This window comes from Arenimonas sp. (assembly GCF_022842045.1).
Lineage (GTDB): Bacteria > Pseudomonadota > Gammaproteobacteria > Xanthomonadales > Xanthomonadaceae > Arenimonas.
This window is the reverse complement of record NZ_JALHQI010000015.1, coordinates 1-50,237: the sequence shown is the minus strand read 5'-3', so window position 1 is coordinate 50,237 and position 50,237 is coordinate 1. Positions and strand designations below refer to the sequence as shown.

At 70.5% G+C, this 50,237-nt stretch carries 44 protein-coding genes; 27 read left to right on the top strand and 17 right to left on the bottom strand.

What is annotated here, in order from left to right; genetic code table 11:
- The 4 genes from Q0C12_RS05305 to Q0C12_RS05290 all read right to left on the bottom strand — a co-directional run.
- Positions 1 to 1,082, bottom strand: a 1,082-nt coding sequence (locus Q0C12_RS05305; protein ID WP_290887206.1) for a PDZ domain-containing protein, incomplete at its 3' end; no start/stop codon positions are given.
- Positions 1,083 to 1,147: 65 nt separating this feature from the next.
- Positions 1,148 to 1,690, bottom strand: a complete 543-nt coding sequence (locus Q0C12_RS05300; protein ID WP_290887203.1) for a hypothetical protein — start codon at positions 1,688 to 1,690, stop codon at positions 1,148 to 1,150.
- Positions 1,683 to 2,252, bottom strand: a complete 570-nt coding sequence (locus Q0C12_RS05295; protein ID WP_290887200.1) for a sigma-70 family RNA polymerase sigma factor — start codon at positions 2,250 to 2,252, stop codon at positions 1,683 to 1,685. The genes Q0C12_RS05300 and Q0C12_RS05295 overlap by 8 nt, the downstream gene beginning before the upstream one ends.
- A gap of 127 nt (positions 2,253 to 2,379) precedes the next feature.
- Entirely contained in the window at positions 2,380 to 4,575 is a 2,196-nt protein-coding gene (locus Q0C12_RS05290) for a TonB-dependent receptor (RefSeq protein WP_290887198.1), read from the bottom strand.
- Between the two features lie 177 nt (positions 4,576 to 4,752).
- Between Q0C12_RS05290 and Q0C12_RS05285 the strand changes: the two genes are divergently transcribed.
- The 6 genes from Q0C12_RS05285 (at position 4,753) to Q0C12_RS05260 (ending at position 10,246) form a co-directional block, all read left to right on the top strand.
- On the top strand, positions 4,753 to 5,745 hold the full coding sequence (locus Q0C12_RS05285; RefSeq protein ID WP_290887195.1) for an extracellular solute-binding protein: 993 nt from the start codon (positions 4,753 to 4,755) through the stop codon (positions 5,743 to 5,745).
- Positions 5,746 to 5,749: 4 nt separating this feature from the next.
- Positions 5,750 to 7,333, top strand: coding sequence for an iron ABC transporter permease (locus tag Q0C12_RS05280; RefSeq protein ID WP_290887192.1), 1,584 nt, complete (start codon positions 5,750 to 5,752; stop codon positions 7,331 to 7,333).
- A gap of 138 nt (positions 7,334 to 7,471) precedes the next feature.
- Positions 7,472 to 8,563: a glycine cleavage system aminomethyltransferase GcvT gene (gene gcvT / locus Q0C12_RS05275; RefSeq protein ID WP_290887189.1), complete on the top strand. Its 1,092-nt coding sequence runs from the start codon at positions 7,472 to 7,474 to the stop codon at positions 8,561 to 8,563.
- An 87-nt stretch (positions 8,564 to 8,650) separates the two neighbouring features.
- Positions 8,651 to 9,046, top strand: a complete 396-nt coding sequence (gene gcvH / locus Q0C12_RS05270; protein ID WP_290887187.1) for a glycine cleavage system protein GcvH — start codon at positions 8,651 to 8,653, stop codon at positions 9,044 to 9,046.
- Positions 9,047 to 9,496: 450 nt separating this feature from the next.
- Positions 9,497 to 9,757, top strand: a complete 261-nt coding sequence (locus Q0C12_RS05265) for a hypothetical protein (RefSeq protein WP_290887184.1) — start codon at positions 9,497 to 9,499, stop codon at positions 9,755 to 9,757.
- 39 nt (positions 9,758 to 9,796) lie between these two features.
- Positions 9,797 to 10,246: a hypothetical protein gene (locus Q0C12_RS05260; RefSeq protein ID WP_290887181.1), complete on the top strand. Its 450-nt coding sequence runs from the start codon at positions 9,797 to 9,799 to the stop codon at positions 10,244 to 10,246.
- 155 nt (positions 10,247 to 10,401) lie between these two features.
- Here the strand turns inward: Q0C12_RS05260 and Q0C12_RS05255 are convergent, their stop codons facing one another.
- Positions 10,402 to 11,619 (bottom strand): serine hydrolase domain-containing protein, encoded by a 1,218-nt coding sequence (locus tag Q0C12_RS05255; RefSeq protein WP_290887178.1) that lies wholly within the window; start codon positions 11,617 to 11,619, stop codon positions 10,402 to 10,404.
- Between the two features lie 77 nt (positions 11,620 to 11,696).
- Between Q0C12_RS05255 and Q0C12_RS05250 the strand changes: the two genes are divergently transcribed.
- Together Q0C12_RS05250 and Q0C12_RS05245 are read left to right on the top strand one after the other, a co-directional pair.
- Positions 11,697 to 12,284: a LemA family protein gene (locus Q0C12_RS05250; protein WP_290887175.1), complete on the top strand. Its 588-nt coding sequence runs from the start codon at positions 11,697 to 11,699 to the stop codon at positions 12,282 to 12,284.
- An 8-nt stretch (positions 12,285 to 12,292) separates the two neighbouring features.
- Positions 12,293 to 14,194, top strand: a complete 1,902-nt coding sequence (locus Q0C12_RS05245; protein ID WP_290887173.1) for a M48 family metallopeptidase — start codon at positions 12,293 to 12,295, stop codon at positions 14,192 to 14,194.
- On the opposite strand, the gene Q0C12_RS05240 is transcribed toward Q0C12_RS05245, so the two are convergent.
- The gene (locus Q0C12_RS05240; protein ID WP_290887170.1) at positions 14,195 to 15,787 is read right to left on the bottom strand and encodes a choline dehydrogenase; all 1,593 of its coding nucleotides are present in this window, start codon (positions 15,785 to 15,787) and stop codon (positions 14,195 to 14,197) included.
- A 166-nt stretch (positions 15,788 to 15,953) separates the two neighbouring features.
- Between Q0C12_RS05240 and Q0C12_RS05235 the strand changes: the two genes are divergently transcribed.
- The 4 genes from Q0C12_RS05235 to Q0C12_RS05220 all read left to right on the top strand — a co-directional run bounded on the left by Q0C12_RS05235 (position 15,954) and on the right by Q0C12_RS05220 (position 19,724).
- Positions 15,954 to 17,288 (top strand): MFS transporter, encoded by a 1,335-nt coding sequence (locus Q0C12_RS05235; protein WP_290887167.1) that lies wholly within the window; start codon positions 15,954 to 15,956, stop codon positions 17,286 to 17,288.
- A 119-nt stretch (positions 17,289 to 17,407) separates the two neighbouring features.
- Positions 17,408 to 18,517 (top strand): S-(hydroxymethyl)glutathione dehydrogenase/class III alcohol dehydrogenase, encoded by a 1,110-nt coding sequence (locus Q0C12_RS05230; protein WP_290887164.1) that lies wholly within the window; start codon positions 17,408 to 17,410, stop codon positions 18,515 to 18,517.
- Positions 18,517 to 19,359: an S-formylglutathione hydrolase gene (gene fghA / locus Q0C12_RS05225; protein ID WP_290887161.1), complete on the top strand. Its 843-nt coding sequence runs from the start codon at positions 18,517 to 18,519 to the stop codon at positions 19,357 to 19,359. The genes Q0C12_RS05230 and fghA overlap by 1 nt, the downstream gene beginning before the upstream one ends.
- Positions 19,360 to 19,373: 14 nt before the next feature.
- Positions 19,374 to 19,724 (top strand): DUF1304 domain-containing protein, encoded by a 351-nt coding sequence (locus Q0C12_RS05220; protein ID WP_290887159.1) that lies wholly within the window; start codon positions 19,374 to 19,376, stop codon positions 19,722 to 19,724.
- Positions 19,725 to 19,828: 104 nt separating this feature from the next.
- Here Q0C12_RS05220 and Q0C12_RS05215 read toward each other — a convergent pair whose 3' ends face one another.
- From Q0C12_RS05215 to Q0C12_RS05205, 3 genes are all read right to left on the bottom strand, one after another.
- Positions 19,829 to 20,299, bottom strand: coding sequence for a hotdog fold domain-containing protein (locus Q0C12_RS05215; protein ID WP_290887157.1), 471 nt, complete (start codon positions 20,297 to 20,299; stop codon positions 19,829 to 19,831).
- Between the two features lie 173 nt (positions 20,300 to 20,472).
- Positions 20,473 to 22,944, bottom strand: a complete 2,472-nt coding sequence (locus tag Q0C12_RS05210; RefSeq protein ID WP_290887154.1) for an acyl-CoA dehydrogenase — start codon at positions 22,942 to 22,944, stop codon at positions 20,473 to 20,475.
- Positions 22,941 to 23,840 (bottom strand): alpha/beta fold hydrolase, encoded by a 900-nt coding sequence (locus Q0C12_RS05205; protein ID WP_290887151.1) that lies wholly within the window; start codon positions 23,838 to 23,840, stop codon positions 22,941 to 22,943. The genes Q0C12_RS05210 and Q0C12_RS05205 overlap by 4 nt, the downstream gene beginning before the upstream one ends.
- A 123-nt stretch (positions 23,841 to 23,963) precedes the next feature.
- On the opposite strand from Q0C12_RS05205, the gene Q0C12_RS05200 reads away from it, so the two are divergent.
- The 7 genes from Q0C12_RS05200 to Q0C12_RS05170 all read left to right on the top strand — a co-directional run bounded on the left by Q0C12_RS05200 (position 23,964) and on the right by Q0C12_RS05170 (position 31,695).
- Positions 23,964 to 24,548 carry a TetR/AcrR family transcriptional regulator gene (locus Q0C12_RS05200; protein WP_290887148.1) on the top strand — a complete coding sequence of 195 codons (585 nt, stop codon included), beginning with the start codon at positions 23,964 to 23,966 and terminating at the stop codon, positions 24,546 to 24,548.
- Positions 24,549 to 24,678: 130 nt separating this feature from the next.
- Positions 24,679 to 26,427: a phosphoenolpyruvate carboxykinase (GTP) gene (locus tag Q0C12_RS05195; protein ID WP_290887145.1), complete on the top strand. Its 1,749-nt coding sequence runs from the start codon at positions 24,679 to 24,681 to the stop codon at positions 26,425 to 26,427.
- 114 nt (positions 26,428 to 26,541) lie between these two features.
- Entirely contained in the window at positions 26,542 to 28,605 is a 2,064-nt protein-coding gene (locus tag Q0C12_RS05190) for a S8 family serine peptidase (protein ID WP_290887142.1), read from the top strand.
- A gap of 88 nt (positions 28,606 to 28,693) precedes the next feature.
- Positions 28,694 to 29,653, top strand: a complete 960-nt coding sequence (locus Q0C12_RS05185) for a histone deacetylase (protein ID WP_290887140.1) — start codon at positions 28,694 to 28,696, stop codon at positions 29,651 to 29,653.
- 32 nt (positions 29,654 to 29,685) lie between these two features.
- Complete coding sequence (locus Q0C12_RS05180; RefSeq protein ID WP_290887137.1) at positions 29,686 to 30,285, top strand: sigma-70 family RNA polymerase sigma factor; 600 nt, start codon at positions 29,686 to 29,688, stop codon at positions 30,283 to 30,285.
- On the top strand, positions 30,272 to 30,742 hold the full coding sequence (locus tag Q0C12_RS05175; RefSeq protein WP_290887136.1) for a hypothetical protein: 471 nt from the start codon (positions 30,272 to 30,274) through the stop codon (positions 30,740 to 30,742). The genes Q0C12_RS05180 and Q0C12_RS05175 overlap by 14 nt, the downstream gene beginning before the upstream one ends.
- On the top strand, positions 30,739 to 31,695 hold the full coding sequence (locus Q0C12_RS05170) for a DUF4097 family beta strand repeat-containing protein (protein WP_290887133.1): 957 nt from the start codon (positions 30,739 to 30,741) through the stop codon (positions 31,693 to 31,695). Before Q0C12_RS05175 ends, Q0C12_RS05170 begins: the two co-directional genes overlap by 4 nt.
- A gap of 15 nt (positions 31,696 to 31,710) precedes the next feature.
- On the opposite strand, the gene Q0C12_RS05165 is transcribed toward Q0C12_RS05170, so the two are convergent.
- Positions 31,711 to 33,219 (bottom strand): sulfotransferase, encoded by a 1,509-nt coding sequence (locus Q0C12_RS05165; protein WP_290887131.1) that lies wholly within the window; start codon positions 33,217 to 33,219, stop codon positions 31,711 to 31,713.
- Between the two features lie 19 nt (positions 33,220 to 33,238).
- A complete protein-coding gene (locus Q0C12_RS05160) occupies positions 33,239 to 34,189 on the bottom strand; it encodes a class I SAM-dependent methyltransferase (protein WP_290887128.1) in 951 nt (316 codons plus the stop codon).
- A 113-nt stretch (positions 34,190 to 34,302) separates the two neighbouring features.
- On the opposite strand from Q0C12_RS05160, the gene Q0C12_RS05155 reads away from it, so the two are divergent.
- From Q0C12_RS05155 to Q0C12_RS05140, 4 genes are all read left to right on the top strand, one after another.
- On the top strand, positions 34,303 to 34,785 hold the full coding sequence (locus tag Q0C12_RS05155) for a hypothetical protein (protein ID WP_290887125.1): 483 nt from the start codon (positions 34,303 to 34,305) through the stop codon (positions 34,783 to 34,785).
- Positions 34,786 to 34,790: 5 nt separating this feature from the next.
- Positions 34,791 to 36,662: a tetratricopeptide repeat protein gene (locus tag Q0C12_RS05150; protein ID WP_290887122.1), complete on the top strand. Its 1,872-nt coding sequence runs from the start codon at positions 34,791 to 34,793 to the stop codon at positions 36,660 to 36,662.
- Positions 36,663 to 36,744: 82 nt separating this feature from the next.
- A complete protein-coding gene (locus Q0C12_RS05145; RefSeq protein ID WP_290887119.1) occupies positions 36,745 to 38,010 on the top strand; it encodes an aspartyl/asparaginyl beta-hydroxylase domain-containing protein in 1,266 nt (421 codons plus the stop codon).
- A gap of 52 nt (positions 38,011 to 38,062) precedes the next feature.
- Positions 38,063 to 39,652, top strand: a complete 1,590-nt coding sequence (locus Q0C12_RS05140) for a tetratricopeptide repeat-containing sulfotransferase family protein (protein WP_290887117.1) — start codon at positions 38,063 to 38,065, stop codon at positions 39,650 to 39,652.
- A 226-nt stretch (positions 39,653 to 39,878) separates the two neighbouring features.
- Here the strand turns inward: Q0C12_RS05140 and Q0C12_RS05135 are convergent, their stop codons facing one another.
- On the bottom strand, positions 39,879 to 42,800 hold the full coding sequence (locus Q0C12_RS05135) for a TonB-dependent receptor (RefSeq protein ID WP_290887114.1): 2,922 nt from the start codon (positions 42,798 to 42,800) through the stop codon (positions 39,879 to 39,881).
- Between the two features lie 291 nt (positions 42,801 to 43,091).
- The gene (locus Q0C12_RS05130) at positions 43,092 to 44,570 is read right to left on the bottom strand and encodes a M20 family metallopeptidase (RefSeq protein WP_290887111.1); all 1,479 of its coding nucleotides are present in this window, start codon (positions 44,568 to 44,570) and stop codon (positions 43,092 to 43,094) included.
- A 216-nt stretch (positions 44,571 to 44,786) separates the two neighbouring features.
- On the opposite strand from Q0C12_RS05130, the gene Q0C12_RS05125 reads away from it, so the two are divergent.
- From Q0C12_RS05125 to Q0C12_RS05110, 4 genes are all read left to right on the top strand, one after another.
- Positions 44,787 to 45,128: a helix-hairpin-helix domain-containing protein gene (locus Q0C12_RS05125; protein WP_290887108.1), complete on the top strand. Its 342-nt coding sequence runs from the start codon at positions 44,787 to 44,789 to the stop codon at positions 45,126 to 45,128.
- A 133-nt stretch (positions 45,129 to 45,261) separates the two neighbouring features.
- Positions 45,262 to 45,825, top strand: a complete 564-nt coding sequence (locus Q0C12_RS05120) for a transposase (RefSeq protein WP_290887105.1) — start codon at positions 45,262 to 45,264, stop codon at positions 45,823 to 45,825.
- 34 nt (positions 45,826 to 45,859) lie between these two features.
- Positions 45,860 to 46,324, top strand: a complete 465-nt coding sequence (locus Q0C12_RS05115; protein ID WP_290887102.1) for an SET domain-containing protein — start codon at positions 45,860 to 45,862, stop codon at positions 46,322 to 46,324.
- A complete protein-coding gene (locus Q0C12_RS05110; RefSeq protein WP_290887098.1) occupies positions 46,324 to 46,914 on the top strand; it encodes a HutD family protein in 591 nt (196 codons plus the stop codon). Before Q0C12_RS05115 ends, Q0C12_RS05110 begins: the two co-directional genes overlap by 1 nt.
- A 7-nt stretch (positions 46,915 to 46,921) precedes the next feature.
- Here Q0C12_RS05110 and Q0C12_RS05105 read toward each other — a convergent pair whose 3' ends face one another.
- From Q0C12_RS05105 to sufD, 4 genes are read right to left on the bottom strand one after another with little or no spacing between them, the layout of a single operon-like run.
- The gene (locus tag Q0C12_RS05105; protein WP_290887095.1) at positions 46,922 to 47,236 is read right to left on the bottom strand and encodes a non-heme iron oxygenase ferredoxin subunit; all 315 of its coding nucleotides are present in this window, start codon (positions 47,234 to 47,236) and stop codon (positions 46,922 to 46,924) included.
- The gene (locus Q0C12_RS05100; RefSeq protein ID WP_290887209.1) at positions 47,233 to 47,757 is read right to left on the bottom strand and encodes a GNAT family N-acetyltransferase; all 525 of its coding nucleotides are present in this window, start codon (positions 47,755 to 47,757) and stop codon (positions 47,233 to 47,235) included. Before Q0C12_RS05100 ends, Q0C12_RS05105 begins: the two co-directional genes overlap by 4 nt.
- A gap of 59 nt (positions 47,758 to 47,816) precedes the next feature.
- A complete protein-coding gene (locus tag Q0C12_RS05095; RefSeq protein ID WP_290887092.1) occupies positions 47,817 to 49,049 on the bottom strand; it encodes a cysteine desulfurase in 1,233 nt (410 codons plus the stop codon).
- Positions 49,049 to 50,236: a Fe-S cluster assembly protein SufD gene (gene sufD / locus Q0C12_RS05090; protein WP_290887089.1), complete on the bottom strand. Its 1,188-nt coding sequence runs from the start codon at positions 50,234 to 50,236 to the stop codon at positions 49,049 to 49,051. Before sufD ends, Q0C12_RS05095 begins: the two co-directional genes overlap by 1 nt.
- Position 50,237: the final 1 nt, after the last annotated feature.

The following is a 50,237-nucleotide window of genomic DNA, read 5'->3' as shown; positions in this document are numbered from 1 at the left end:
GGCGGCGTCGCTGCGACCGGCGGGGCGGGCGGTGCCGGCGGGGCGGGGGGCGGCGGGGCGAACCAGCGCAGGGGCGGGGCGTCGGGCACGGTCACTTCGACGGTGCGCGGCTTGCGGTCGCGCAGGACCTCGACCTTCACCTTCTCACCGGCGTCCTGCTCGCGCAGGGCGCGCATCGCGTCGCGCGGCGTGGCAACGGCGTCGCCCTCGATGCGCTGGATCACGTCGCCCGGCTCCAGCGCGTCGAGACCGGCGCCGCCGCTGAGCACCAGCACGCCGCGGTCGGTGCCGAAGTAGCGGCCCAGCTTCGCATCCACCGAGGCCAGGTTCAGGCCGCTCCAGCGGAAGGCCTGGCTGAGCACGGGCAGCTGGCAGTCCTCGCTGCCAGGCGCGCAGGGCGCACTGCGCAGGCGCTCGATCTCGATCGCTACGCCCGGGTCGATCAGCGGCGTGCCCTGGGCGCGCTCGAACGCGAGCGCGCGGGCGACGGCGCCGTCCTCGCGGTTGAACACCATTACCCGGCCGATCTCGTCCACCACCACGTTCGCGGTGCCCGGCTTGCCGTCGCGGGTGTAGCCCAGCGCCAGCTTCTGGCCCTTCTCGAGGCCGCCCAGCCATTCGCGCGCCTGGTCGATGGCGGTTTCACCGCGCTGGTCGATGGTCTTGCCGTCCACCTTCACCAGCACGTCGCCGGTGCGCAGGCCGGCCTTGGCCGCCGGGCTGTCGGGCGTCACCGCGGCAATGCGGACGCCGGGGCCCTTCTCGTTCTCGGCCATGACGATGCCGACGCCGGGGCGGCGCATGGCACCCGGCGTTTCGGACAGGTTGAACCGCAGCTCGTCCACGTCCAGCGCCGCACCCTCGGGACCCATCACGATCACGTTGCGGTGGACGCGCGCGCCGTCGGCTTCGCCCAGCTTGCGGCTGAGTTCGGCGACGCGGCGGGCGTTGCGTTCGAGTTCGGCGCGCGCCTGCTCCAGCTCGGCGCGGGCGGCCGCCTCGTCCTTCGGCGCGTCCGCGCCGAACGCGGCGGCCGGCAGCAGGGCCGCGGCGATCATCAGTGACACCAGTCGAAGCTTCATGCGGGCATTCCTCGGTCGAGTAGCGGGGTCAGGTTCGGTACCCGGTTCGGTACCTGGTTCGTTTTTCAGAAGGTGGCGACCAGGGCGCCATCCACGGTGTCGCCGTCGGCGGCCAGGTACTGGCGGGTGCCCTGGAAGCCGGCGTATTCGCGCAGCAGCGAGACGCGCAGCTGCCAGAGGGCGGCGCGGCCGTCGGGGCCGAGCGCGGGGTCGGACAGCGCGGTGTCGATCTGCTGCAGGCGGTCTTCGAACTCCAGGCCGAGCAGGGTGCCGCTGGCCGAGGCCATGCCTTCGGGGGAGACGGCGTTGGCCAGATGCTCGAGGCGCGCGGATTCCGCCATCAGCGCATCGACGTCGGGCGCGGCCACGCGGGCGACGGGATCCGGCGCCGCGGGCGGCGTGGCGAGGCGGCCGGGCAGCAGCGCCGCCAGGGCCAGCACCGCAGCGGCGGCGAGCGCGAACGGCCAGCGCAAGCGCGGCTTGCGCTGGCGGGCGGCGAGGCGTCGCTGCAGCAGGGGCCAGGCGCTGCGGTCGGGCGCCTCCAGCGGCAGCCGCTGCAGTGCCTCGGCGATCGGCAGGCCGGGGTCGTGGGCGCGGGCGTCAGGCATGGGACAACTCCTGTTCGATCTTCAGCAGTTCGCGCAACTTGCGGGTGCCGCGCGCGAGCTGCGACTTGGAGAAACTGGGCGTGCGGCCCATCAGTCCGGCGATTTCGTCGTGGGTGTAGCCCTCGGCGTGGTAGAGCCAGAGCACGCTGCGGGTGGCGTCGGCCATGCGGCCGAGCGCGCGGGTGAGCAGGGCGGCGTCGGCGGCGGCGGCCGGCAGCATCACGTCATGGCTCTCGAGTTCGGCGTCCACCGCCTCCTCGGTCTGCGGCAGCCGGCCGCGGCGGCGCAGGCGCATCAGCGCTTCGTTCACCGCGATCTGGCGCAGCCAGCCCCAGAACGGGGATTCACCGCGGAACTCGCCCACGCGGTCGAACAGCTTGAGCATGGTGTCCTGCAGAACGTCCTGCGCCTCCTCGCGCTCGCCGGTGAGGCGCAGCGCCAGGGTGAACACCGGCCGCTCGAACAGGCGGTAGATCTGCTCGAACGCGCCCGCCTCGCCGCGCCGGGCGCGGTCGACCAGGGCGGCCGGGACATCGATGGCGAAGGAGGAGGGGTGGCTCACATCGGTCAAGGATGCGGCGGGAGCCCAAAGCGTCGCACAAAAATGTGGGAGGGACTTCAGTCCCGATGCTTTCCGGCGGAAGGCATCGGGACTGAAGTCCCTCCCACAGGGAGGTGGCGCTATCGGATCAGAAGCCGATGCGCATGCCCACGAAGGCGCTGCGGGGCTGGCCCGGGCGGGCGCCGGCCGGGCGGCGGGCGACGATGTAGGTTTCGTCCGACAAGTTCTCGATCCGGGCGTACAGCTCGACCCGGTCGTTGAGCTGGTAGCCGCCGGTCAGGTCCCAGACCACGGCCGAATCGGTGCGCTCACCGTTGCCGCCTCCGGCGACGGTCAGCATGTCGTCGAGGTAGTTGGCGGCCAGGCCCAGGCGCCAGCGCGCGCCGGCCAGGCCGAGTTCGGCGTGCACCAGGTGCTCGGGCAGGTAGGGCAGGCGGTCGCCGCTGGCCACGTCGCCCCACTCATCGAACTCGGATTCGAACGTATTGCGGAACTCCGCCCGGGTGTAGGTATAGGCCAGCGAGAACGGAACGGAGATCGCGCCCCCGGCGTTGAAGTCGTAGGCCAGGCTGGCCTCCAGGCCGCTCACGCGCGCCTCGCCGCCGTCGAACTGGTCGCCCAGGTTGCAGGTGCCGCCGCTGGACGCGGTGCACGTGCCGACCAGGTTGGAGTAATCGTTGACGAAGCCGACCAGCTCGGTGCCCAGCGCGCCCGCGTTCCAGCGCAGGCCGAACTCGCCGTTCACGCTCTTCTCCGACAGCGAGCCCGAGGCCGGGCCCGGCGGGTTGAAGCCGCGGTGCACGCTGCCGAACAGGGTCAGCGAATCGCTGAGCAGGTAGGTGGCGCCGAAGCCCGGGATGACTTCGTCCACCTCGGTCTCGACCTTCGACAGCACCACGTCGCGCAGGCCGGTGGCGGTGGAGTAGCGGGTGCTGGCCAGGTCGATGCGCTCGTAGCGCACGCCCGGGGTCAGGATCCACTTGCCGAGGCTGATGGTGTCGTGCACGAACAGCGACAGCGCCTCGGCGTCGCCGACGCGGTTGTCCTGGGTGCCGGGCGCGCCGTCGCGGGTCAGCACGAACTGGCCCGCCTGCAGGCGGTAGCGGTCGTCGTCCTGGTAGCGGTCTTCCTGGTCGCGGTGCACGCGCAGGCCCACTTCCAGCTCGTGGCTGGCGGCGCCGGTGGCGAAGCTCGTTCCGAGCACGGTCTGCAGGCCCTGGGCGTAGTAACGACGGTTGTTGTTGCGCAGGCGCAGGGCATTGTCCGGGCTGTCCTCGCCGGTAAGCCAGGCGTACTGGTCCGACCAGGTGGTCGGGTCGGCCAGGATGGTGCCGATGCCGACGTAGCCGCCGGTCAGCGGGTTCAGCACGTCGTTGAGTTTGTACCAGTTGCGCGAGAACTCGGTGCGGTAGGCGACGGTGCTGAGCGTGGTGGCGTCGCCGAGCTCGATCAGGTGCCGCAGTTCGTAGAGGTTCTGCTCGGTCCGGATGTTGTCCAGGCGCGAACCGGCGTAGCGGCGGTTCGGGTCGGCGCGGAAGTCGGCGTCGGTGAGGCCGAGGTAGGTCTCGTTGCTGTCCTGGGTATTGCGGCCGACCTTGAGGTCGAGCTGCTGGTACACGGCGGCGTCCGGCGCGCTGACCCAGCGCAGCTTGGCCACCACGTCGTCGAGCTCGTAACCGGCGTCGCCGCCGCCGTCGATCTGCTTGAAGCCGTCGGTCGACTGGCGCACCGCCTCGACCATGCCGCCGAAGCGCTCGCCCATGCCGCCGGCCCAGCCGTGCGCCAGCAGGGTGGCGTCGGAGCCGTAGGACAGGTCGAACTCGCCGCCGGCCTCGCCCGGGATCGGGGTGGAGATCAGGTTGATGGCGCCGCCGGTCGTGCGCGGGCCGGCCTGGATCGCCGAGGAACCCTTGCGGATCTCCACCGCGTCGATGCGGGCCATGGTCGGGAAGTAGTAAGCGGCCGGGGCGGCGTAGGGCGCCGGCGCGATCAGCACGCCGTCCTCCATCACCGTGATGCGGCTGTTGCGGTCGGTGCCCGAGCCGCGGATGCCGATGTTCGGGCGCAGGCCGTAGCCTTCCTCCTCGACCAGGTACACGCCGGGCACCTGGCGCAGGACGCGGTTGATGTCGCGGTAGTTGAAGCGCTCGAGCGTTTCCTGGTCGACGTAGTGGGCCGAGCCGGCCGCCTTCTGGGTGTCCTCGGCGGTGCCGAAGACGTTGACGCTGTCGAGCCTCTGCAGCTCGGGCGAAGGCGCGCCGCCGGCGAAGGCGGCGGTGGGCAGCAGGGCGAGGGAAATGGCGAGGCGCAGTGTCGGCGACATCGGGGCAGGTCTCGGATCGAAAGGGGAGTCGGGGCCCGGGCGGGGCGTGCCAGGAATCGTACTGGTAGCGAGAATGATTCGCAATACCAATATCGGGAATGAGCCCCTCGCCATGCCCCGGCATTGCAGTTAGGATGAGAATCATTATCATTCCCTGACCCTTCCCCGGAGCCCGCCATGTCGCGCCTCACGCTTTCCCTCCTGCTGGCCAGCCTGCTGGCACCCGCCGTCCAGGCGGCGGAACTCGTCGTGTACACCGAGCGCAAGGAACCGCTGGTCAAGCCGCTGTTCGAGCGCTACGAGCGCGAGACCGGCACGAAGATCCAGCTGCTGTCCGACGGCGCGCCGGTGCTGATCGAGCGCCTGGCCGCCGAGGGCGCGAACACGCGCGCCGACCTGTTCATGGCCGTGGACGCAGGCAGCCTCTGGCAGGCGGCCGAGCGCGGCCTGCTGGCGCCGGTGCAGTCGCCGGCGCTGGAAGCCGCGATCCCGGCCAACCTGCGTGACCCGCAGGGCCGGTGGTTCGCGCTGTCGCAGCGTGCGCGCACCATCGTTTACTCGACCGATCGCGTGGACCCGTCCGAGCTGTCGGGCATCGGCGACCTGGCGCGCGCGAAGTGGCGCGGCCGGCTGTGCCTGCGCTCGTCGAAGAAGGTCTACAACCAGTCGCTGGTGGCCACGCTGATCGAGCGCATCGGCGTCGAGTACACCGAGACCGTGGTGCGCGGCTGGGTCGCCAACCTCGCCACCGAGCCCTTCGCCGACGACACCTTGCTGGCCAAGGCGATTGCTTCGGGCCAGTGCGATGTCGGCCTCATCAACACCTATTACCTCGGTCGCCTCCAGCACGACGACCCGGCCTTCCCGGTGCAGGTGTTCTGGGCCAACCAGGCCGGCGTCGGCGCGCACGTGAACGTGTCGGGCGCGGGCATCGTCGCCGCCTCGAAGCAGAAGGACGAGGCGCGCAAGTTCCTGGAGTGGCTGGCGTCGGAATCGGTGCAGGCCGACTTCGCCAGCGTCAATTTCGAGATCCCGGCGCGCCCGGGCGTGGCGCTGGATCCGGTGGTCGCCGCGTGGGGGCCGTTCAAGGCCGACCCGGTGAACGTGTCGGTGGCGGGCGCGCGCCAGGCCGAAGCCGTGAAGCTGATGGATCGCGCCGGCTGGCGCTGACCTGATGAGCGCCGCCGTCGCGCGCACCGCCTGGCCGCGGCTGCTGGCCTGGGCGCTGGCCTTGCCGCTGCTGCTGCCGGCGCTGTGGCTGGCGAGTGCCTTCGCGACGCCGGCGCCCGGGGTGTGGCCGCACCTGTTCGCGCAGGTGCTGCCCGCCGCGGTGCGCAACACCCTGGCGCTGCTTGGGCTGATCGCGGCGCTCTCGATGCTGGTGGGCGTCGGCCTGGCCTGGGCCAGCGCGCGCTACGACTATCCGGGGCGCCGCCTGTTCGACTGGGCGCTGGTGCTGCCGATGGCGCTGCCGGGCTACGTGGTCGCCTTCGTTTATGTCGGGTTGACCGACTACGCGGGCCCGCTGCAGTCGGCCTGGCGCGCGCTGGGCGGCGCGCCATCGGCCTTCCCGGAGCTGCGCAGCGTGCCGGGTGCGGCGCTGGTGCTGTCGCTGGTCCTTTATCCCTATGTCTTCCTGATCGTGCGTGCCGCCTTCCTTCGGCAGGGCAGCGCCGCGATGGATGCGGCGCGCTCGCTGGGGCATGGGCCGCTGTCGGCCTTCTTCCGCGCGGCGCTGCCGATGGCGCGTCCGGCGTGGGTGGCCGGGCTGAGCCTGGTGCTGCTGGAGACGCTGGCCGATTTCGGCGCCGTCAGCATCCTGGGCGTGGATACGCTGGCGACTGCGATCTACAAGACCTGGTTCGGCCTGTATTCGCTGCCGGCCGCGGCGCAGCTGGCCTGCGCGATGGTCGCGCTGGTCGCGCTGGTGCTGGTGCTCGAGCGCATAGGCCGCGGTCGCGGGCGTCATGCCGGTCCGCAGCTGATGCCGCCGCCGCGCCGCCCGTTGTCCGGCTGGCGCGGTTGGGCCGTGTCCGCGCTGGCGCTGGCGGTGGTGTCGCTGGGCTTCCTGGTGCCGGTGGCGCAACTGCTGGCCTGGTCCTGGCAGTCGCGCGCGACGTTGCCCGAGGTCGGCGTGCCGGCGCTGAACACGGCCCTGCTTGCCGCGATGGCGGCGGCACTGGTGCTGGCGATCGCATTGGCCTTCACGCTGCTGGGGCGTCGCGGTGGCGGTGACCGGATCGTGCAGGCGGCCGGATTCACCGCCGGACTCGGCTACGCGGTGCCGGGCACGGTGCTGGCGGTCGGCGCGATGTGGCTGCTGGTCGCGGCCGAGCGCGCGATGCCGTGGCTGGGCGGGCTGGCGCTGAGCTCGAGCCTGGTGGCGGTGCTGCTGGCGCTGTCGGTGCGCTTCCTGCGCGTGGGCCACGAGGCGACCGAGTCCGCCTTCCAGTCGCTGCGTCCGTCCCTGCTGGAATCGGCGCGCGTGCTCGGCGTGCCGGCCGGCGCGCGCCTGCGCCGCATCGTGCTGCCGCTGCTGCGTCCCGGCCTGGTCGCGGCGCTGCTGCTGGTGATCGTTGAGACCGTGAAGGAACTGCCCGCCACCCTGATGCTGCGTCCCTTCGGCTGGGACACGCTGGCCGTGCGCATCTACGGCTACACCACCGAAGGCCTGTGGGCGCAGGCCGCGTGGCCGTCCCTGTGGCTGTGCCTGGTCGGCCTCGTCCCCGTCTGGTGGCTGGTCCGCCAGCAGCGATGACCAGGAACGGGGTCAGGTTCACTTCCTTGCGAAGCAGTGGCCAACGGGCGACCCGTCGCGAGGAAGTGAACCTGACCCCGTTCCTGGACCCCGTTTCGGGGAGATAATGGCGGTCTTCCCCGAACCGACTGGCAGGCCATGAGCAAGAAGACCGTCCTCAACGATACCCACCGGGCGCTGGGCGCCAAGATGGTCGACTTCGGTGGCTGGGACATGCCGATCAACTATGGTTCGCAGATCGAGGAGCACCACCAGGTGCGCCGCGACGCCGGCATGTTCGACGTCTCGCACATGACCATCCTGGACCTGCGCGGCGAGCGGGTGCGGCCGTTCCTGCGCCAGCTGGTGGCCAACTCGGTGGACAAGCTGCAGAAGCCGGGCAAGGCGCTGTACGCCTGCATGCTCGATGCCAACGGCGGCGTCATCGACGACCTGATCGTCTATTTCATGGCCGAGGACTTCTTCCGCCTGGTGGTCAATGCCGCCACCCGCGACAAGGACCTGGCCTGGATCACGGCGCAGGCCGCGCCCTTCGGCATCACGATCCAGGAGCGCCGCGACCTGGCCATCGTTGCGGTGCAGGGACCGAACGCCCGCGACAAGGTGCTGGGCCTGCTGTCGCCGGACGCCGCGCAGCGCGCCGGCAAGCTGGGCAAGTTCGTCGCCTGCGAGGCCGACGGCCTGTTCATCGCCCGCACCGGCTACACCGGCGAGGACGGTTTCGAAGTGATGGCGCCCGAGTCGCAGGCGGTCGATTTCTGGAATCGCCTGCTGGCCGCGGGCGTCAAGCCGGCGGGCCTGGGCGCGCGCGACACGCTGCGCCTCGAGGCCGGCATGGCGCTCTACGGCCAGGACATGGACGAGTCGGCCACGCCCTACGAAGCCGGCCTGGCCTGGACCGTCGCGCTGGACGAAGGCCGCGACTTCACCGGCCGCGGCAAGCTCGAGGCGCAGAAGGCCGCCGGCGCCGCACGCCAGATGATCGGCCTGGTGCTGGACGAGAAGGGCGTGCTGCGCCACGGCCAGGCGGTGTTCACCGCTGCGGGCGAGGGCGAGATCCTTTCCGGCACCTTCTCGCCGACCCTGGGCAAGGCGATCGCACTGGCGCGGGTTCCGGCCGGCGAGGTCGGTGCGGTCGAGGTCGACATCCGCGGCAAGCGCCTGCCGGTGCGCGTGGTGAAGTATCCCTTCGTCCGCGACGGTGTCGCCCAGCCCGGCGTGCTGGCCTGAGCCGCCGCTCGCGGCGGATGCCTTCGCCCGCGCTCCCCGCTAGACTAGCGACCACCCCCCGCCACGCACCGACCATCGAGGCCTGTCATGAGTGAGATCCCCGGCGACCTGAAGTTCCTCAAGTCCCACGAATGGGCCCGCGTCGAAGACAGCGGCCGCATCACCGTCGGCATTTCCGACCACGCCCAGGGCCTGCTCGGTGACCTGGTCTACGTCGAGCTGCCCAACGTCGGCGACACCCTGGAGCAGGGCGCCGCCGCCGCGGTGGTCGAGTCGGTCAAGGCCGCCAGCGACGTCTACGCCCCGGTCGCCGGCAAGGTGGTCGAGGTCAACTCGGCGCTTTCGGACAAGCCCGAGACCATCAACGAGGACGCCTACGGCGAAGGCTGGCTGTTCGTGCTCGAGGCCAGCGAGCCGGAGCAGCTCAACGAGCTGCTGTCGCCCGACGACTACGCCCAGCTGCTCGAGGACGAAGGCCACTGACGGCCGGTCCTCCCGAAGCATCCGACACCGGCCGCCACGTGCGGCCGGTGTCGTTTCCGGGGACGGGAAAGTCGCCGGCGCCGTCGGCGATGGCGGCCGAAGTTCGCGCAGTTCGGCCATCCGGGGCATCGAAACGCGTCGTCCGGGCGCCCGGTCGCAAAGTTTTTTTTGGGCTTGCCGCAGCCGGCTCCATGCGGGCTGGAACGCCCGCCGCGCGTTGCCGCGGCAAGTGCTCGCCGTCGCATGCGGCAACGCGCGTGGCTTTTTTAAAGCACTTTTTTTGCATGTAGTTTTCTCGCACGTGCAAAGCGTTGTTCCTCCGAGCCCAGGCAGCGCCGACTTCCGTGCCGGGACATGGCGAGGGGGCCTTGAAATTTTTTCTGCAAAGTTGTTGACATCAAGATTTCCCGTGATTAGCTTTCGCCCAGCAGATGTCAACTGCGGAAACGAGTGATCAGGATCGAAACGACAACGCGGGCCACAACACCGAACTCCACCCGGACTCCGTCGTCGGTGGATCAGGGCAACCATCCCTCCGCGAAATCGAAATCGAGCTTCCGCAAGAACCGCCTTTCCAACGCCCGGGCCGGTCATGGCCTGGGCGTTTTCATTTCCGGCGCCGCCCCGCGCCGGACCCGATCCGTCCACGGCGCCCTTGGCGCGGTGGCGGTGCTGCGTCGCGGGAATCCTCCCGCGGCCATGCTTTTGTGACTGGGCAGTCCAAACGCCAACTGACGAGGAGTTGACACCATGGCTACGAAGAAAGCTGCGAAGAAACCGGCCAAGAAGGCCGCGAAGAAGTCCGTGAAGAAGTCGGTCAAGAAGGCGGTCAAGGCCGTCAAGAAGACCGTGAAGAAGGCGGCCAAGAAGGTTGCCAAGAAGCCGGCCAAGAAGGCCGCGAAGAAGGTCGCCAAGAAGCCGGCCAAGAAGAAGGTTGCCAAGAAGGCTGCCAAGAAGGTCGCCAAGAAGCCGGCCAAGAAGGCCGCGAAGAAGAAGGTTGCCAAGAAGGCTGCCCGCAAGCCGGCTGCCAAGAAGGCCGCCAAGAAGTCGGTCAAGAAGACCGCCAAGAAGGCTGCCAAGAAGCCGGCCGCCAAGAAGGCTGCGAAGAAGCCTGCTGCGAAGAAGAAGGCGGCGCGCAAGCCCGCTGCCAAGAAGCCGGCGATGGCGATGCCTGCCGCCCCGGTGGCTCCGTCGCTCTAAGACGGATCGCAAGCGCGTTATCTGGGCTCTCTCCCCGTATTGCCCAGGCGGGGAGGGAGACTTTCCAGAAGCACCAAAGAGAACGCCGGCCCAGTGCCGGCGTTTTGTTTTGGTCAGGCGCCGGGGGTGTCCCCGGCGCCAGCCATCCGCCAGACTCAGCGCCGGCGGCGCGGCTTCACGGGTTCGGGCGCGAGCCAGTCGCGCGCGGGCAGGCCCAGGGCCCGGTCGAGCGCCGTCGGCAGCAGCGCGGCCGGCATCGACGATTCCGAATTCCACAGGACGACCACGCCGATGTCCTGGTCGGGCAGGAACGCGGCCATGGCCCGGTAACCCTGCACCGCACCGGCGTGGTAGACCAGCGTGTGGCCCGCGTAGTCGTAGATGCGCCAGCCCAGCCCGTAGTAGGCGCTGCGCAGGCGCTCCCGGCGCCAGCTGTTGCCGCGGATCTCGCCCGGCGTCTCGACCTGCGGGGTCTGGATCTCGTTGAGCAGCGCCGGCGGCAGCACGTCCGGGCGGTGGCCCATCTGCGCGATCAACCACTGCGACATGTCGCGGATGCTGGCGTTGACCCCCGCCGCCGGCGGGATGCGGTAGTAGGTTTCCTTCGGGCGCACCGGCAGCCACTTGCCCCCGCTGCGCACGTGCGGGCGCGCCCAGCTCGGGCTGGCTTCCAGGCCGTCGCGGCCGAAGGTGGCGCCGTACATGCCCAGCGGGTGGAACAGTCGCTTCTCGACCTGGTGGTGGTAGAAGTCGCCGGTGACTGCGAACACCAGGTCGCCGACCAGGCTGAAGGCGATGTTCTGGTAGGCGTAGCAATCGCCGGGCGCGCAGGTAAGCGGCGCGTCGGAAAGTTTCTCGGCCAGCAGCGGGTAGGGCTGGTCGGCCTCGAGGTCGCGGTCGAAGGCGTTGTAGCCCAGGCCGACGCGGTGGCTGAGCACTTCGCGCACCGTCAGCCGCTGCGCACCCTGCAGGTCGCGCAGGGTGAAGGCGGGCAACTGGTTGGCGATCGGGGCGTCCCAGTTCATCGCGCCCTCGCTGACCAGCATCGCGCTCAGCGTGCCGGCGAAGGCCTTGGACAAGGAAGCGACGCGGAACACGGTGTCGGTGCCGACCGGCTGCGGGTCGCGGCTGTCGACCACCCCGTAGCCGCGCAGCGACACCACCTTGCCGTCCTGGACGATGGCCATCGCCATGCCCGGGATGCGCGACTGGGTGACGACCCCTTCGGCCAGGACTTCGAGCTCGCGGGCGTGCGCGGTGAAGTCGGGTGCCTTGGCCGCATCGGCGGCGGCCGCCGTGCCCGCGACCGCGAGCCAGAGGGCCGCGACGGCGGCGGGCAGGCGGGACGGCGCGTTGGCTTTCTTGCGTGGCATGTCCGACGTATGCTTGGGGAACGGCCCCATTCTAGCGCGCGTTCCGCGCCGGGGTACTGAACAGGGGAGAGTCCATGATGATCACTTTGCTCGTGCTGGTGCTGGTCGTCGGCGTCGCCGCCGCCTGGGGCGTCGGCATCTACAACGGGCTTGTCACCGCCCGCAACGCGTTCAAGAACGCCTTCGCACAGATCGACGTGCAGCTGACCCGGCGCTACGACCTGATCCCCAACCTGGTGGAAGTCGCCAAGGGCTACCTCAAGCACGAGCGCGAGACCCTCGAGGCCGTCATCCAGGCGCGCGCCGCCGCCGTCAGCGGCCTGGCCGCCGCCAAGGCCAACCCGGGCGACCGCAACGCCATGGCCTCGCTCGGTGGCGCCGAGACCGGCCTGGCCGGCGCGCTTTCGCGGCTGATGGTCGTGGCCGAGGCCTACCCGGACCTCAAGGCCAACCAGAACATGATGCAGCTCACCGAAGAGCTCACCTCCACCGAGAACCGGGTCGCCTTCGCGCGCCAGGCCTACAACGACTCGGTGATGGCCTACAACAACAAGCGCGAGGTGTTCCCCTCGAACATCATCGCCGGCATGTTCAACTTCGTCGCCGCCACCCTGCTCGAGATCACCGAGCCGGCCAAGCGCGAGGCGCCGAAAGTCTCGTTCTGAGCTGACGCATGAACTTCTTCGAGCGCCAGGAGCAGGCCCGGCGCCAGTCGGGCCGCCTGGTCGTCCTGTTCGGGCTGGCGGTGCTGGCCATCGTGGTCGCGGTGAACCTGGTTTATTTCATCGCCGTGGGCGGCTTCCCCGACGAAGGCTCGCCGCGCCACGTGCTGGGCGGGATGCTGGTCGTCAGCATCGTCACCGTGGGCATCATCGCGGTCGCGTCGATGCACCGCATCTCCAGCCTGGCCGGCGGTGGCGCCGCGGTGGCGCTGCAGATGGGCGGCACGCCGGTGCCCGAGGACACCACCGACCTGCACTACCGGCGTCTGCGCAACGTGGTCGAAGAGATCGCCATTGCCTCCGGCGTGCCGGTGCCGCAGCTGTTCGTGCTCGAGCAGGAGGCCGGCATCAATGCCTTCGCCGCCGGCTACGCGCCCGGCGACGCCGCCGTGGCGGTCACCCGCGGCGCGCTCGACAAGCTCAACCGGGATGAACTCCAGGGCGTCATCGCGCACGAGTTCAGCCACGTGCTCAACGGCGACATGCGCCTGAACATCCGGCTGATGGGTCTTCTGTTTGGCATCCTGGCGCTCACCGTCATTGGCCGGAAGGTCCTGGTGCACGCACGCGGCGGTTCACGAGACGGCGTGCCGATCATCCTGCTGGCGCTGGTGGTGATGCTGGTCGGCTACGCCGGCCTGCTGTTCGGCCGGCTGATCAAGGCCGGCGTCAGCCGGCAGCGCGAATTCCTGGCCGACGCCTCGGCGGTGCAGTTCACGCGCCAGACGAAGGGCCTGGCGGGCGCGCTCAAGAAGATCGGCGGGCTGGACGGCGGCTCGAAGCTGGCCAGCGGCGACACCGAGGAGGTGGCGCACATGCTGTTCGGCGATGGCGTCGGCTATTCCTCGCTGTTCGCCACCCATCCACCGCTGGTCGCCCGCATCCAGGCGCTGGAGCCGTCGTTCCGGCCCGAGGCGCTGGTCGAACAGTCCGCCCGCTGGCAGATGCATCCGCCCTCGGGCCTGGACGAGGACCTCGCGCTCGGCCTGGACGCGAAGTCACCCCCGCCGCTGCCGGGCGACCGCGCCGAGCTCAGGGTGACGCCGCCGGCGGTGGTGGCCCAGGTCGGCGCACCGCAGTCCAACGACTACGAGCGGGCCGGCGCGCTGGTCACCGCCATTCCCGAGACCCTGCGCCGCGCCGCGCACGAGCGCGACGAGGTGCCGGCGCTGCTGTTCGGCCTGCTGATGGCGCCCGCGGGCAAGGTGCGCGAGCGCCAGCAATTCGAGCTCAGCAGCCGCCTGGACGAGCGCGTGGTGCGCCAGGCGCTGGACTACGCCGATCGCCTGGCCGACCTGCCGCGCATCCTGTGCCTGCCGCTGGCGGCGATGGCGATGCCCGCGCTGCGCCGGCGTCCGCGCGCCGAACTCGAGCAGTTCACGGACGCCTGCTACGTGCTGACCCACGCCGACGGCCAGGTCAGCCTGTTCGAATACAGCCTGGGCCGGCTGCTGGGCAGCCACGTAAAGCACGTACTCGATCCGGCCGGCGGTTCGAAGCCGTCGACGCGGCGCCTGGCCGACGCCAGCGCCGCCGCGATCGACGTGATGGCCGTGTTGGCGCAGGCCGGGCACGACGACCCGGCGGCGGCGATGCGCGCTTACCTGGCGGGCCTGGCCCGCGTGTTCCCGCGCCTGAACTCGCCCTACCGTCCGCCGGCCGACCCGTTGTCCGCGCTCGACGAGGCGCTGCCCAAGCTCGACGAGGTCGAGCCCTTGGGCAAGGAGCTGCTGCTGGAAGGCCTGGTCGCGGCGGTCAGCCACGACGGCCGCATCTGCGTGGCCGAAGCCGAACTGCTGCGGGCGATCTGCGCGACGCTGCGCTGCCCGCTGCCGCCGATGCTCGAGGTCTGATCAGGCCGCCAGGCCGCGGATCAGGTCGGCGGCGCGCTCGGCGATCATCATGGTCGGGGCATTGGTGTTGCCGCCGACCAGCTTGGGCATCACCGAGGCATCCACCACGCGCAGGCCGCGGACGCCGCGCACGCGCAGCTGCGGGTCGACCACGGCGTGGGCATCCCCATCCGCGCCCATCCGGCACGTGCCGACCGGGTGGTAGATCGATTCGGCCTTGCGCCGGATGAAGGCGACCAGGTCGGCTTCGTCCTGCAGCTGGTCGCCCGGGAAGAGTTCCTCGCCGCGGTAGGGAGCGAACGCCGGCTGCGCCAGGATCTCGCGCGACAGCCGCAGCGCCTCCAGCATCACCTTCAGGTCGTAGCCTTCCGGGTCGCTGAGGTAGCCCGCCTCGATCTTCACCTTGTCGGCGGCGTTGGCGCTGGCCAGGCGCAGCCGGCCGCGGCTGCGCGGGTGCAGGCCGCAGGCATGCAGGGTGTAGCCGTTGCCGGGCAGGCGGTTGCGGCCGTGGTCGTCGAGCTGGGCCGGCACGAAGTGGAACTGGATGTCGGGCCGCTCGTCTTCCGCCAGCTTGCTGCGCAGGAAGCCGCCGGCTTCGGCGATGTTGCTGGTGCCCGGGCCGGACTTGAACAGGTAGTACTGCAGCGCCACCGAAACGTCGCTGAGCTTGTCGTAGCTCAGGCCCTGCGTGCAGCGGTTCATGGTGCAGACGTCGAGGTGGTCCTGCAGGTTGGCGCCGACACCGGGCAGGTCGCGGCGCACCGCGATGCCGTGCTCGCGCAGGTGTTCCGCCGGGCCGATGCCCGAGAGCATCAGCAGCTGCGGCGAATTCAGCGCGCCGCCGCAGAGGATGACCTCGCGGCGGGCGGTTTCGCTGAAGCCGGCCTTGCCACCCACCGCGTACTCGACGCCGCTGGCGCGGTCGCCGTCGAAGGTGATGCGGCTGGCGGTGGCGCGGGTGACCACGGTGAGGTTGGGCCGCTGGCGCACCGGCGCCAGGTAGGCGCGGGCGCTGGAGCTGCGGGCGCCGTCGCGGGTGGTGGTCTGGTACCAGCCAAAGCCGTCCTGGCGGGCGCCGTTGAAGTCGTCGCTGCCGGCGTGGCCGGCCTGGCGCGCGGCCTCGATGAAGACTTCCGAGAGCGGGTTCTTGTGGCGCGGGTCGGACACGCCCAGCGGGCCGTTGCCGCCGTGGTACTCGCTGTCGCCGCGCTGGTTGCCTTCGCTGCGCTTGAAATAGGGCAGCACGTTGGACCAGTGCCAGCCCTCGGCGCCCATCGCCGCCCATTCGTCGTAGTCGCCGGCGTGGCCGCGGATGTAGCACATGGCGTTGATCGAGCTGGAGCCACCGAGCACCTTGCCGCGCGGCCACCACAGCGAGCGGCCGTCAAGCGCGGGCTCGGGGGCGGTGTTGTAGTCCCAGTTCACGCCCTTCTTGCCGACCAGCTTGGCCAGTCCGGCGGGCATGTGGATGAAGGGGTGCCAGTCGGACGGGCCGGCCTCGAGCAGCAGCACGCGGCAGGCCGGGTCTTCGCTGAGGCGGTTGGCCAGCACGCAGCCGGCGGAGCCGGCGCCTACGATGATGTAGTCGTACACAAGGTCTTCTTCATTCGGTAACGGACCGAGGCTAGGCCCCCGTTCTAGAGCAAACACTCGGGCCGTGGCAATGCCGATGCCCGGGTGTGACGGCGCTCACATGCAGTTAACGGACTGGCGGCCACCGGGCGGGTTGGCTATCGTTCGCCGAGCCACCAGGAAGCGCATGGAACCAGACAAGCACACCGCCGGACGCTTCGACCACCTGCGCGGCGCGCTGCGGGAGTTCCCGCCCTTGGTCTGGTCGTTCCTCTATTTTTTCTTCCTGCTGACCGGCTACTACGTGCTGCGGCCGGTGCGGGACGCCATGGGCGCCTCGGACGACGTGCAGGCGGTGTTCCCGCCGGGCCTGGTCGAATGGGCGGCGGCACGGGGCTGGGTACTGGGAGACCTCACGCTGCAGCTGCTGTTCACCGGCACCTTCATCATGATGGTGCTGCTGCAGCCGGCCTATGGCGCGCTGGTGAGCCGTTATCCGCGGCGGGTGTTCCTGCCGGTGCTGTACCTGCTGTTCATCGCCTGCCTGATCGGGTTCTACCTGCTGTTCGGGCGCGAGGTGCCGGGGCGCGGCGCCGTGTTCTTCATATGGGTGGCGGTGTTCAATCTGTTCGCGGTGTCGGTGTTCTGGAGCTTCATGGCCGACATCTACTCCGACCTCGAAGCGCGGCGCCTGTACGGCTTCATCGCGGCCGGCGGCACCATCGGCGGCTTCACCGGTCCGGTGATCACCCGGGTGCTGGTGAACGAGATCGGCGTGCCCAACCTGCTGCTGGTCTCGGCCGGGCTGATGGCGATGGCGGTGGTGTGCATCCTGCGGCTGGGGCGTTGGGCCAGGCTGCGGGAGGCCGAGCGCGGCCGGTCCGGCGCCGAACAGGCGATGGGTGGCAGCGTGCTTGCCGGCCTGCGGCTGCTGCGCGAGCAGCCGCTGCTCCAGGCGATGGCGGTGGTGATGTTCTTCGGCGTTGGCGTGGGCACGCTGCTCTACAACGAGCAGGCGGCGATCGCGCGGGCGTTCTACCCTGACGTCGAGTCGCGCACGGCCTACTACGCCAACATCGACCTCGCCATCAACCTGGTCACGATCCTGGTGCAGGTGTTCCTGACCCGCACGCTGCTGGTGCGGTTCGGCGTCGCGCCGGTGCTGCTGATCCCTGCGGTGGCCATCCTGCTCGGATTCGCCGCGCTCACCGCCTCGCCGCTGCCGCTGCTGGTGGCCGTGGTGCAGGTGGCGACCCGGGCCGGCGAGTTCTCGCTCGCCAAGCCGGCGCGCGAAACCATCTACACCCGCGTCGACCGCGAAGTGCGCTACAAGGCCAAGGCCGTGATCGACACGGCGGTCTATCGCGGTGGCGACCTGTTCTTCGTCTGGGCGCACAAGTTCCTGGCCGCGTTCGGTTCGGTGGCGGTCTTCGGTACTGGCCTGCTGGTGGCCGGATGCATGACTTTGGGTGCCTGGCGCCTGATCCGGGAGCAGGCGAAGCTGCCGGCCGACCGGCACTGAATCGGCGGACGCAGGCCGCCGTTCGAGGCCGCCGCGCCCCGGCGGCCTTCGCGCCCCGGCGACACCCGCCGCGGCCCGCTGCGGTACGCTGGGCGGCATCGTTCCCGGGGAGATTCCGCATGAAGGTCAAGGCTGCCGTCGCGCACAAGGCGGGCGCACCGCTCACCATCGAAACCGTCGACCTCGAGGGCCCGCGCTTCGGCGAGGTGCTGGTCGAGCTCAAGGCCACCGGCGTCTGCCACACCGATGAGTTCACGCTCTCGGGCGCGGATCCGGAAGGCCTGTTCCCGGCCATCCTGGGCCATGAGGGCGCGGGCATCGTGGTGGACGTGGGCCCGGGCGTGACCACGCTGAAGAAGGGCGACCACGTCATCCCGCTGTACACGCCCGAGTGCCGCACCTGCGAGTACTGCCTCAACCCCAAGACCAACCTCTGCCAGGCCATCCGCAGCACCCAGGGCCAGGGCCTGATGCCCGACGGCAGCAGCCGCTTCAGCCTCGACGGCAAGCCGGTGCTGCACTACATGGGCACGTCCACCTTCGCGCAGTTCACGGTGGTGCCCGAGATCGCGCTGGCCAAGATCCGCGAGGACGCGCCCTTCGACAAGGTCTGCTACATCGGCTGCGGCGTCACCACCGGCATCGGCGCGGTCATCTTCACCGCCAAGGTCGAGGTGGGCTCGAAGGTCGTCGTGTTCGGGCTCGGCGGCATCGGCCTGAACGTGATCCAGGGCGCGCGCCTGGCCGGCGCCGACATGATCGTGGGCGTCGACCTAAACCCGAACCGCGAGGCGATGGCGCGCAAGTTCGGCATGACCCACTTCGTCAATCCGAAGGAGGTCGAGGGCGACCTGGTGCCGTACCTCGTCTCGCTGACCAAGGGCGGCGCCGACTACACCTTCGAATGCATCGGCAACACCCAGGTGATGCGCCAGGCGCTGGAGTGCGCTCACAAGGGCTGGGGCACCAGCGTGATCATCGGCGTCGCACCGGCCGGGGCGGAAATCAGCACCCGGCCGTTCCAGCTGGTCACCGGCCGCAACTGGCGCGGCAGCGCCTTCGGCGGCGCCCGCGGCCGCACCGACGTGCCCAAGATCGTCGACTGGTACATGGACGGCAAGATCGACATCGACTCGCTGATCACCCACACGATGCCGCTGGAGAAGATCAACGACGCCTTCGACCTGATGCACCGCGGCGAGTCGATCCGCAGCGTGGTCGTTTACTGATGTCGGTCGAGGTCGCCAGCGAACACGGCTGCTTCGGCGGCGTGCAGGGCTTCTACCGGATGGCCTCGCCGGCCTGCGGCGGGACGATGCGCTTCGCGGTGTTCCAGCCGCCGCAGGCGCGCGAGGGCCGGGTGCCGGTGCTGTACTACCTCGCCGGCCTGACCTGCAGCGAGGAAACTGCAACCATGAAGGCCGGCGCCCAGCGCGTGGCGGCCGAGCTGGGCCTGATGCTGGTGATGCCCGACACCAGCCCGCGCGACACCGGCATCGACGGCGCCACCGGCGACTGGGAGTTCGGCGAGGCGGCGGGGTTCTACCTCGACGCCACGCAGGCACCGTGGTCATCGCGCTTCCGCATGGAGACGCACGTGGTGCACGAGCTGTCGGCCGCGGTGGCCGAGCACTTTCCGGCCGACCCGGGTCGCGCCGGCATCTTCGGGCACTCGATGGGCGGCCACGGTGCGCTGGTGCTGGCGCTGCGGCATCCCGACAGATACCGCAGCCTGTCGGCGTTCGCGCCGATCGTGGCACCCAGCCAGGTGCCGTGGGGGCAGAAGGCGTTCTCGCGCTACCTGGGCGACCACTACCGCGCCTGGGCCGAACACGACGCCTGTGCACTGGTGAAGCGGCGGCCGTTCGGCGGCCCGATCCTCATCGACCAGGGCCTGGACGACAAATTCCTGGTGCCGCAGCTGCAGCCCGAGCGCTTCGAGGCCGCCTGCGCCGAGGCCGGCCAGGCGCTCACGCTGCGCCGCCATGCCGGCTACGACCACGGCTACTACTTCATCGCCAGCTTCATCGAAGACCACCTGCGGCACCACGCCGCCCAGCTTTCCGACTGATCCCGGAGCCCACCATGTCCCTGACCGCGCAGCTGCTCACCGCCTTCGTCGCCCTGCTGCACCTCGGCTTCCTGGTGCTGGAGATGTTCTTCTGGACCAAGCCGTTGGGTCGCAAGGTGTTCCGGCTCGACCCGCAGGTGGCGCGGGATTCCGCGAAGCTGGCGATGAACCAGGGCCTCTACAACGGCTTCCTGGCCGCCGGCCTGGCCTGGGGCCTGTGGCTGGGCGACAAGGGCATCTGCCTGTTCTTCCTGGGCTGCGTGGTGGTAGCCGGCCTGTTCGGCGCCGCGACCGTGAAGCGCTCGATCCTTTACGTGCAGGCCGTGCCCGCGATCCTGGCGGCCGTCGCCGTCCACTACTTCTGAGTGTCTGGAACAAGGAAATAGTGAAGAGGAGATAGGAGATAGTGAACAGCGGGGTCTCGCAGGCTCCCGCTTCCCACTATCTCCTATCTCCTCTTCACTATTTCCTATTTCCTGGCGCTCAGCCACATGCGGATCTCCGCATGAAAGACCTTCTCGCCGGCCGCATCCAGCACATCCACGTTCACCGGCAGGTCGTAACCCTCGGCGGCGCTCACGATCGGGATCATCGGCGTCGCGACCGCGCGCATCGTGCCGTTCGCCTTCTTCAGGTACGCCACCGTCATGCCCTTCGGAATCCAGCGCATGTCCTTGGGCAGCGACGCGTCGGTCATCACGCCGGCGCAGAGCTCGGCCAGGTTGCACAGCGCGATCGCGTGCACGGTGCCGATGTGGTTCTGCACGGCGCGCCGGTGCGGGATGGTGGCTTCGCAGCGGCCCGGCTCCAGCACCCGGATGGTCGGCTTGATGCTGCCGAAGTAGGGCGCCTTGAAGCAGACCGCGCGGCTGAAGAGCCAGTGGCCGCCCGGGTAGCGGGTGAACTTGCGGTAGAGCCGGAGGAGCGGGGTGTCGGGCATGGGGTTAGGGGCTAGGAGGTAGGGGGTAGGAGGTAGGAGGTAGTGGTTAGGAACTAGGAACTAGGAACTAGGAACTAGGAACTAGTGAAAAGCGCGCCCGCGAGCCTGGGACTGCTCTTACTAGTTCCTATTTCCTTTTTACTATTTCCTGGCTCTCACGCTTTTCCGGGTTCTCACGCCGCGCGATGCTGCTGCGCCCGCTCGCCCCGATGCAGCGACGCCGACACCAGGTCCGCCGGGTCGAAGTCGTCCACCGTGATGGTTTCCCAGGTCAGCGCGCGCAGCTCCTCGAGCTGGGTCTTCTCCTCGGCGGTGATCCAGCCTTCGGCGACGCCCTCGGCCAGCTGCGACGGGAAGTCGAGCGCCTCGATGTCGCTGTTCTTGAGCGCCTTGAGGAACTTGCGCTCGACCGGCTCGGCCAGGATCACCTTCGGCAGGAAGCTGTTGATGCGGCCGGCCGGGTTGTTCTCGCAGGGCGTCAGGAACACGCCCTGGGCCAGGCGGTCGCGCGCATCCGACGGCGACATCAGCAGCGCGGCGGCGCGGCGGCCCAGGCGGTCCGACGGCAGCTGGGCGCGGCGGCCCCACGGGAACACCAGCATCCACATCAGCCAGCCCACCGGGCGGATCGGGAAGTTGCGCAGCGCGCCGGACAGCGCGAGCTCGATCTTGTGCGCCGAATCATGGAAGGCATAGGCCAGCAGCGGCTGCTCGGCCGCCGGGCGGCCCTCGTCCTCGTAGCGCTTGAGCATCGCACTGGCGATGTAGAGCTGGCTGAGCACGTCGGCGAAGCGGCCGGAGATCTTCTCCTTGAACTTGAGCTTGCCGCCGAGCGTCAGCATCGACACGTCGGCCACCAGCGCCAGGTTCGCGGAGTAGCGGTTGAGCTTGCGGTAGTAGCGGCGGGTGTAGGCGTCGCCCGGCACCTTGCCGATGCGCGCGCCGACCAGGCCCAGCACCCAGCTGCGCACCGCGTTGGAAATGGCGAAGCCGATGTGGCCGAACAGGTTGCGGTCGAACTCGCGCAGGCCGGCGGCGGCGTCCGGATTCTGCGCCGCCTGCATTTCCTTCAGCACCCAGGGATGGCAGCGGATCGCGCCCTGGCCGAAGATCATCAGGGTGCGCGTCATGATGTTGGCGCCCTCGACCGTGATCGAGATCGGCGCCGCCTGCCAGCCGCGGCCCATGTAGTTCATCGGCCCGAGGATGACGCCCTTGCCGCCGTGGATGTCCATGGCGTCGGCCGCGACCATGCGCGCCATCTCGGTGGCGTGGTACTTGGCGATGGCCGAGGGCACGGCCGGCTTCTCGCCGCGATCGACCGCGGCGGCGGTGGCCTGCGACAGCGCCGCGCAGGCGTAGGCGTTGCCGGCGATGCGGGCCAGCGCTTCCTCGACGCCTTCGAAGCGGCCGATGGACAGGCCGAACTGCTTGCGGATGCGCGCATAAGCACCGGTGACCACGGCCGCGAGCTTCGAGGCGCCGCTGGAGGTGGACGGCAGGGTGATGGCGCGGCCGACCGACAGGCACTCGACCAGCATGCGCCAGCCCTGGCCGATGTAGTCTTCGCCGCCGATCAGCTGGCTCAGCGGCAGGAACACTTCCTTGCCGTTGAGCGGACCGTTCTGGAAGGCGCAGTTGAGCGGGAAGTGGCGGCGGCCGATGTTCAGCCCCGGGGTGTCGCGCGGGATCAGCGCCAGGGTGATGCCGCGGTCGCTTTCCTCGCCCAGCAGCTTGTCGGGGTCGTGCAGGCGGAAGGCCAGGCCGATCACGGTCGCCACCGGGGCCAGCGTGATGTAGCGCTTGTCGAAGGTGAGCTTGACGCCGAGCACGCGGGCGCCGTTCCACTCGCCCTCGCAGACGATGCCGAAGTCGGGCAACGACGTGGCGTCGGAACCGGCGGTCGGGCCGGTCAGCGCGAAGCAGGGCACCTCGCGGCCATCGGCCAGGCGCGGCAGGTAGTGCTTCTTCTGCTCGTCGGTGCCGTAGTGCAGCAGCAGCTCGGCCGGGCCCAGCGAGTTCGGCACGCCGACGGTGGAGCTGAGCGTGGCCGAGATCGAGGCCAGCTTCTGGATCACCTTGTGGTGGGCCAGCGCCGAGAAGCCCAGGCCGCCGTATTCCTTCGGGATGATCATGCCGAAGAACTTGTTCTTCTTCAGGAACTCCCAGAGCTCCGGCGGAAGGTCGTTGCGGACGTGGGTGATTTCCCAGTCGTTGGTCATGCGGCAGGCCTGCTCGACCGGGCCGTCGAGGAAAGCCTGCTCTTCGGCGGTGAGCTCGGGCTTGGGCTGGGCCAGCAGCTCCTTCCACTTCGGCATGCCGGAGAACAGCTCGCCCTCGAAGCCGACGGTGCCGGCGTCGAGCGCGGTCTTCTCGGTGTCCGAGAGCTTGGGCAGCATCTTCTTGTAGATGCCCAGCAGGGTCTTGGTGATGACCGCCTGCCGCAGCGGGGTGACCAGGAGCGGCAGCGTGACCACGGCCAGCAGGCCGGCGGCGACGTAGGTCGCGGTCAGGTTGGCGCCGCCGAGGCCGACGGCCACCAGCAGGGTGGCCGCCACCGCGGTGAACACCGCGAGGCTGAGCCGGTGGTAGGCCACCAGCAGGATCGCCAGGGCCAGCGCGAGGAAGGGGGCGAGGATGCTCATCTTGGATCTCCGTGGGCGGCCGTGGGGGCCGGCAGGTCGTGCAGGAATTGAAGCAGGGTATCGGTAAAGGCGCTGTTGTCGTCACCGGCCACCATATGGGTGGCCTGTGGCAGTTGGACGTGGCGCGCGTGCGGCGCCAGTTCCAGGAAGTGTCCGACTGTGCGGTCGGTGACCAGGTCGCTGCGGCCGCCGCTGACCAGCAGCACCGGCACGTCCAGGTCGCGGCAGGCGTCCTCGATGACGTGCTGAAGGCCGTCGGTGTCGGGGATGAACTCGGTGAGCAGGCGCGGGTCCCAGTGCCAGCCGAGGCGGCCATCGGCGCGCTTCACCAGCAAGTGCGCCAGCTGCGCGGGAGACTTTTTCTCGCGGCGGTGCGGGAGGTAGGCCGCGATTTGCTCGGCCGCGTGCTCGAAGGAGTCGAACCCGTCCGGGTGGGCGTTCATGAAGCCAAGGATGCGCTCGACGCCCGCGGCTTCCCAGCGGGGGGTGATGTCCACCAGCACCAGGGCCGAGAACACCCGGTCCCGGGCCTGCGCCATCAGGCCGGTGAGGCCGCCCATCGAGGCGCCGACCAGGATCGGCGCCCGGCCCAGGGCGCGGGCGACGGTGCCGACGTCGTCCACGAACTGTTCGCCGGAATAGCGGGAACCGACCGGATTGCGTTCGGACTGGCCGTGGCCACGCACGTCCCAGGCCAGACTGGCGCGGCCGGCCTCGGCCAGGCGCTGCTGGGTGCTGCGCCAGGCCTGCCGGGTCTGGCCGAAGCCATGGGCGAGCAGCAGGCCCGGGCCCGCGCCCGCCACGTGTTCCGCGGCCAGCGCCAGGCCGTCGCCCGTGCGCAAGCGCAGCGCAACGGAATCGGCGGGTACGACGGCAGCTTGGGCTAGCGAGTCCATACGGACGAGTATGGGCTGCCCGCCGCGGACCTGTCAATACCAAAGCGTATGGTGCATGATGGGCGCGCCCGGCCGGCCTGTGAAGGCTTACCCGGCGTCCCTGCAGCCAGTAGACTCCGCCGTATGGTCGCATCCGTCCCGAAAACCGAACGCCCCTCGCGCCTGAGCGCCGAGGACTGGGCCCTGGCCGCCCTCGACGTGATCGCCGAACAAGGCCTCGCCGCGGTCGCGGTCGAGCCGCTGGCGCGCCGCCTGGGCGTCACGAAAGGCAGCTTCTACTGGCATTTCCCGTCGCGTGAAGCGCTGCTGGTCGCGGCGCTCGAGCGCTGGGAAGTGATGGAGCAGGAGACCGTGTTCGGCCAGCTCGAGGCCATCTCCGACCCGCGCGCGCGCCTGCAGTCGCTGTTCCAGCTGGTGGCGCACGAGCTCAAGCCGCACATCATCTATAGCGAGCTGCTCAAGGCGCTCGACCACCCCGTGGTGCAGCCGGTGCTGCACCGGGTGTCGCAGCGGCGCCTGGACTACCTCACCGCCAGCTTCCGCCAGGCCGGCTTGCCGCGCCTGGACGCCCAGAACCGCGCGCGCCTGACCTACGCCGCCTACGTCGGCTTCCTCCAGCTCTCGCTGCAGCTCGGCCAGCCGCGCCTGCACCACGACGAGTTCGAGGCCTACGTGGGCCACGTGATGACCACCCTGATCCCCGAATAAGGGCGTGCATTCGCGCGGCGGCGACGCACCGCCGGGACCGAGCGGTTAGAATGGCCGCCGACGACCGGCGCTGGGTCCTCGCGCCGCCCCCGCTTTCCCCTTGACCGGCCCCGCGAGGAGCCTTTACGCCATGCCCAGCCAGCTCGCCAGCCTCAAACAGTGGGTCGACGACGTCGCCCGCCTCACCCAGCCCGACCAGGTCCACTGGTGCGACGGCTCCGATGCCGAGAACGCCCTGATGGTCGAGCGCATGCTTGCCAACGGCGACCTGCTCAAGCTCAACGAACAGACCCACCCGAACTGCTACCTGCACCGCTCCAGCCCGCAGGACGTGGCCCGCGTCGAGCACCTCACCTTCGTGTGCACCACGAACCCGGCCGACGCCGGTCCGAACAACCACTGGATGGAGCCGGCCGAGGCCCATGCCCAGATGGACGCGCTGTACGCCGGCTGCATGCGCGGCCGCACCATGTACGTGGTGCCCTACTGCATGGGTCCGATCGATTCGCCGCTGTCGCGTTGCGGCGTCGAGATCACCGACAGCCCGTACGTGGTCGCCAACATGCGCATCATGACCCGCATGGGCGCTGCCGCGCAGGCGCGCATCGAGCGCGAGGGTTCGTTCGTGAAGGGCCTGCACTCGATCGGCGAGCTCGACCCGAACCGCCGCTTCATCATGCATTTCCCGGAAGAGCTCAGCATCCAGAGCTTCGGCTCCGGCTACGGCGGCAACGCCCTGCTGGGCAAGAAGTGCCACGCGCTGCGCATCGCCAGCTACCAGGCGCGCACCGAGGGCTGGCTGGCCGAGCACATGCTGATCGTCGGCATCGAGAACCCGAAGGGCGAGACGCACTACGTCGCCGCCGCCTTCCCCAGCGCCTGCGGCAAGACCAACCTGGCCATGCTGATCCCGCCGGAGGGCTACCGCCGCGACGGCTGGAAGGTCTGGACGGTCGGCGACGACATCTGCTGGATGCACCCGGGCGCCGACGGCCGCCTGTACGCGATCAACCCGGAAGCCGGCTACTTCGGCGTGGCGCCCGGCACCAGCGAGAAGACCAACGCCAACGCGATGGCCATGCTCAACCACGATGCGATCTTCACCAACGTCGGCGTCACCGCCGACAACCAGCCGTGGTGGGAAGGCATGACCACGGGCGCGCCGGCGCAGGACTGGCAGGGCCGCCCGTACGACAGGGCCGTGAGCCCGGCCGCGCACCCGAACGCGCGCTTCACCGTCAGCGCGAAGCAGTGCCCGAGCTACACCGACAAGGCCGAGGACCCGCAGGGTGTGCCGCTGAGCGCGATCATCTTCGGTGGCCGCCGCGCCTCGCTGGTGCCGCTGGTGCTCGAGGCCCGCGACTGGACCCACGGCGTGCTGGTGGGTGCCTCGATGGCGTCCGAGACCACGGCCGCTGCCACCGGTGCGGTCGGCGTGGTGCGCCGCGACTCGATGGCGATGAAGCCCTTCGCCGGCTACAACTTCGGCGACTATTTCGCGCACTGGCTGTCTTTCGACAAGCCGGGCGCCAAGCTGCCGAAGATCTTCCAGGTCAACTGGTTCCGCAAGGACGCCGACGGCAAGTTCATGTGGCCCGGCTTCGGCGACAACCTGCGGGTGCTGGAGTGGGTGCTCAAGCGCGCCACGGGCCAGGCCGGTGCGCTGGAAACGCCGGTCGGCAACGTGCCCAACCCGGCCGACCTCAACACCGACGGCCTGGGCCTGGACGCGGCGGTGCTCGAGCAGCTGCTCACCGTGGACCGCGAGGGCTACAAGGCGGAGATGGCCAGCATCGGCGAGTACCTCGACGAGTTCGGCGACCGCACGCCGCACGCGCTCAAGGCCGAACGCGCCCGGATCGCCGCCCAGCTCGCCTGAGCGGCCGTCCCGCCCTGGGGGTAGACCCGGGGCGGGCCTGGGGGAATGTCCGGATGGGCGCAGGCAGGGGCCCGGCGCAGGGTGGAGGGGTCTTCTTCCACCCTGGAGCTCGCGATGCGCACGACCCTTTCCCTATCCATCACCCTGGCGCTCGCGCTCGGCGCGAACGCGGCGTTGGCCGAGGCCCGGCTCGGCAGCTCCCTGCAGGACGTCCTCGGCCAGGGCGGTGCGCACGAGGTAATCGTGACCTTCCGTGACCCGCAGGCGGCCCGTTCGATCTCGCTCTACACGCTCAACTACCAGCTGCTCAGCGAGCTGCCGATGGCGGGTGCCATCCTGACGCGCCCGCAGATCGAAGCGCTGGCGGCGCGCGATGACGTCGAGAGCATCTACCTCAACGAGCCGTTGTCCTTCGGCAACTACGAGGCGGCAGAGATCACCGGCGGCCACTTCGTGCACGATCAGTACGGCGCCAAGGGCGCCGGCGTCACCGTCGCGGTGATCGACTCCGGCATCGATGCCAACCATCCCGACCTGAGCTTTGGCCGCACCACGGTGCAGAACGTGAAGCTGGTCGGCGACCTCGGCCTGGCCGGCGTGGCCGCGGCGATCGAGAACCAGCCCAATACCGACACCAGCAGCGGCCATGGCACCCACGTCGCTGGCACCGTCGCCGGCACCGGCGCCGCCTCGGCGAACGATCCGCGCCGCGCCGCCTACTACGACGGCATCGCGCCGGAGGCCAGCCTGATCGGTCTGGGTGCCGGCGAGGGCCTGAATATCTTCTTCGCGCTGCAGGGCTTCGACTGGGTGCTCGCCAACCAGCAGCGCTACGGGATCGACATCGTCACCAACTCCTGGGGCTCCTCGAACAGCGTCTACGACCCGAGCAACCCCATCAACCGCGCGAGCTACGAGGCCTACCGCCGCGGCATGGTGGTGACCTTCGCCGCCGGCAACGACGGCCCCACCGAAGACACGCTCAATCCCTACGCGATCGTTCCCTGGGTGGTGAATGTCGGGTCGGGGACCAAGGACAAGGGTCTGTCCGATTTCTCCAGCCGCGGCCTGGCCGGCGACTTCTACAAGCACATCGACGTGGTGGCCCCCGGTTCGGGCATATGCTCGACCCGGGCGATCGGCACCGCGATCGGTGCCACCGGCACCCTGTTCGACGCGACCGACCCGACCTACACGGCCTATTACCACTGCATCAGCGGCACCAGCATGGCCACGCCGTTCGTCGCGGGTACCGCCGCCCTCATGCTCGAGGTGAACCCCGAGCTCTCGCCCGACCAGATCGAGCGCCTGCTGATGGAAACCGCCAACCCGATGCCGGGCCAGGCCTACCAAGACGTCGGCGGCGGCTACATCAACGTCGCGCGCGCCGTCGAGGCCGCGGCGATGGAGGTCGGTGAGCGGACGGCGTTCCTCGCCGGCGCCACGGCCTGGTCCAGCCAGGGCGCCTGGAACACGGCTGCAGAGAACAACGGCAACATCAGCCTCGAAGGCCGCTGGCGCGCCGTGTCGGACGCCACGGCGGTGGACGGTGCCTTCACCAGCGCCAGCCTGGGCAAGCGTGACGTCCCGCGCGCGCGCTTCGCGTTCTCCGGCACCGCATTCCAGCTTCGCTTCCCGCGCAACGCATCGGGCGGCCAGGCCGACGTGTACGTCGACGGCGTCCTGCGCGGCCGCGTGAGCTACCTCTCGGCGACGGCCGAGTCGGATGCGCGCTTCGCCGTCGCCGGGCTGGAGGCGGGCGTGCACCAGGTGGAGCTGCGCGCGGTGCAGGGCAAGGTGTACCTCGACGGTGTGCTCGTCGACGGCGCGCTGCTCGAGCCCTCGGTATCGCTGGTCCAGGAAGCGTCCCGTTTCGAGGGCAGCATCGGGCCCTCGGTCGAGAACCTGGAGGTGGACGAGTACGCGCTGGAGATCCCGGCCGATGGCGTCTCGGTCCGCGTGCAGCTCGGCTGGTCCGGCGTCGCCGACCTCGACCTGGTGCTGCTCGATCCGGCGGGCAGCGAGGTCGCGAGCGCCGCCAGCCTGGCTAACCCGGAGGTGCTCGACGTCCAGGTCACGCTGCCCGGCACCTACCGGATCCGCGTCAACGGCTACGCCAGCCTGCTCACCAACTACCGGGTCGATGCCGTGGTGTCACGGGCGGTGGCGGCGCCCTGACGCCGGGGCAACCTGTCAGCCAAGGAAAGGCCCGCCCCGCGCGGGCCTTTCCCTTAATGCGCGGGGCGAGGGGTTCACCGGGAGCCGGATGCCGTCCGTTATCCTGCGGGCGATGAATGCCTACTACTGCCATCATTTCGTCCTGCCGCTACCGGAGGGCCACTCGTTTCCCATGGCCAAGTACACGCGCCTGCACGAGCGCGTGGTCGGACTGGCGCCGGCACTGGGCATCGTCCTGCGCGAGCCGCCGCCGGCGACGGACGAGGACCTGGGCCGTGCCCACGATCCCTGGTACGTGCGTGCGATGGCGGACGGCTCGGTCGATCCCGCCGTGATGAGGCGGGTCGGTTTCCCCTGGTCCGAAGCGATGGTCGAGAGATCCCGGCGCTCGTCCGGCGGCACGATGATGGCGCTGCGCGATGCAGTGGCGGGCGAGGGCATCGCCGTGAACCTGGCCGGTGGCACGCACCATGCGGGGCCGGCGCGCGGAGGCGGCTACTGCGTGTTCAACGATGCCGCCGTGGCGGCGCGCTATGTGCAGGCGAACGGCTGGGCCAGGCGCGTGCTGGTGGTGGACCTGGACGTGCACCAGGGCGACGGCACCGCCCTGATCGCGGCTGGAGACGACACCCTGTTCACCTTCTCGATGCATTCGGCCCGCAACTACCCCGCGGTGAAGCCGGCCTCCGACCTCGACGTGGCCCTGCCCGACGGCACCGGCGACGACGCCTATCTCGACGCCCTGGCCGCCCACCTGCCGCAGGCCATCGACCGCGCCCGGGCCGACGCCGTGGTCTACCTGGCCGGCGCGGATCCCTTCGTCGGCGATCGCCTCGGCCACCTCGCGCTGAGCAAGGCGGGGCTGGCCGAGCGCGACCGGCAGGTGCTGGCCGCCTGCCGGCGCCACGGCCTGCCCGTGGCCGTGTGCATGGCCGGTGGCTATGCGCCCGAGGTCGACGACATCGTCGACATCCACTTCGCCACCGTCCGTCAGGCCGCGCGGCACCACCGCGAACAGGGCCGCCCGGCCGGGGCGGCTCCCGGTTAAACCCTCCGGCGGTGCCGCGCATCCGAGTGGGTATGCTGAGCCTCGCCGTGACCCTCGATGCCGCCACCGACCTGCCCGCCGCGCCGCCGCGCGAGGAGGACCACGCGCTGGTCCGCGCCGCCGGCGGCGGTGACGTGCGCGCGTTCGAGCAGCTGTACCGGAAGCACTCGCGCCGCGTGTACGCCGTGCTCTGGCGCCTGTGCGGCCACGAGGCCAGGGCCGAGGACCTGGTGCAGGAAGCCTTCGTGCGCGCCTGGCAGGCGCTGCCGGCCTTCCGTTTCGAGAGCGCGTTCTCGACCTGGCTGCACCGGCTCGCGGTGAACACCGCGCTGATGGAGCTGCGCTCGCGCCGCGGCGCCGAGGCGCTGGAAGACGACGATGCCGCGCTGGAATTCCACGCCACCGGCGACAGCGCCGGCCAGCGCACCGCGCTCGGGCTCGACCTCGAGCGCGCCGTGGCCACGCTGCCGCCGCGTGCCCGCGCGGTGCTGGTATTGCACGACATCGAGGGCTGGAAACACGAGGAGATCGCCGCCGAGCTGGGCATGGCGGTCGGTAGTTCAAAAGCACAACTGCATCGCGCCCGCGGCCTGCTGCGCGTGCGACTGGGAGAAGCCCATGGGCGAGACTGAACTGCGCTGGCAGCTGCGCCAGCTGCCGCACGAACTCGATCCGCCGCGCGACCTGTGGCCGGGCATCGCCGCCCGCCTGCCGGCGCCGGCGCCGCGCCGCCGCATCGCACCTTGGCTGGGCGGGCTGGCGCTGGCTGCGTCAGTGTCGCTGGCGATCGGCCTGGGCTGGCAGCTGCGCGTGCCATCCGCCGCGCCCTTCGACCCGCAGGCCGAGCTGGTGCAGCGCGAAGCCGAGGCCATGACCCGCGAATACCAGGCCGCGCTGGGCCAGCTCGCAGGCGCGCCGATGCCCGACCCCATCGCACCCGCGCTGGCGACGCTCGACCGCAGCGCCGCGGAGATCCGGGCGGCGCTGGATGCGGACCCCAATGCCACCTACCTGCTCGGCCAGCTGCGCCGCACTTATGCCCGCCGCCTCGAACTGACCCAACGCGCCGCCGGCGCGACCCACGCATGAAGACGATCACGGAGAACACCATGTCCACCCACGCCCTGCTGCGCACTGCGGCGCTCGCCGGCCTGTTCGCCGGCGCCAGCGCGCTCGCGGCCACGCCCATCAACGAAACCCGCCCGCTGTCGGCCACCGGCCACGTCAGCGTCGACAATCTCAAGGGCAGCATCACGGTGCGCACGTGGGACCGCCCGGAAGTGCGCATCACCGGCAGCCTCGGCGAAGGCGTCGAGAAACTGGAGATCGAAGGCAACGCCGAACGCCTGAGCATCCTCGTTCGCTACCCCCAGCGCAGCGGCTGGTTCAACTGGGGCGCGTCGCAAGGCGAGGCGAGCACGCTCGAGCTCACCATCCCCGCCGCCGCGGGACTGAAGGCGTCCGGGGTCAGCGCCGACATCGATGTCGCCGGCACCGGCGGCGCGCGTCTGGGCCTGGAATCGGTCAGCGGCGACCTCACGGTGCGCGGCGCCCGCGCCGGTGAAGCGAGCTTCGAGTCGGTGAGCGGCAACGTGGACGTCGAGATCGACAGCCGCAGCACCAGCGCCGAGACCGTCAGCGGCGACCTGCGCCTGCGCGGCGCGATCGCTGGCCGGGTGGCGCTCGAGTCGGTGTCCGGCGACCTCGGCCTGCGCGCCGGCACGGTCGACCGGCTCGACGTCAGCAGCGTCTCCGGCGATGCCGATCTGCAGCTGGCGCTCGCGCCGGGTGCGCGCGTCACCGCCGAGACCCTGAGCGGCAACCTCACGCTGCGCCTGCCGGCGAACGCCTCCGGCCGCGTGCAGGCCGAGTCCTTCAGCGGCAGCATCCGCAGCCCGGTCGGCAAGGTGGTCACCGAGGAATACGGTCCCGGCAGCTCGCTGAAGGGCCAGCTGGGCGACGGCTCGGCCGACCTGCGGCTGGAAACCTTTTCCGGCGACATCCGCATCAGCACCGGCAGCGCCAGCGCCAGCGACAAGTGAGTCGCCGCCCCGCCCTCAGTCGATGGCGACGCCGGCGTTGAGCAGCGCGGCGCGCAGCGGGTCGAGGTGGGCGCCGTACTGGCGCCAGCGTCCGGAGGACCTGGCGTTCAGCGGCTGCCGCACCTGCCAGTAGCTGGCCGTCTTGACCGTGCTCTCGCGGGTGTGGAACTGCAGGCAGGCGTCGTCCCAGGGCAGGCCGAGGAACTGCAGCAGGCGCTCCAGCGCCGGCCGCGGGTCGCGCACGAAGACGTCGTAGTCGAAGTCCAGGATGTCGTCCGGATAGAGGGCCCGCCAGTGCGCCATCAGCCGGCGGTCCTGGCCGAAATGATGGCCGATGTCGCCTAGGTCAGCCGAGTAGCCGGCGATGCGCAGGTTCAGGTGCTGGGTGAACACCGACAGCCCGGTGTCTAGCGGGTGTCGCACGGTGTGGATGACCTTGGCGCGCGGGAACATCCGCTTGACCAGGCCAATCAGGCTGAAGTTGTCCGGTCGCTTGTCGGTGATGTAGCGGCCGTGCATGCCCTCCGGGAACAGCTTGGCCAGATGCGCGCGATAGCCGGCGGCCAGCTCCGCGTCGCGGGCGGTGTCCACGCGCGCCATCGAGGCGGGGAAGGGCGCCAGCGGCCCCAGCGCCAGCCGCAGCAAGTAATCGAGTTCGCCGCCGGCGGTCACCTGCGGGTGGGCGCCCAGCACCTGCTCGATCAGGGTGGAGCCGGAGCGGAACATGCCGCAGACGAACAGCGGTTCGGCGCCGGCGTCGCCGGGGTCGGTGCGGCCGCCCTGGTGCTCGGCGGTGAAGGCGCGCATCAGCGAATCCACCTGCTGCTCGGCCTGCGTGCGGTCGTAGCTTCGGCCGGACTGGCGCAACAGCGAGCGGTTCGCGCGCGAGAAGCCCTCGAACGCACGGTCGAAGTCGCCCAGCCGCTCGTAGGAGCGGCCCAGCGAGAACAGCAGGTTCGCGCGCACGTGTGGGTTGCCGCGCGCCGCCTCGGTGGCGGCCTGGTCGAGCCGGGCCAGCATCGGATCGTCGAGCCGCTCCGGCGGCGAGAGGATGGCCAGCCTGGCCAGGGCCTCGTGGCGCAGGTCGGCGTGGCGCGGGTCGTTGCCTTCGCCGGCCAGCACCTTGCGGTAGCAGGCCATGGCGTCCTCGCGCCGGCCGCGCTCCTCGTGCAGGTTGCCCAGGTTGAGCAGGGCCGGCACGTAGCCCGGCGCCAAGGCGATCGCGGCCAGCAGCTCGCGCTCGGCGTCGTCGTCCCGGCGCAGCATGTCGGAATAAATGACGGCGCGGTTGAGGTGTACCTCCTCGGCGCGGTCGACGCCGCGGGCCAAGGCCTCGGCGAAGGCGGCCAGTGCGTCCTCGTGGCGGCCGTCGGCCTTGAGCAGGTAGCCCAGCTCGTACCAGCCCTCGGACAGGTGCGGGTGCTCGGCCAGCACGCGCTGGAACTGGGCCAGGCCCTCGGCGCGCCGGCCCTGCCGGTGCAGGGCGGCGGCCTGCCGCAGCAGGCCCTCGGCGGCCGTGCTCACGATCCCAGGCCCGCCGGCATCACGGCCGGCGCATCATCAACAGCCAACCCACGAGGTTGTCGCCGCCGTGGTACTGCGGCAGCCGCTCGATCGCGGTGAAGCCCGCGGCGTTGGCCTCGGCCTGCAGCGCCTCCATGGCGGCGGCATCGCGCGCGTGCTCGATCAGGTCGTGCAGGCGGCGGGTGGACGCGCGAAGGTCCGCCTCGGCGCGGTCGACTTCGTTGCCCGCGAGCTCGGGGCGCAGCGTCTTGCGCGCCTCCAGCAGCTTCTGGGTGGCGTCGAGTGCCACGGTGAGGATGCGGCCGCCGCCCGCCTGGCGCGCGGCCGGCAGCGCCTGCTTCAGCGCCTGGATGGCGGCGCGCAGTTCATGGGTGGCGCGCTCGGTCACGCCGGGCGTGGCCTGCTCCATCGTCACCAGCTTGTGCAGCTTTCGGTAGAGCTTGGTTTCCTTGAACACCAGGTCGGAGTCGCGCAGCGACGCATGCGCCGTGCGCAGCAGGATCGAATCGGCGTGGTGGACCACGAACTGGGCGTCGCCGCCGGGCTTGAGCACGCGGTGGAGTTCGGCCAGCGCGGCGGCGGTTTGGGTGTACTCGAGCGCGTAGTGGCCCGAAACGGCGTCGAAGTGGCCGGCCACGAACGGCAGCTTCTCGGTGCCGACGCCGGGGTGGAAGGTGATGCCGGCGAAGCGCTTGGCGCCGTCGCGCACCTGCGCGACCGGGTCGATGCGGGCGAGGTCGCTGCCGTGGATCTCCCAGCGGCGGCCGAGCGACGCGGCGGTCTCGGCGGCGATCAGCGGGATGACGCCGTTGCCGGTGCCCACGTCGAGCAGGCGGGCGCCGTCGGGCAGGGTGGAGAAGAAGGCAACCCAGGCCTGGCGGACCTCGAGGTCGTAGCCGCCGTCAACGGCGGTGGGGCAGGTCGCGATGGCGCCACTGCGATAGTAGTTTTCCCACTGTTCCAGGCTCAAAGCTTGCTTACTCCCGTTGGAGCGGGGAATATTATCACGGTCCATTTTCGGCCTTTCCGGCGCAGGCCTAGCCGGCTGGCGCGCGGGTCCGGCGCAATCCCAAGGAGCTCCCCGTGTCCTACTCCCGTGTGCGTTGGCTGGCCGCGCTGGCCCTGGTCGTCGCCTCTCCCGTGGCGCTTGCGCAAGGCCACGACTGTGCCAAGGTGCTCGACCCCGAGGATCGCCTGGCCTGCTATGACGCGGCCTTCCCGCCCGTGCGCGACGAGGCCGCCATCGCCGCCGCCGCCGCCGCGCGCCGCGAGAAGGCGCTGCAGGAGTTCGGCCTCGACGCCATGCAGCTGCGCGAGCGCTCGGCCGAGGCCGCCGGCGACGAGCTCCCGAGCCGCATCGAGGCCTCGATCACCGATGTCACCTACCGCGCCTCGGGCCAGCGCGTGGTCACGCTCGACAACGGCCAGGTCTGGCTGCTCACCGAGGCCACTTCGAAGGGCCCGCTCAAGCCGGGCGACCGCATCGCCATTCGCGCCGCCGCGCTGGGTTCGTTCGTGCTGGTCGCCCCGGGCCGCGCCACGCTGCGCGCCCGCCGCCTGAACTGACTTCCATGGCCACCGCCGAAAACGCCCAGGCCCTGGCGGCCGACCAGGCGCGCCAGCTCGAGCAGGTGTTCGCCCAACTGTCCGCCGGCCGCGTGCCCGAGGCGACCGGGCTCGCCCGCGCGCTGGTGCAGGGCGCGCCGCGCTCGCCGGACGCGCACCATGCCCTGGCCATGTGCCTGGGCGCCGCGAACCAGTTCGCCGACGCCGAACGGTCCTTCGAGGCCGCGCTGGCCCTGGCGCCCCGGCATCCGATGATCCTGGTGAACCAGGGCGCCACGCTGCGCCGCGCCGGGCGGATCGAGGACGCCATCCGCGCCTTCGGCGCCGCCGCGGCGGCCGCGCCCAACTTCGCCAAGGCCTGGATCGAGCTGGCGGCAGCCATGGTCGCCAGCGGCAAGCCCGGCCCCGCGGTGCCGGCGGCCGAACGCGGGTTGGCGCTGCATCCCGGGTCCAGCCTGGGTTGGCACGTGCTGGGCAGCGCGCAGCGCGCGCTGGGCGAGTTCGAAGCGGCGGAAGTGGCGTTCCGGCGCGTGGCCGAGATCGAGCCCGGCAATGGCCAGGCCTGGCTCAACTTGGGCGGCATGCTTCGCCTGTGCGGTCGCGCCGAGCAGGCGCTGGCGTGCTACGCCCGCGCCGAGGCGGCCGGTGCCAGCGGCCCGGAGCTGCTCGACGCGCGTGCGGGTGCGCTGCTCGACGCCGGCGAACCGGCGCAGGCCCTGGCGCAGGCGCTGCAGCTGAATCGACGGCACCCTGAGTTCGTGCCGGGCTACGGCACGCTGGGGCACCTGCTTTGGGAACACGGCGCGAGCCACGCGCCGGGCGTCGACCCGGCGGCGCATTTCCGCGCCGGGCTTGAGGCACAGCCGGGCAACGGCCCGCTGCGGGTGGCCTACTCGCAGTTCCTGATGGCCGCGAAGCAGCCCGAAGCCGCGCTCGAGCAGGTTCGTCGCCTGCGCGCCGACGAGGACCACCCGGTCTATGTGTCGCTGGAGGCCAACGCGCTCGAAGCGATCGGTCGCACCGGGGAGGCAGGCCGGCTTTACGCGCAGGCCTTCAAGGCGCTGGGCGATCGCGACCCGGTGTTCCTCAACGTCTACGCCCGCCACCTGCTGCGGGCGGGGCAGTGGGACCAGGCCGCGAAGATGGCGGAGGCGGCCACGGTGCTTGCCCCGGCCAACCAGGAGGCCTGGGCCTACCTGGCCACGGCCTGGCGCCTGCTGGACGACCCGCGCGAGCACTGGCTGTGCGCCTACGACCACCTGGTGGAGCTGGTGGAAGTGGAGCCGCCGCCGGGATACGCGGGCCAGGACGACTACCTCGCGGCGTTGCTGGCCACGCTGGAACCGCTGCACCAGGCTCGCCGCGAGCCCATCCTGCAGACGCTGCGCGGTGGTTCCCAGACGCCCGGGCGGCTGTTCGGTCGTCCCGATCCCGTGCTGGCCGAGGCCCAGGCCACCATCGCCCGTGCGGTCGAGCGCTGGCTGGCGCGGCTGCCCGCGGACGACAAGCATCCCTTCCTGTCGCGCCGCGCCGCGTCGCTGCGTTTCTCGGGCTCGTGGTCGGTGCGGCTTTGGTCGGCGGGCAGCCACGTCAACCACATACACCCCGAAGGCTGGATCAGCTCGGCCTACTACGTGTCGCTGCCGCCCTCGGTGCGCCAGCCGACCCAGGCCGATGGCGACGCCGGCTGCATCCAGTTTGGCCAGCCGCCGGTCGAGCTGGGCCTGGACCTGGCGCCGCGGCGCGTGATCCGGCCCATCCGCGGGCGCCTGGCCCTGTTCCCGTCCTACCTGTGGCACGGCACCGTGCCATTCCAGGACGAGCAGCCGCGCGTCACCATCGCCTTCGACGTGGCGCCGCGCGCACTCGCGCGCTGAGCGCCACCAGGAGCCGTCGCCGGCATTCGCGGTATCCTTCGGGGCCCCGTGGCCGTGGGCCCGGGGTGTCCAGGAGCCGGGAATGAATGACAGGGTGAAGTCGCTGGTGCAGTCGGCCGGACAGGCCGCCGCGCAGGGCCGCTGGGAGCAGGCCGAGCAGCTCTGGCAGCAGGTGCGCACGCTCGACCCGGGCAACGCGGCGGCGCTGCACAGCCTGGGCATGCACGCGTTCCGCCGCGGCGACCTGGCCGAGGCCGAGGGCCTGCTGCAGGCCGCGCACAAGGCGGCGCCGCGCGAGCCGATGATCCTGCTCAGCCTCGCCCACGTGCTTCGCGAGCGCGGCGACGAGGCGGGCGAACAGCGCGCGATCGATGCCTCGCTGGTGGCTGACGCTTACTTCCTGCCGGGCCTGCTGGCCAGGGGCAACCTGTACGAGCGCCGGGGTCGCCCCAAGCTGGCGGCCGAACAGTTCCGCAATGCGCTCAAGATCGCGCCGCCGGAGACAGCCTGGCCGCCCGCGCTTAGGCCGCAGCTGGAGCATGCGCAGCAGGCCGTCGAGGCGAACGCCCGCCGCCTGTCCGACTTCCTGGCCGAACGCACCGGCGCCGCGCTGGCGCGGCTGGATCCGGTGGAGGCGCAGCGCTTCCGCGAGGCCGGGGCGATCATCAGCGGCCAGGCCAGGCCCTATCGCTCCGAGTGCAACCGCTTGTACGTGCCCCGGCTGCCGGCGATCCCGTTCAGCGAGCGGCGCGACTTCGCCTGGGTGGAGGCGCTGGAGTCGCGCACCGCCGAGATCACGGCCGAGCTGCAGGGCCTGCTGGCGGAGCGGCAGGATGATTTCCGGCCCTACGTGGAGTGCGCCCCGGGCGCGCCGGTGAACCAGTGGCGCGAGCTCAACCATTCCACGCGCTGGAGCAGCTACTTCCTCTGGCGCGACGGCACGCCGGTCGACGAGCACCAGCAGCGCTGCCCCCGCACCACCGCGGCCCTGCGCGAAGTGCAGATGGCCGACATCGGCGGCCTGTGCCCGAACGCGATGTTCTCGGCGCTGGCGCCGCACACCCACATCCCGCCGCACCACGGCGAGACCAATGCCCGCCTGGTGGTGCACCTGCCGCTGGTGGTGCCGCCGGGCTGCCGCTACCGCGTCGGTTTCGAACACCGCACGTGGACCGTGGGCGAGGTGCTGATCTTCGACGACAGCATCGAGCACGAGGCCCGCAACGACGGCGACGAACTGCGCGTCGTCCTGATCTTCGACGTCTGGAACCCGCTGTTGTCGGCGGCCGAGCGGGACATGGTGCGGGCGCTGTCCGCCGCCACCCGCGAGTACCAGGGGCAGCCCTGAACCACGCCGGCGCCGCACGGCGCCACGCCATTCCAAAGAAAGGATGATCCACATGGTTGAGCAGAACACGGGCCCGGCGCTGTCGCCGCTCGAGCAGAAGATTGGCGAGGGCATGGACCTGCTGCGGCAGGGCAAGTTCGGCGAGGCGATGCGCCTGGCCACGGCGCTGTTGGCCGAGCATCCGGGCAATGCCCAGGTGCTGTTCCTGGCCGGCGAGATCCGCCTGGCCGCCGGCGACGCGGCGGGCGCGCTGCCCCTGGTCACCGCGGCCAATGCCGCCGCCCCGGGCCAGCCGCCGCTGATGCTCAAGCTCGCGCACGTGCTGCTGATGCTGCGCCGCCGCCAGGACGCCTGCACGCTCGTGGGCGAGGCGGCCAACATCGCCTACAAGGACGGGCGGGCGCTGTGGGCGCTGTCCAAGATCCCGGCTAATGCCGGCCAGCCGGCGCAGGCGCGCGAGCTGCTCGAGAAGGCGCTGGGCACGGGCTTCACCCATCCGGGCCTGCTGTACGACCTGGCGGCCGCGCTGTTCTTCCTGGGCGAAACCGAAGCCGCCGCCGCGCAGCTCGAGTCCCTCTTGGCGATGGCGCCCAAGGCGGGCGCCGCGCTCTATCTGCGCTCCACGCTGCGCACGGCCACCGAGGCCGGGAACCACGTCGCCGACCTGGAGTCTCGCCTGGCGGACGGTTTCGCCGAGCCGGCCTCCGAGGCGGCCTGTCGCTTCGCCCTGGCCAAGGAGCTGGAGGACCTGGGCCAGGATGCGCGCGCGATCGAGGAGCTCAACCGGGCCGCGGCGCTCAAGCATTCGACCCTGCGGCACGACCCGGCGGGCGAGCTTGCGGCGCTCGAGAGCGTCCGCACGGCCTGGACGCGCGAGGTGATGGCCAACGACGCGCCAGGCCATGACGAGGAGGGCGCGATCTTCATCGTCGGCATGCCGCGCACCGGCACCACCCTGGTAGAGCGGATGCTTGGCCGCCAGGGCGAGGTGGGCGAGGCCGGCGAGCTGCTCGACTTCGGCCAGCTGCTGGCCGCCGCGGCACAGCGGATGGCGGCCAGGCCGCCGGGCATGCCGCTGGCCGAGGCCTCGACCCGGATCGACTTCGCCGCGCTGGGCCGCGACTACATGGCCGGACTGCGCCAGGCGGCGCCCGGCCACCGCTTCGTGATCGACAAGATGCCGATCAACTACATGTACTGCGGCATGATCCGGAAGGCGCTGCCCAAGGCGCGCATCATCCACCTGGTGCGCGACCCGATGGATACCGGCTACGCGGTCTACAAGACCATGTTCAGCCAGGCCTATCCGTTCTCCTACGACCAGGTGGAACTGGCCGACTACTACGCGGCCTATCGCCGCCTGATGCAGCACTGGCACGAGGTGATGCCCGGCCAGGTGCTGGACGTGCGCTATGAGGAACTGGTGACCGATCCGGAGGGCCAGGCCCGCCGCCTGCTCGAGTTCTGCGGGCTGGCCTGGAACGACGACGTGCTCGCCCCGGAGGCCAGCGACCGCCCGTCCACCTCGGCCAGCGCCTCCCAGGTCCGGCAGCCGGTCCACACCGGTTCGGTCGGCAAGTGGCGCCGTTACGCCGACGGCCTGCGGGTGCTGAAGGACCGTCTCGCCCACCACGGCCTCTGAGCCACATTCGCATTAGGTGGCCGCGGGCGCCGCGGCCACCGCGGGAGCGCACGTCAGGCTCTACGGCGCCGGGGCCACCGCGGAAGCGAAGGTCGCTTTCTCCCCCGTGAAGCCTTGATGTCGGAGAAAGCGACCCTCGCTTTCCCGGTGACGACGGCGCCTGACGAACGGGCAAAAAAAAGCGGCGGGCCGAAGCCCGCCGCTTGAAGGTGACGCTAAGTGTTGCTTAGAACTTGAAGGTCACGCTGGTGAAGAAGTAACGACCAGCCTGGTCGTAACCACCCGGCGAGTTGCCGTTCAGCGGGGCCAGCGCGCCGCCAACCATCGGCGGCTCCTTGTCGGCGATGTTGTTGACGCCGACGGTGAACTCCGCGTACTCGCCGATGAACGCCGAAGCGGACAGGTCGAGGTAGTTGTACGCGTCGATACCGCCGCTGCCGCTGCAAGGCACGCCCGACGGAACCGGGGTGCCGACGGCGCAGGTGATGCGGTCGGCAATGATCGCGGCGCCGGTCTGCGGATCCTTGTAGTCCATCTCGCCGAAGTAGCGCCAGCGCAGGTTCACGGTGTACCAGTCACGCGAGAACCGCACGTTGGCGATGTGGCGCCACTCGGGCGACTGGCAGGCCGGGCTGATGATGCCCGCGCAGTCGTAGCTCAGGATCTTGTTGTTGTTCGGCAGCGGGGTGATTTCCTGCTCGAGCAGGTAGGTGCCCTGGATGCTGGTCGAGAAGCGACCGCCCAGCATGTCCCAACGGTAGTTCACGCCCAGGTCGATGCCCCGGAAGCTCTGCGAACCGAAGTTGCCGTCAACGTTGTTGATGTAGCCCGAGGTGTTGATGTCGCTACCGCGCCACAGGTCGCCGGTCAGCGGGTTACGGATGACCTGGTCGCACAGGAACGCATCGCCGGTCAGGGCGCAACCACGCAGGATGTTGTTGGCGCCGATCGGGTCCAGGGCCTCTTCGAGCTGGATGTCGAAGTAGTCGGCGCTGATCTGCAGGTTCTCGATCGGGGTGACGATCACACCGAAGGTGTAGGTGTCAGCCTTTTCCGGGAACTGGCTCGCGTTGCCGCCGATGAACTGGTTGTACTGCGCCGCCGGGTTGGCCGCGATCGAGCCGTACTGGGCCGCAGTCACGCCGGTGTTCTGGCACTGGGCCAGGCTGAACTCCGGGGTGGCGCCGGCGCACGGGTCGGTACCGGCCCACAGGCCGATGCCCTGCGGGGCGAACAGTTCGTTGATGTTCGGCGCGCGGATCGCACGGTTGTAACCGCCGCGGGCGCGAACCATGCCCATGTCGGCCGAGAAGCCGAGCTTGAAGGTGTCTTCGTTGCCCGAGTTGTCGTAATCCGACATGCGGTAGCCGAGGTCGAGGTTCAGGCTGTTGAGGAAACCAGCGTCGGTGACCAGCGGGACGATGGCCTCCATGAACACTTCGGACACCTTCGTGCCGCCCGCGACCGGCAGGGCCGGGCCGCCGGCACCGGCGAAGTTGCCGGCCTCGGAGTTGGAGTCAGCGCGGAAGTCGTAGGTCTCCTCGCGCCACTCGACACCGGCGACGAGCGAGATGTTCTCGCCGTTGGCCGAACCGAAGCCGAAGCCGGTGTCGCCGGTGACGTAGGCGGTGACCTGCTTCATGGTGGTGCTGGTGCGGTTGAAGCTCACACCGGCCAGGGCATTGGCAGCCTCGGCGGTGACGCCACCCGGGACCCAGACGTTGTACGGGATGCAGCCGTCGAACGAACCGGCCGGGCAGCCGAGCAGGCCGTCAACGATGCGATCGTTGAGGAAGTCGTTGAAGCCCTGGTTGCTGTTGGTGGTCTGGCCGTACAGGAACGAGGCGTTGTAGGACCAGTTGTCGTTCAGGGCGCCTTCCAGGCCGGCGAGGATGCGATACGAGGAGTTCTCGATCTCCTGCAGGCGCGGGCCGCCTTCGACGTTGCGCTTGGCGACGTAGACGCCGACCGGCAGGGCCGGGTTGAAGCCGAGGTCGGCGCAGAGCGAACCCAGGAACGGGGTGGCGCAGGTCAGGCCGTCGACAAGGGTGAAGAACGCACCGGACTCGGCGATCTGGATCGAGTCACGCTTGTTGACGTACATGAGCTCCATGTACGGCTTGAAGTGCTCGTTGATCTCGTACTTGATCGAGGTGCCGAAGGTGTAGCGCTCGTCAGGACGCTGGTAGTAGTTGATCGGCGCGTAGTTGTACGGAGCGCCGTAGGCACCCTGCCAGCTGCCGTCCGGATTCAGGCTGGCCGAGCTGCCGTCGAAGAAGGTCGGGTCGCCCGGGTCGGTCTGGAAGACGTAGAAGTTGCCGGTCGCGTTGGTGGCCGAGCCGCCGCAACCGGTGCCGGCCGCGTTCAGCGCGCAGGACGAATAGTCGCGCTCGCCCTGGAACAGCGGGTCGTTCTTGCGCCAGGTCAGCCAGGCCATCGCGTGGCCAGCGCCGTCGGCGAAGCTGCTGCCCATGGCGATGTCGACGTTCTTGGAGACGCCGTCGAAGCCGGAGTTGCCGGTCGGGTAATCGAAGCCACGGGCGTCGAGGCGGCCGCGGATGTACTCGTTGTCGTTCTTGTGCTGGTAGGCGTTGTAGCCCGCGGTGATGCTGACGCCTTCGAACTCGGTGTCGAGGACGAAGTTCACCACGCCGGCGATGGCGTCGGAACCGTAAACGGCCGAGGCGCCGCCGGTCAGGATGTCGACGCGGCTGACCAGGGCGGCCGGGATGATGGAGATGTCACGGACTTCGAACGCGCCCGGGGCCAGGCGGTTGCCGTTGACCAGGGTCAGGGTGCGGGCGGCGCCGAGGCCACGCAGGTCGACGGTCGGGTAACCGGTCGCACCGTTGTTGGCGAACGAGTCGAAGTAGGTGGCCAGCTGCGGGTACTGGTTGACGAGGTCGTCAACGCGGGTGGCGCCGGAGAACTGGAACTCTTCGCGGTTGATCTCGACGACGGGCGACGAGGCGGTGACGGTCTGGCTCTGGATGCGGGTACCGGTGACGACGATCGCGTCAAGGGTGGCGGCTTCGTCCTCAGTGCCTTCGTCCTGGGCGATCGCGGCGCCCGTGCTCATGGCGGACGCAGCACCCACGACGAGCGCGAATTTGATCGCGTCGCGGAGCTTGGTGGTCTTCAAGGTCATCTCTACTCTCCAAGTGGTTCTTGATTTGGCATGGGAGCCCGCCGCCGACGTGAAGCCACGCACCCCGGAAAACGGCAGACCCTCCGGACTATAAGCGGGCCGGTGGATTAATTAAAGTGTCGTTAAGGAAGCCGTCAAGAGCGTCTTCACGCGGCGCATTATCCTGAATAGAACGATGGGACTAGATTCCGCGGTCCACGTCCTGTTTTTCGCGAATCTGCCGTGCCGGCCCCGCAAAACTCGTGGGAGGGACTGAAGTCCCTCCCACAAGGGGTGCCGCGGGAACGGGGCTCAGCAGCAGCCGTGGTCGCCGAACTGGGCGGCGCCGGCCTTCACGCCCACGCCCTGGGTCTTGCCCTGCTCGCTGGCCACGTAGTGCTCGGCGATGACCCGGGCCACGGCGGCGGTGACCCGCTTGCCGGTGGGGATGTGCAGGAACTCGTTGGGGCCGTGGGCGTTCGAGTGCGGGCCCAGCACGCCGGTGATCATGAACTGGGCGCCCGGGAACTTCTCGCCCAGCATGCCCATGAAGGGAATGGTGCCGCCTTCGCCCATGTACATGGCCGGGGCGCCGAAGAACTCCTGGCTGGCGGTGTCGATGGCCTTTTCCAGCCACGGGGCCAGCAGGGGGGCGTTCCAGCCGGTGCTGGCCTTCTCGAGCTCGACCTCGACCTTGCAGCCGTTGGGTGGGTTGGCCTCGAGCACGCGCTTGAGGATGTCGCCGGCCCGCTTCGGCTCCAGGGTCGGGGGCAGGCGCAGGCTGAGCTTGACCGCGGTGTGCGGGCGCAGCACGTTGCCGGCGCTCGACAGCGGCGGCATGCCGTCCTGGCCGGTCACCGACAAGGCCGGGCGCCAGGTGCGGTTGAGCACCAGCTCGGCCAGGTCCGGGTTCATCGGGCTCATGCCGTCCAGGAACGGGAACTTGTCCCAGACCTCGGTGCCCAGCACTTCGGCGGCACGGCGGGCCTGGGCGATGCGCTGGTCGGGGATGTCCACGTACAGGTCCCCGACCAGGATCCTGCCGGTGGCCTCGTCCTCGAGCCGGGACAGCAGCTGGCGCAGGATGCGGAAGCTCGAGGGCACTATGCCGCTGGCGTCGCCGCTGTGCACGCCTTCGCTGAGCACGCTGACCTTGAGGTTGCCGCCGGCCAGGCCGCGCAGCGAGGTCGTGCACCAGAGCTGGTCGTAGTTGGCGCAGCCCGAGTCCAGGCACACCACCAGCGAGGGCTTGCCGATGCGCTCGGCCAGGTGGTCGACGTAGAAGGGCAGGTCGTAGCTGCCCGATTCCTCGCAGGCCTCGATCAGGATCACGCAGCGGCTGTGCGGCTTGCCCTGCTCCTTCAGCGCGCGGATGGCGGTGAGCGAGCCGAACAGGGCGTAGCCGTCGTCGGCGCCGCCGCGGCCGTAGAGCTTGTCGCCCTTGATCACGGGCTTCCACGGGCCGAGATCGTCGGCCCAGCCGGTCATCTCGGGCTGCTTGTCGAGGTGGCCGTAGAGCAGCACGCAGTCGTCGCCCTCGCCGGGCACCTCGATGAAGATCAGCGGGGTGCGGCCCTCGAGCTCGACCACTTCCACGGTCATGCCGGCGATCGGCTGCGCCTTGGCCCAGCCGGCGAGCTGCTTCACGGCGTCGTCCATGTAGCCGTTCTCTTTCCACTGCGCGTCGAACATGGGCGACTTGTTCGGGATGCGGATGTACTCGACCAGCTGCGGGACGATGTCGCCGTCCCAGGCGTCGGCGATGAAGCGGTCGGTCTTGGCGGTGTCCATGGGCGTCCTTCTTCCGGCGATGTGATGTCGGGATTTTACCCCCGATGGCCGTAGCCCTGCCGAAGCCCGGTAGGAAGGCGCCGACGCGGAGCGACGCGCGCTTCGCAGGCCGCCGGCCAACGAATGGCGATGGGGCAGGCGGCGCGCCTTGCCGAGACTGGCGCTGCCGGTGCGGGTTGACCGCGGCCGGCCCACCCATTCCCGAGAGGTATCGCCATGCGCAAGTCCGTTTCCCTGCTTTCCACGCTGCTGCTGTCGGCCTTGCTGGCCGGCGGCGCCCTTGCCGCCGAAAAGGTGGACATCAACTCGGCCGATGCGGCCACCCTCGACCGCGTGCTCGATGGCGTCGGCCCCAGCAAAGCCGAGGCGATCGTTGCGCACCGCAAGCAGCACGGCGCCTTCCGCAGCGCCGACGAACTGGCCGAGGTGAAGGGCATCGGCCTGTCCACGGTCGAGGCGAACCGCGATCGCATCACGGTCGGCGCCGGTGCCGCGGGTGCCAAGACGCCGCCGGCCGCGGACGCCGCCCCGAAGTCGCCGCCGCCGGCCGAAGGCTGAGTCCGCTGCCGTCCAGGGCCCGGTCTCGGCCGGGCCCTGCACGGCCTGCCCCGGCCACGAACGGGCGTCCTGGGCTCCGGCCCGGCGCTCGCCCCGGGCCGGCCCACTATCCCGGGTCGAAAGGAGGCCTTCGATGTCCGCGATCCTGCCGGCTTCGGCCCGGCCTTCCAGCGGCTACCGCGCCCGGCGGCTCGAGCATCGGTCGGTGCCGGGCAGAACCTACGTGCTGACGGTCAACACCTTATACAAGCGCCCGCTGTTCCGGGACCACGACGCCGCCCGGGCGGTCTGCCGGGTGCACACCGCGGCCTGGCCCTGGCGCGACGCCTGCCTGCTGGCCTGGGTGCTGATGCCGGACCACTGGCACGGCCTGGTGACCCTGGGCGAGCGGGACTCGCTGTCCACGCTCGTCGGCCGGTTCAAGGCCATCACCTCGCGCGCGGTCGAAGACCGGCATCGGGTGAATGGCTGGCTCTGGGGCCGCGGCTTCACCGACCGCGTGCTGGGCCCGAACGATGACCCGGTGGCGGAGGGCCGGCACCTCGTGGCCAACCCCGTGCGCGCCGGGCTGGTGCCGAGCCTCGCGGACTACGCGTACTGGAACGCGGCCTGGTTGCAGCCGGGCGACCTGGCGCCGGGCGAGGCCGGCGATGTCGCGGCGCGCCCCAGGGACGGCGACGACGTGCCATCGGGCTGAGTGCCGCGGGCAGGGCCTGCGCTAGACTTTGGCCATGATCCTGCCGCGCTACCGCATCGCTGCCTCCACCATTCCCGGCGCCGGCCGCGGCTTGTTCGTCGAGGAGGCGGTGGCCGCCGGGCGCATCGTGGTCGCGCCCGACAACATCCCCGGTACGCAGCGCTGGGACAGCATCCGCGCGCGGCCGGACGCGGCGGCTGCGATGGCCGCCGCGGTGCGCTGGTTCGAGGACCAGTGCACGGTGTCGCTGGACTGGCCGGACGAGTGCTACGTCAACCACAGCTTCGCGCCGAACGGCCTGTGGCACCTGGGCTTCATTTTCGCGGCGCGGCCGCTGCAGGCCGGCGAGGAGCTGACGGTCGACTACCGCCACCTGCTGCCGGAAGGCGAGGCGGAAGCGTTCCGCGATGCCGCCAGTGGCGAGGCCATCGTCGGTTTTTCCTGGGCGGAATCGCTGGCCCGCTCGACGCGCGAACTCGCCGCGCTGCAGGCCGCCTGATGCGCCTGCTGCACCTGCCTGCGCACGAATATCGCCGCGAACGCTGGCGCAACGAGCGCGGCTGGACCCGCGAGATCCACCGCCATCCCGAGGGCGCCGCCGACTGGCAGTGGCGCGCATCCATCGCCGAGATCGACCAGGACGCGCCGTTCTCGCCCTTCCCGGGCTGCGACCGCGAGCTGGTGCTGCTGGCGGGCGAGGGCATGCACCTGCAGTTCGAGGACGGCGAACGCGAGCGCGTGCCGATGATGCCGCCACACGATCGCCTGCGCTTCGCCGGCGAGCGCGCGCTGCACGCCGAGCTGGTGAACGGCCCGACCCACGACTTCAACCTGATCTGGCGCCGCGACGCGCTCGAGGCGACGCTGCTGCACCGGCCGCTGGTCGGCGCGATGGTCTTCTTCGCCGAACCGGGTGTCACCTGGCTGGTGCACCTGATGCAGGGCACGGCGCACGTGAAGGATCTCGCCCGTCCGCTGCGCCTGGCCCAGGGCGACAGTTTGCTGATGACCCACGATCCGGCCGGCCCTTCGCGCCGCATCCTCGACGGTGGCGGCGAACTCCTCCTCGCCAAGCTTTCCCCGGTGTAGGAGGGGCTCAGCGGTCGTCGCGGGTCCAGATGGCGCCGTCTTCGCGTTTGACCGGGAATTTCGGCACGGCCGCGTAAGCCGGGGCGCAAAGGGCCTCGCCGGTCCGCAGGTCGAAGCGGGCGCCGTGCAGGGTGCATTCGACCTGGTCGCCGTCGATCGGACCGGCGCTGAGCTCGAAGTCCTCGTGCGTGCACTTGTCCTCGAGCGCGTACAGCGCGCCGTCGAGGTTCACGACCAGGATCGGGGTGTCGCCGTCCCAGGCCACGCGCGACTCGCCAGGCAGCAGCTCGGACTCGGCGCAGACGCGCACCCAGGCGGTCACAGCGCCTTCTCCAGCACCTCGAAGCGCAGGTCGTCGCGCAGCGGGATGCCGAAGCGCTCGTCGCCGTAGGGGAAGGGTTTCTTGATGCCGGTGCGGCGGTAGCCGCGACGCTCGTACCACGCGATCAGCTCGTCGCGCACGTCGATAACGGTCATGCGCATCACCAGCATGCCGTAGTCGTCGCGGGCGATGCGTTCGGCCTCGGCCATCATCGCCTTGCCGACGCCGCTGCGCTGCAGGGTCGGCAGCACCGAGAACATGCCGAAGTAGCCGGCGCCATCCTCGACCGCCACGTGCGCGCAGGCCACCAGCGCGTCGCCGCGGAAGGCCAGCAGCACCTGGCTGCGCGGGCGCGCGACGTGCGCGAGCACGTCGTCGGTGTTGGTGCGGCGGCCGTCCAGCAGGTCGGCCTCGGTGGTCCAGCCGGCGCGGCTCACGTGGCCGCGATACGCCGACTCGACCAGGGCCACGATGGCCCCGGCGTCGGCCGGCGTGGCCGCGCGGAACCGGAGCGGTGGCAGCCAGCCGTTGCCGGCATCGCCGCCCCCGGCGTTCGCGCCCGCCGGATCTTTCTGCCAACTCATGCGAGCAGCTTCCTCACCTTTTCGATCGCGTCGCCCAGCGCCTCGATCTCGGCGTGGGTGTTGTAGAAGGCCAGCGAGGCCCGGCAGGTCGCCGGCACGCCGAAGTGCGCCATCAGCGGATGCGCGCAGTGGTGGCCCGACCGCACCGCGATGCCCTCGAGGTCGAGCAGCGTGGCCAGGTCGTGCGCGTGCGCGCCCTCGACCAGGAAGCTGATCACAGCCGCCTTGCCCGGCGCGGTGCCGAACATGCGCAGGCCCGGGATCGCCGACAGCCGCTTCTCGGCGAGCCGCAGCAGCGCCTGTTCGCGCGCTTCGATCTCGGCCATGCCGATCGCCTGCAGGTAGTCGACCGCGGCGCCCAGGCCGACCACGCCGGCGATGTTGGGCGTGCCGGCCTCGAACTTGTGCGGCGGGTCGTTGTAGACGGTCTTCTCGAACCGGACCTCGCGGATCATCTCGCCGCCGCCGAGGAAGGGTGGCATCGCCTTGAGGTGTTCGCGCCTCGCCCAGAGCCCGCCGGTGCCGGTCGGGCCCAGCATCTTATGGCCGGTAAAGGCGTAGAAATCGCAGCCCAGCGCCGGGATGTCGACGCGGCGATGCGGCGTCGCCTGCGAACCGTCCACCACGGTGATGACGCCGCGCTTGCGGGCCTCGCGGCAGATCTCGGCGACCGGGTTCACGGTGCCCAGCACGTTCGAGACGTGGGTGAACGCCATGAGCTTCACGTCGCCGGTGAGCTTGGCGCGGAGGTCGTCCAGGTCGAGCGCGCCCTCCGGCGTGATCTCCACGACCTTGATGCTGGCCCCGGTGCGTTCGGCCACCAGCTGCCAGGGCACGATGTTGGCGTGGTGCTCCATGCGCGTGAGCAGGAGGGCGTCGCCGGCCTTCAGTCGCGGCAGCGCGAAGCTGTAGGCGACCAGGTTCAGCGCGAACGTGGTGCCCGAGGTCAGCACCAACTCGTCGGCGGGCACGTTGAGGAAGCCGGCCAGCTTGGTCCGCGCGCCTTCGTAGGCTTCGGTCGCCTCGCTGCCCAGCGCATGCACCGCGCGCGAGACGTTGGCGTTGTGCTCGCGATAGAAGACATCCACCGCGCGAATCACCGACTGCGGCTTCTGCGAGGTGTTGGCCGAGTCAAGGTAGACCAGCGGCTTGCCGTGCACTTCCCGGGTCAGCACCGGGAAATCGGCGCGGATGCGCAGCCAGTCGGGCCGGTGCGAAGCGACGTTCATCAGGGGATGTCCTGGGCGTTGAGGCGGGCGGTGATGCGCTCGCCAAGGGATTTCGCCAGCTCGGCGTCGCCGAGCACCGACAGCGGCTCGCGCAGGAAGGCCTGCACCAGCAGCGCCCGAGCGAGCGCCTGCGGGATGCCGCGGCTGCGCAGGTAGAACAGCGCGGTCTCGTCGAGGCGGCCGACGGTGGCACCGTGCGCGGCCTTCACTTCGTCGGCGTGGATCACCAGCACCGGCTGGCTGTCGATTTCGGCGGCGTCGGAGAGCAGCAGGTTCTTGTTCGACAGGTTGGCGTCGCTGCCGTCGGCCCCGGCCTGGATCTCGATGCCGCCGTGGAAGACGGCGCGGCCGCGCTGGTCGGCCAGGCCGCGCCAGGGCAGCTCGCAGCGGGTGTCGCGCGCCTGGTGGCGGATGCCGAGGCGGGTATCGAGGTGGCGGCGGCCGTCGGCCAGCAGCACGCCACCGGCCAGCAGGGTGGCGCCGCTGCCCTGCAGGTCGACGTTGAGCTCATGGCGCGAGAGCGCGGCGCCTAGCTCGAGGTCGGCGCGGCGGTATTCGGCGCCGGCGGCGAGCACCGCGTCCGTGCGTGCGAACAGGCTGGCGCCGGCGTCCTCGGCCTGCACGCGGGCGTGCACCAGGCGGGCGTCGCGGGCCAGGTGCACGTGCACCACGTGGTTGGCGAGGTGGCGGTGGGCGCCGGTGCCGAGGTGGTGCTCGACCACGGTGGCGGCGGCGCCCGCGCGCAGTTCGACCAGGTGGCGCAGGTGCGCGGCGGCGTCGGCGGCGCCGGGCGCGCCGACGAACACGAGGTTCAGCGGCACCTCGGCGCGCACGCCCTCGGCCACCCGCAGCGAAACGCCCTCGAGCGCCAGCGCCGCGTTGAACTTCGCGAACAGCGCGTCGGCCTCGTCGAACAGGCGGCCGAACACCGCCACGGCGCGGGGGTCGTCGCCGGCCAGCGCTTGCGACATCGGCCGCAGCTCGACGCCCGCGGGCAGCGCATCGAGCGCCGACAGCGACGCATCGAAAACGCCGTTGACGAACACCAGGCGCGGCGCCGCGATCGCGGCCAGCGCGCCCGCATCCACGCGCGTCGCGGCCGGCGCCACGAAGCCGCGCGCCGACAGCGCACGCAGCGACGTGTATTTCCAGCGCTCGCTGCGCGGTCCCGGCAGGCCGGCGGCCAGC

Excerpts from the sequence above, each read along its gene's own strand:
- Q0C12_RS05185 (WP_290887140.1), top strand. The coding sequence starts at position 28,694 with ATGCCGTCCGTTATCCTGCGGGCGATGAATGCCTACTACTGCCATCAT.
- Q0C12_RS05175 (WP_290887136.1), top strand. The coding sequence starts at position 30,272 with ATGGGCGAGACTGAACTGCGCTGGCAGCTGCGCCAGCTGCCGCACGAA.
- Q0C12_RS05110 (WP_290887098.1), top strand. The coding sequence starts at position 46,324 with ATGCGCCTGCTGCACCTGCCTGCGCACGAATATCGCCGCGAACGCTGG.
- Q0C12_RS05180 (WP_290887137.1), top strand. The coding sequence starts at position 29,686 with ATGCTGAGCCTCGCCGTGACCCTCGATGCCGCCACCGACCTGCCCGCC.
- Q0C12_RS05140 (WP_290887117.1), top strand. The coding sequence starts at position 38,063 with ATGGTTGAGCAGAACACGGGCCCGGCGCTGTCGCCGCTCGAGCAGAAG.
- Q0C12_RS05230 (WP_290887164.1), top strand. The coding sequence starts at position 17,408 with ATGAAGGTCAAGGCTGCCGTCGCGCACAAGGCGGGCGCACCGCTCACC.
- Q0C12_RS05220 (WP_290887159.1), top strand. The coding sequence starts at position 19,374 with ATGTCCCTGACCGCGCAGCTGCTCACCGCCTTCGTCGCCCTGCTGCAC.
- Q0C12_RS05135 (WP_290887114.1), bottom strand. The coding sequence starts at position 42,800 with ATGACCTTGAAGACCACCAAGCTCCGCGACGCGATCAAATTCGCGCTC.
- Q0C12_RS05130 (WP_290887111.1), bottom strand. The coding sequence starts at position 44,570 with ATGGACACCGCCAAGACCGACCGCTTCATCGCCGACGCCTGGGACGGC.
- Q0C12_RS05190 (WP_290887142.1), top strand. The coding sequence starts at position 26,542 with ATGCGCACGACCCTTTCCCTATCCATCACCCTGGCGCTCGCGCTCGGC.
- Q0C12_RS05145 (WP_290887119.1), top strand. The coding sequence starts at position 36,745 with ATGAATGACAGGGTGAAGTCGCTGGTGCAGTCGGCCGGACAGGCCGCC.
- Q0C12_RS05260 (WP_290887181.1), top strand. The coding sequence starts at position 9,797 with ATGGCTACGAAGAAAGCTGCGAAGAAACCGGCCAAGAAGGCCGCGAAG.
- Q0C12_RS05210 (WP_290887154.1), bottom strand. The coding sequence starts at position 22,944 with ATGAGCATCCTCGCCCCCTTCCTCGCGCTGGCCCTGGCGATCCTGCTG.
- Q0C12_RS05285 (WP_290887195.1), top strand. The coding sequence starts at position 4,753 with ATGTCGCGCCTCACGCTTTCCCTCCTGCTGGCCAGCCTGCTGGCACCC.
- Q0C12_RS05245 (WP_290887173.1), top strand. The coding sequence starts at position 12,293 with ATGAACTTCTTCGAGCGCCAGGAGCAGGCCCGGCGCCAGTCGGGCCGC.
- Q0C12_RS05125 (WP_290887108.1), top strand. The coding sequence starts at position 44,787 with ATGCGCAAGTCCGTTTCCCTGCTTTCCACGCTGCTGCTGTCGGCCTTG.
- gcvH (WP_290887187.1), top strand. The coding sequence starts at position 8,651 with ATGAGTGAGATCCCCGGCGACCTGAAGTTCCTCAAGTCCCACGAATGG.
- Q0C12_RS05300 (WP_290887203.1), bottom strand. The coding sequence starts at position 1,690 with ATGCCTGACGCCCGCGCCCACGACCCCGGCCTGCCGATCGCCGAGGCA.
- Q0C12_RS05115 (WP_290887102.1), top strand. The coding sequence starts at position 45,860 with ATGATCCTGCCGCGCTACCGCATCGCTGCCTCCACCATTCCCGGCGCC.
- Q0C12_RS05255 (WP_290887178.1), bottom strand. The coding sequence starts at position 11,619 with ATGCCACGCAAGAAAGCCAACGCGCCGTCCCGCCTGCCCGCCGCCGTC.
- fghA (WP_290887161.1), top strand. The coding sequence starts at position 18,517 with ATGTCGGTCGAGGTCGCCAGCGAACACGGCTGCTTCGGCGGCGTGCAG.
- Q0C12_RS05250 (WP_290887175.1), top strand. The coding sequence starts at position 11,697 with ATGATCACTTTGCTCGTGCTGGTGCTGGTCGTCGGCGTCGCCGCCGCC.
- Q0C12_RS05195 (WP_290887145.1), top strand. The coding sequence starts at position 24,679 with ATGCCCAGCCAGCTCGCCAGCCTCAAACAGTGGGTCGACGACGTCGCC.
- Q0C12_RS05205 (WP_290887151.1), bottom strand. The coding sequence starts at position 23,840 with ATGGACTCGCTAGCCCAAGCTGCCGTCGTACCCGCCGATTCCGTTGCG.
- Q0C12_RS05150 (WP_290887122.1), top strand. The coding sequence starts at position 34,791 with ATGGCCACCGCCGAAAACGCCCAGGCCCTGGCGGCCGACCAGGCGCGC.
- Q0C12_RS05235 (WP_290887167.1), top strand. The coding sequence starts at position 15,954 with ATGGAACCAGACAAGCACACCGCCGGACGCTTCGACCACCTGCGCGGC.
- Q0C12_RS05120 (WP_290887105.1), top strand. The coding sequence starts at position 45,262 with ATGTCCGCGATCCTGCCGGCTTCGGCCCGGCCTTCCAGCGGCTACCGC.
- Q0C12_RS05095 (WP_290887092.1), bottom strand. The coding sequence starts at position 49,049 with ATGAACGTCGCTTCGCACCGGCCCGACTGGCTGCGCATCCGCGCCGAT.
- Q0C12_RS05200 (WP_290887148.1), top strand. The coding sequence starts at position 23,964 with ATGGTCGCATCCGTCCCGAAAACCGAACGCCCCTCGCGCCTGAGCGCC.
- Q0C12_RS05290 (WP_290887198.1), bottom strand. The coding sequence starts at position 4,575 with ATGTCGCCGACACTGCGCCTCGCCATTTCCCTCGCCCTGCTGCCCACC.
- Q0C12_RS05280 (WP_290887192.1), top strand. The coding sequence starts at position 5,750 with ATGAGCGCCGCCGTCGCGCGCACCGCCTGGCCGCGGCTGCTGGCCTGG.
- Q0C12_RS05170 (WP_290887133.1), top strand. The coding sequence starts at position 30,739 with ATGAAGACGATCACGGAGAACACCATGTCCACCCACGCCCTGCTGCGC.
- Q0C12_RS05215 (WP_290887157.1), bottom strand. The coding sequence starts at position 20,299 with ATGCCCGACACCCCGCTCCTCCGGCTCTACCGCAAGTTCACCCGCTAC.
- gcvT (WP_290887189.1), top strand. The coding sequence starts at position 7,472 with ATGAGCAAGAAGACCGTCCTCAACGATACCCACCGGGCGCTGGGCGCC.